This window comes from Paenibacillus lautus NBRC 15380, from assembly GCF_004000945.1.
Classification (GTDB): Bacteria; Bacillota; Bacilli; order Paenibacillales; family Paenibacillaceae; genus Paenibacillus_AQ; species Paenibacillus_AQ lautus.
Genome location: NZ_BIMF01000014.1, coordinates 1 through 57671 on the forward strand (window position 1 = coordinate 1; position 57671 = coordinate 57671).

The window sequence follows — 57671 nt, forward strand, 5'->3', positions numbered from 1 at the left end:
GTGAAGTGCACCCCTTAGAATGGACATTGGAATAAACCCCTGGTTTATCCGATGAAATTCTGGGGGTGTATTTATTATGTCATCGACAAAAGGAAAGAAGTTTAATGTGTATGCATATGAGACGAAGTTAGAGGCGGTACGCCTTCACCTAGTGGAAGGGTGGACCTATCGCAAGATCATGGAGCGGTTTGGGATTGCTGACAGACATCGTCTAAAAGTATGGATGAGGAAGTATAAGGAACTGGGCGAGTTTGGACTTGTGGATCAGCGGGGGCGACGTAAGGAATATATCGACCAGAACAGATACGTACAAGCGCTCGAACGGGAGAACGAAATATTAAAAAAGTGCTTGGAAATCTGGATGCAGGAGATGAAACGTATAGATATCTAACGATTGAGAAGGCTGCCAAAGACTACCCGGTCAGCACGCTCTGTAAGATCTTTGGTGTCTCCAGAAGTGGCTACTACGCTTTTTTAAAGCGAAAGAAACTAGATCGCGATCGAGAAGATAAAGCGCTCGTGATGAAGGTTTATAAGCACTACAATGGTGTTTACGGCTACCGCCAGCTCCAATTGTTCCTGCTGCAAGACCATGGGGTCTGGATGAATCATAAGAAAGTGCTTCGGCTCATGCAGGTGTTAGGTATACGCTCTCGTATTCGACGGAAGCATCGTTGTAACTACGTTTCTTCTACTGAAGGACGCGTAGCTAGAAATTTATTGAAACGGGATTTCCACGCAGAGGCGCCCAACCAGAAATGGGTTACCGATATCACGCAATACCGTGTAGGGGAATCCTGGCTGTATCTGTCCGCTATAAAAGACTTGTTCAATAATGAAATTATTGCCTATCAAACAAGTTATCGAAATGACAATGAGCTGGTACTCCAAACGTTCCAACAGGTATGGAATCAGCAAAAAGACGTGACCGGAGTGATCGTTCATAGCGATCAGGGATTCCAGTACACGTCCCATGCCTATCATGACATGCTGCCAAAGGTTGGCGCCCGAATCAGCATGTCTCGGCGAGGCAATTGTTATGACAATGCCTCTATGGAGAGCTTCTTCTCGCATCTCAAAACGGAAGGACTCTACCCTTATGATATCCGAAATATGGATGAAGCACAAAAAAGAATTGAAGAGTATATACGATTCTACAATCAACATCGGCCGCAACGTAAACTAAATAAGCTGCCTCCAATTGAGTATCGGAAGCAGCTTACAGCCTAGGGTCTTTTTTCAGTGTCTATAAAATGGGGTCTTGACCATAAGGGCCACGGGTTCTTTATGCGACAGGCACTATCTTGGTATTTGGTCTGCCGAAGGCAACAGAAAACCCGACACCTCGGGAGCCAGCACTTCAGGCGCCATCACGACGGCAGAATGGTCCTGACCAGGGAGCATCCGATGCTCGCACTGAGGGAGCAAGTCAACCAATGCGCTCGCGGCCCCATGGAACATAGCTCCGCTGTTCTCGCCCGTCATCACCATGACCGGAACATCGACATTCCAGCGATCCGTTGGCAGCGGTTGACCGGATTGCGTGCTGCCCATAATCATGCCATCATAGGCCAATGTATGCGCCATCCCCTCCATGACCTGCCAGGAAGGATCTGCCTTCATGAATTCTACGTATTCCGCGGGGATCCCCAGTGCTGCCGTCATGAAATATTCTACCGCTTCGCTGCGCCGGCTCCCGGCCATCAGGGTATTCAAATGCTGGACGTATTCCGCCGGTACGGGTGCACGGCTGTCGTCAATGATAAACGGCGGCTCGTATAGAAACAGTTTACTAATTTTACTGCCGCCAAGTCTGCTCGCCGCATCCAGAGCCAGAACAGCGCCCGATGAACTTCCGAATACATACGCGCTGCCGCCCGCCTCCTGAATAAGGGCATCGATATCCTCGACCTCACGTTCAACGGCATACGGAGCAGTATCCGTGCTGCTGCCCCGTCCCCGGCGATCATAATTGTAAACGGTGAAATGTTCGGACAAAAGCCCCCCTAGGCGCGTTGTATCGTTGTGATCCGAAGCTGCTGCAGCTACAAGAATGACAGCCGGACCAGTCCCTTTCTTTTCATAAAAAATACGGGTACCGTCATTTGACATAACGTAGTTCATGATCATCTCTCCTTTTATCTTCCTTTTATGTACAAGCTGATTTCATCCTCGAACCGTTCCAGCGTATCCGCGTATCCTTCCACCATTCCCATGCCTTCAGCAGCCTCCAGCTGCTCTGCGCTAGCAAAATGGGTGATGATGCTTAGCCTGGTCCCTTCCCCGGCCTCTTCAAACGTAACCGAGGTTAACATGTCACTGCCTGCCACGGGGCTCCAGTTCTGATCCGTAAATGTATCCGTATAGACGAGCTTCGATAACTCCACCACTTCGGAGTAGGTCGCCTTGCAGAAGGCTTCTTCCCCTTCTCCCGCCGCATCGGGAGCCAGTCTATAGCGCCATACGCCGCCCGGTCTGACATCCATCTCGTATACCGTGGCATTCCAGTTCTTTGGCCCCCACCAGCGTTCGATGTGTTCCGGCTTCGTCCATCCCTGCCAGGACAGCTTCAGAGGTATCGATACGACACGCTCCACGGTCAGCTTCCGCTGCTCCCGGTCTTTCGTGATGGTGGTTTTCCTGCCCATGTGGATTCCTCCTATCTGTGAAATCGGCTCTGCGTGCAGAGCCGTATCTTCCTGTGGAGCTAGTTGAAAAATTGGTTTAACTCTCCTTTCCGTTGAAGTCGCTCATATAGTCCTCGAACTTGTCGAGTCGCTCTTCCCATAGTCGACTGAACGAATCGAGCCAGACGTCCAGCTCCTGAAACGGCTGGGCTTCAAGACTATAAATGCGCTGCTGTGCGTTTTTACGGACTTTCACCAGCCCGGCCTCGCTCAGTATCCGCAGATGGCGGGATACTTGAGGCTGGCCGATTCCCAAAGTCTCTACGATGTCGCTGACCGATCTCGAGCCTTGCTTTAAAAGCTCAACAATGTTGAAGCGATTCGGTTCCGAGATCGTGAAGAGGGTTAATTGCATAGCTGAAGTATTCATGGCTATAATATACACTAAAGCGTATATACGTGTCAACGTATATATCATATTCTTTTCAGCATTCATTTGACGCAAAAAACGTGACATCAATTCGATCCACTCGGACATGCTGCATAATCTATTCAGATGCTCAACGAACGCAGCTTATGATCCATGGGGCGTCCTATTCATTTGTCCCGGCACTCTAACAACATCAAAAAAGAGGCCCCAACATAGGGCCTCTTTGCTATAAACTACTCTATAAAACACGACGATTCAAAGCTATAAAGCTTTCAGGACATCCTTATGGCTGAATGGACACTTGATGCAGCTGCATGATACCGTTCGGATGCCGCCAGAAGCCCTCCACCTTGCTGCTGACTCCGTTTAAATACTCCTGATGATGGATATACAGCATCGGCGCTAACTCAACCAGCTTCTCCTGCGCTTGCTTATAGATGAGCTTGCGTTGTTCCGGATCGTTCTCTTTACGCCCTGCATCCAGCAGTTTATCCAGTTCCGGATCCTTCGTGAAGGTACGGTTACCCGGCTCCCCTACATTTTTGGAATGGAATAACTCATACATGCCATAGTCTGCATCAGCCGTTACCGTGGACCATCCGAGAACAAACATATCATGCTTGCCTTCTGCGGTTTGAGCCAGGTATGCGCCCCACTCGACCACTTCGATTTTGACTTCGACGTTCAATTCCTTCAGCTTGGATTGTACGTACTCGGCGATCTTAATCCGTTCCGGATTGTCATTGGTCCAGATGGTCGTCGAGAAGCCCCCCTCATATCCGGCCTCTTTCAACAGCTCTTTCGCTTTGTCGATGTTATGTTCAATTGGCTTGACGGCAGCATCATAGCCGTTCACGTCCGGTGCCAACGGGCCGACGGCAGGGATGCCCGTGCCTTCGTAGATGCCCGAGATGATTTCATCCTTATTGATGGCCATCGACAAGGCTTGCCGCACCCGCACATCGTTAAACGGCTCTTTATTATTGTTGAACCCGATATAAGACAGGCTCAGCGAAGCCTGACGGTTCAGGGACATGCCGTCCGTGCTTTCAATGCGGCTGATGCTGCTCGGCGACACCGGATCGATAATATGCGCATAGCCGGTTTCAAGCTCCGCGATCCGCGTTCCCTCTTCGCTTACGACCTTGAACGTGACCCGTTCAACCTTCGCTTTATCTCCCCAGTAATCGGCATTCGCAACCAGCTTCACTTCCTGGCCGGGGTTCCAGCTCTCTAATTTGAATACGCCCGTGCCTACAGGGTTCTGCGCCAGATATGCGCCTGCCTTCTCACCTGCCTTCAGCTTCTCGTAATCCAGCTTGATGGCTTCTGCACTAATCATGCTCACCGCAGAATGGGCCAGATGGGCAAGCAGCGGCGAGAAGGCATACTCGGTTACGAGCTGCACCGTGTATTCGTCTACGACTTTAACCTCTTTAATCATGCCGACAAGCGATGCGCGCGGAGAAGCAACCTCCGGATCCTGCATACGATCAATGTTGGCTTTGACCACCTCTGCATTGAATGGAGAGCCGTCCGTAAACTTCACGCCCTGTCTCAGCTTGAACTCCCAAGTCAATTCATCGACCGCTTTCCAGCTCTCGGCGAGCCCCGGCTGAATATTCAGATCCTTATCATGAATCACCAACGTGTTATAAATATGCGTTGTCATTACGCTCGTTTGCTGGTCCGTCGACATATGAGGGTCCATGGATGGCGGATCAGAAAGCCAGGCAATCACAAGCTCATTCGCACCGGTGTCGGTTGTTCCTTCGGGAGGATCTTTGGCCCCCGGATCAGGAGTTGGCGTATTCGTACCGCTTGGCGGCGTTTCAGGGTTACTGCTCTTGCTTGGACTGCTGCACGCCGACAGCATTACGGTAAGGATGACCAGGGTGCAGACAAGCCACTTTAATCTTCTATTACCTGTCATGTGAAACAAACTCCCCCTTCTCAATCAAAATAGGAAAATATTTCATACACAGTTAACATATATTTTACTATTTGATATTTATACCAGTAGAAGCCAGATTTACCTCACGTTTCTACGACACCAATTCTGACATCCATACTTGGAGAAAGGATGATTTCACGTGCCTAACATGACCGCTGATGCCAGAACACAAGAATCGCTCCCTAGTAGAACCCGCCTCGTACAATGGAAATCTTTCTACCACCGTCTGAAAAAGAACAAAGCGGCCTTATTCGGGGGTTATTTTCTCCTGCTGATGATTGTTGTCGCGATCATTGGCCCCCTGCTCACCCAGTATGATCCGACCAAAGTGGATTATTCTACGAAACTGCTGAAGCCGTCCGCTGACCATTGGTTTGGTACTGACCACAACGGGCGAGATATTTTCACAAGGATTATCCATGGCATGCGTCTTACGCTCTCGGTCGGTTTTATTTCGGTAATTATCGGAGCAGCCTTTGGTGTCGTGCTCGGAATCATATCCGGCTATTACGGAGGTAAATGGGATGCGCTCATTATGAGAATTACCGATGTTATGCTGGCGTTTCCCGGCATTCTGCTGGCATTGGCGGTTGTCAGCGTTCTTGGAAAAAATCTGTTCAACGTGATCATCGCTGTCAGCATCTTCTCGATTCCCACCTTTGCCAGAGTCGTGCGCGGCTCGACACTGGCCGTGCGCAAGCTCGAATATATTGATGCCATGCGTTCGCTGGGCGCGAGCGATGGACGAATCATCTTCGGGCATATTCTGCCGAATATCACATCCCCTATCATCGTGCAGGCGACGCTGCGGATAGCTGTTGCCATCCTGACCGCCAGCGGCTTGTCCTTCCTCGGTCTTGGCGCACAGCCGCCGACGCCGGAGTGGGGAGCCATGCTGAATGATGGGCGCAACTACATTATGGATCACCCCCATGTTGCCCTGTTCCCCGGCTTGTCGATCGTGTTTGTTGTCATCGCATTTAATCTGCTGGGTGACGGCTTGCGGGATGTCCTTGACCCGAAAATGAAAAAATAATGAAGGGAGCTGCCGGGCCATGCTCATCTATTCCATTCGAAGGCTAATTCAGACGATACCTGTTGTCATTGGCGTTACCATCGTCGTCTTTCTGCTAATGCACCTCATTCCGGGAGATGCAGCGCAGGTCATTATCGGGGAAGGGGCACCCAAGGAGCAGGTGGAGAAGATCCGCGAGAACCTGGGATTGAACGATCCGCTACCGCTTCAGTATTGGAACTACGTCAGCGGCTTACTGCAGGGAGATTTGGGAGATTCGATCCGCAGCAGCCGCCCCATCGCCGATGAAATTTTCAAAAGCCGTTTCTGGATCACCGTCGAGCTTGCCGTATACTCTACGATCCTGGCTGTATTTCTCGGCATTCTGGCCGGCATCATCTCCGCCGTCAAAAAAAGCTCGCCTGCCGATATCGGCGTCATGTTCATTGCCCTGTTCGGGCTGTCGATGCCGAACTTCTGGCTGGGACTCATGCTAATCCAATATTTTGCCGTGGATTTGGGCTGGTTCCGTCCCTCCGGCTGGGGCACGTGGTCGCAAACCGTCCTTCCCGTGATCACGCTCGGGACAGGCGGCGCCGCGATTATTGCCAGAATGACCCGCTCCAGTATGCTGGAGGTCATCGGCCAGGATTACATTCGAACCGCTCAGGCGAAGGGCGTCCGGGAGCGTGTCATCATCTACCGGCATGCCCTGAAAAATGCCATGATTCCGGTCATTACCGTCATCGGTCTGGAATTTGGCGGCCTGCTGGGCGGGGCGGTGCTGACCGAGTCCGTATTTGCCGTGAACGGCATGGGACGGTATGTCATCGACTCGATTCGGGCAAGGGATTTCCCGGTCGTACAGGCAACCGTGCTGGTGCTCTCGATCATGTTCGTGCTCGTGAACCTGCTCGTGGACATCTCCTACCGTTACTTCAACAAGCGCATTGATTTCGATTGATTCCTTGCTCGCTATTCGCTATCTGCCGAACTCGATCTATATTGGGGCCATTGCGGACTAATAATGCGCTATTTATTGAAACCGAGTCGTTGGGGAGCCCATCCGGACACACGATCCGCTATTTACCTGTAATTGGTCCAGTTTTGAGGCCACGCGGACTTATACCCACTAATTACTGTAATTGAGCCGTTGGGGAGCCTATCTGGACACACGATCCGCTATTTGCCGATAATCGACCTATTTTCGAGGCCACACGGACTTATAACCCACTAATTACTGTAATCGAGCCGTTTGGGAGCTCATCTGGACATACGATCCGCTATTTGCCGATAATCGACCTAATTTCGAGGCCACGCGGACACACGATCCGTTAATCTATCTAAAATCACGGATTAATTCCGGAATATCTCGCAATAGCGAATCTGGTGTCCTCATCAGCTGCTAAAAGGCAGAAAATCAAGAAATAACGGAACCACAGTCCTCAACTATGCTGATGCAGCCAACTGAGTTCATTTCGAGTCCATACACACCCTCGATGTGCAGAAGTTAAGTTGTTTCGAGCCATTGCGGACTTTTAATCCACTAATTACTGTAATCGGGCTGTTTTTGAGCCAATGCGGACACACGATCCGCTATAGCTGAAAATCAATCTACTTTCGAGTCCACGTCGTCATGCTAACCCACCATTTACTGTAATCGGGCTGTTTTTGAGCCAATGCGGACACACAATCCGCTATTTACCGAAAATCGAGCTTTTCTTAAGCTCGTACGGACACAGGATCCGTTAATCTACCCAAAATCACGAACTTAGCCCGCAATATCTCGCAATAGCGGATCTCATGTCCTCATACCTCCACTAAGAGGCAGAAAACAAAGAAATAGTGGAACTACAGTCCTCTCAATATGGCTAATCCAGACCAATCGAGCTAATTTTGAGTCCATGCGGACGCACGATCCGCTATTTGCTGCAAATCAGCACAGAGTAGCTACTTTGCTGAAATCGAGCTGATTTTGAGCCCATCCGGACACACAATCCGCTATTTACTGAAAATCGATCCATTTGGAGTCCATGCGGACGCACGCAAGACCAATTAAAAGCGAAGGGAGCTTAGACAAGATGGAACAGCACGCATCAAGTTTGCTTACGATCAAGAACCTGCAAACCTCCTTTTTCACCGAACTGGGCGAAGTGAAAGCGGTGGATAATATCAGCCTAACCGTACGCAAGGGAAGGACGCTCGGGATCGTGGGTGAATCCGGTTCAGGAAAAAGCATATTGTCCCTGTCCATCCTGCGGCTGATCTTTCATCCGGGACAAATCGTCGGTGGCCAAATCCTATACAACGGTGTGAATCTGCTCGAACAATCGGACCGGCAGATGCGCAAAATAAGGGGCAATCAGATCTCGATGATCTTCCAGGAGCCGATGACATCCCTCAATCCGGTCTTCACCGTCGGCGATCAGATCGCGGAGGCCTACCAAATCCATGAGAATCTGAGCAAAAAACAAGCGATGGACAAAGCCGTTGAGATGTTGAAGCTGGTCGGCATCCCCTCCCCGGAAAAAAGAGTCCGTCAGTACCCTTTTCAGCTGTCCGGGGGTATGCGCCAACGTGTCATGATTGCCATGGCGCTGGCGTGCAATCCGGATCTGCTCATTGCAGATGAGCCGACCACGGCGCTTGACGTGACCATTCAGGCTCAAATTCTGGAGCTGATGAAGGAGCTGCAGCGAAAGCTGCAGATGTCGATTATTTTTATCACCCATGACCTGGGCATCGTCGCGGAAACCTGCGATGACGTAGCGGTTATGTACTGCGGAAAAGTGGTGGAGTATACCGATGTACGGACCCTCTTCAAGCATCCGAAGCACCCCTACACCATCGGCCTGATGAACTCGCTGCCGCGGCATGATATCGATAAAGAAATACTGGAGCCGATTAAAGGCTCTGTTCCAAGCCCCTATGATCCGCAAGAAGGCTGCCGCTTCGCCCCCCGCTGTCCCCATGCAGCCAAGCTGTGTTATGACAAACTGCCGGAGCTTCAGGCGCTGGATGATAACCAGCAAGTCAGGTGCTGGAAATACACCGATCAATGGGAGCCGGAAAGCGAGGTGAACGTTCTGCCATGAGCAAAGAGCTGTTAGCGGTTAAGAATCTCAAGCAGTATTTTCCAATCAAGGGCGGCATCCTGGGCCGTACCGTCAACGTCGTAAAAGCCGTGGATGATATTTCGTTCTCCGTACATGAGGGGGAAACTGTCAGTATCGTGGGCGAGTCCGGCTGCGGCAAATCAACCACGGGCCGGGCCATCCTGAGGCTGGACGAACCAACGGCCGGCGAGATTTTGTTCGAAGGGACCGATCTGCTCTCCCTGAACAAAGCGCAGATGACCCGAAGGCGCAAAGATCTGCAGATGATTTTTCAGGACCCCTATGCTTCGCTGAATCCTAGAAAAACAGCGCTGCAAGTCCTGGAAGAAGCGATGGACATTCAGAACGTCGTTCCCAAAAAGGATCGGCGAGGACGCGCCATCGAGCTTCTGGAAACGGTCGGCCTGGCCGCCTATCAAGCTTATCGGTACCCGCATGAATTCAGCGGCGGGCAACGGCAGCGGATCGGGATAGCCCGCGCCTTGTCCGTGAATCCCAAACTGATCATTAGTGATGAAGCGGTCTCTGCGCTTGACGTGTCTATCCAGGCACAGGTGCTCAATCTGATGAAGTCGCTCCAGAAGGAATTTAAGCTGACCTATCTGTTTATCTCCCATGATCTCGGGGTCGTTCGGCATATTTCCGACCGGATTATCGTGATGTATCTGGGGACGATTGTGGAAATCGCGGATAAACACTCCCTCTTCCGGCGCCCACAGCATCCTTACACCCGCGCTCTGCTGTCGGCTATCCCGACGCTGGATCCCGAGCGCAAGAAGGAACGCATCATTCTCAAGGGGGATGTTCCCTCCCCGATTAATCCGCCTTCCGGCTGCCGATTCCACACTCGCTGCATATACGCCACGGATCGCTGCCGGTCCGAGACCCCGATGCTTCGGGAAGTGGTTGAGCGCGGAGGCCATCAGGCCGCCTGCCACTACATCGAAGAAATTTCGGTCGGTACGTTGGAGAAGGTATAGCATCTGCGTCACCGAACGACAACGATACCTCTCTATAAACGTGAAAAAAGCGAGATATCGAATCTCGCTTTTTCTTTTGCAAAAGATAGGGCCTGCTTATCGGAATCGCATAGTGATACTCAGCCTCCACTAAGCCACCTTCATTGGAGTCGCTTCTTCGCTAATCCGTTCCGATCTTTTTCATGGGCGAATTTACTTATAACATGTATGGATCCGTTTCTAGTATTTTAGTTAGTTAAGTTAGGAGTTTAGATCCTGACACCGTTTCGGTTAGTTCGCGATTGATCCGTGATCCCTCATGCAGACCCGGATGTGCAACGATCACCAGTGTTCTCATGTATGATCCCCCACCCTTTTCAGTCTCGTGTATGTATACAAAAGGTATCAATCCCGGATAACGCCCGAATATGAGAAATGTCACAGGTGGCGTTATCCGTCTGTGATACTGTAGCAAGGAACATAGCGGGCGGAAAAAGTACGCCAAGGGAGGAGAATGAGAACGTGGCCCTTGTTATTCAAAATGTCAGATTGGCCCATCGCATCTATCGACTTACCGTTCAAGGCAGCTATTCGGCACGAATGGGACAGTTCTTCATGCTTCGCTGCTGGGATACCTATCCCGTCCTGTCACGACCGATCAGCGTTCATAACCAGACGGAGGACTCCGTTTCCTTCTTATATCGCGTGCATGGAACAGGCACATGGCTGCTATCGGCGCTTCAAGCGGGTGACAAGATTCAGCTGGAAGGACCTTACGGGCAAGGATTCCCCGAGCCCCAAGGCCGGACGGCACTGGTAGGAGGCGGCATTGGAGTAGCCCCGCTGCTGCTGGCAGCTAAGGAAATACCCGAGGCCAGCGTATATCTGGGATACACCAGCGTCCCTTTTGGAGTCACCGGATTCCACGAGTTAGGCCGCAATGTCACCGTCAAATCCGGCGGCACCATAATAGATGCAGTGGACCCGAGCCGCTATGATACGATATTCGCATGCGGACCGGTTGCCATGATGCACAGTCTGGCCCAAAAAGCGGAAGGTACCAGCGCCAAGCTCCACGTCTCCATCGAGAAGCGAATGGGCTGCGGCATCGGGGCATGCAACAGCTGCACGTTAACCTCCGCTGGCTCAAGTCGCAAGGTATGCACCGATGGCCCCGTATTTCCGGCGAAGGAGGTGAATTGGAATGATCTCCATCGATTGTGAACTGGCGGGCGTACCGCTGGCGAACCCGATTTTGGCGGCATCGGGCACGTTTGGATTCGGCAAACCGTATGCGGATCTGTATCCGCTTCGCAAGCTTGGAGGCATTATCTCCAAGGGACTGACCCTGACGCCACGAATCGGCAACTCAGGAACACGGCTTTATGAAACGCCATCCGGCATCATGAACAGCATAGGCCTTGAGAATCCGGGCATCCCCGCTTTTCTGGAGCATGAATTATCCGAGATGACCTCGCACGGGACGGCGGTCATCGTCAATCTTGGCGGCGGCACCATACGGGAATATACGGAGGGCGCCGAGCTGCTTACCGAAGCCAGCCTCAAGTTACGGTCATCCGGCAAACGAGCCGTCGACATGATTGAGCTCAACATCTCCTGCCCCAACATCAAGGAAGGCGGGCTGGCCTTCGGCGTTGAGAATGAGCAGGCTCAAGAGGTGGTTCGCGCAGTCCGGAAAGCGACCACGCTGCCTCTGCTCGTCAAGCTCTCTCCCGGCGCAAGGGATTTGAAGGAAATGGCACGCATGTGTGAGGCCGAAGGCGCTGATGGTCTTTCGCTCATCAATACGATCCAAGCGATGGCGATTGATATTCGGGAACGGCGAAGCGTTTTTGACAGAGCCTACGCGGGGCTGTCCGGGCCGGCAATTAAGCCGATCGCGCTCCGCATGGTCCATCAGGTGGCACGGTCGGTATCCATCCCGGTCGTTGGAATCGGCGGCATCAGCAGCGCCGAGGACATCCTCGAATTCATTATGGCTGGCGCCGCTGCCGTACAGATCGGAACCTACAACTTCATCAACCTGCGGGCCGGCGATACCCTGGCCGAAGAATTGATTGAATTGATGGAAAGCGAAGGCATCCATTCGCTGGATGACATTCGAGGCATTATCTAACCTATGAACCTGCATGCACAATCAACAGGATCATCCCGAACATGAAGCACCGACACTCTTTGTGATTTTTTTCACCGATAACTATTCTTTTTAAGAATAAAATGAACTCAAGAACAATATTTGTGAAGTAATTCACAAAATCATAGGAGGAAACCAGAATGAAAAGGACACTCTCTCTATCCCTCTCCGTCATGTTGATTTTTGCGCTGCTCGTAGGCTGCGGAGGCAACGGAGACAAAGAGCCTGTCACCACGGACAAACCGGCAGAGAGCCAAAACACGGATAACGCAAGTAATACAGAACAGACTGCACAAGAAGGAACCTTGCAGGACGGCTTATATTACGCCGAAGGCGATTTTGCCGAAGATTCCGGCTGGAAGGAACTTGTAGCGATTAAAGTCGAAGGCGGCAAAATCGTCAGCGCCAACTGGAACGGACTTCATAAGGACGGCGGCTTGGACAAAAAGATGTTTTCCGAAAAAGGCTTCTACGGCATGAAGGAAAAAGGCGGCGCTCAAGCGGAATGGCATGAGCAGGCAGCCAAAATGGAGGAATACCTGGTGGCTCAGCAGTCGGTTGAAGGCTTGACCTTGAACGATGAAGGCCGCACGGATGCCGTGTCCGGGGTATCGATCCATGTCAACGGTTTTACGGAGCTGGCAGCAAAAGCGCTGGCGGCGGGACCTGTTGAAGCAGGACCATACAAAGACGGCAGCTATCACGCAGAAGCGGCTGATTTTGACGCTAAGTCCGGCTGGAAAGAAACCGTCGACGTTACCGTTATTAACGGCAAGATCGCCGCGGTCAGCTGGAACGGCATTCATAAAGACGGCGGTACCGATAAAGTTACCCGTTCCAAATCCGGTGAATACGGCATGAAGAACGGCGGAGCTCAATCCGAATGGCATGAACAGGCTTATCAAGCCGAGCAGTATTTAATTGAAAAACAAGATCCGCAAGCAATCGTAACGGCGGAAGACGGCAAAACCGATGCCATCTCCGGTGTGTCGATCCACGTCAATGGATTCGTAGAGCTGGCAACAAAAGCACTCGAAGGCGCCAAATAAGCACAAGAGCGAGAGATAGAAGACAACTATTCCTTGAGGGGAGATTCGCATGAAACACATTATCGTGCTGGGCGGCGGATATGGCGGTATACTTACCGCCAAGAAGCTGGCTAAACGACTGCGCAAACAGAAAGATTTGCGGATAACACTCATCGACCGCAAGCCGTATCATACGCTGCTGACCGAGCTTCATGAAGTGGCCGCGAACCGGGTCGAGGAGGATTCCATCAAAATCGACCTGAAGAAAGTGTTCTCCGGATTCCGCAATGTAGACGTGGTGCTGGATGAAATCGGCGGCATCGACTTTGAAGGCCAAACACTCCGTGGAGATAAACAAACCTACAACTACGATTATCTGGTCATCGGAACAGGCAGCAAGCCAACCTTCTTCGGCATACCGGGCGCAGATCAACACGCCTTTACCTTATGGTCGTATGATGATGCTGTACGCTTGAAGGAACACACCCTGAATATGTTCCGAAAAGCCGTGCTGGAGCGCGACCCGCAGGTTCGCAAAGAAATGCTGACCTTCGTCGTGGTCGGCGGGGGATTCACCGGGGTCGAAATGATCGGCGAGCTGGCCGAATTTACTCAACAATTATGCAAAGAGTTCTACGTCGATCCAAGCGAGGTTACGCTTCATGTTGCCGACATGGTCGACAAGATCCTGCCGATCCTGCCCGAACCGTTAATCCGCAAAGCCGAGAAACGCCTACGCAAAATGAACGTCAATATCATTACAGGCTCCAAGATTACGGAAGTTAAACCGGACGGCGTTACCGTCGGCGGCAGCGACATCAAATCCCGTACGGTTATCTGGACCGCAGGGGTTGAGGGTTCTGACGTAGTCGGCAATATGGATGTCGAGCAAAAAGGCCGCAAGCGCATTTTGACCAACGACAAGCTTCAAGTTCCTGCCCATCCGAACGTTTATGTCGTCGGGGACAATATTTTCTACATTCCTGAGGGAGCGGCTGCACCCGTACCTCAAATGGTGGAAAATGCGGAACTCGCAGCCCCGGTCATCGCGCATAACATCGTGGCTGAACTATTGAACAAACCGATGAAATCCTACAAACCGACGTTCCACGGGACGATGGTCTGTATCGGCAGCCGCTACGGGGTAGCTAACGTGGGTGTGCCTGGCCACATGTTCAGGCTCAGCGGCTTCCTGGCTATGCTGGTCAAACATATGATCAATATGCTCTATCTGTTCCAGGTTTGCGGCTTCAACAAGGTATATCACTACCTGCTGCATGAATTCTTCCATGTTCGGAACAATCGCAGCTTCGTGGGCGGACATTTTGCCAAACGGTCTCCGAATTTCTGGCTTGTTCCGCTGCGGATTTTTGCCGGATGGATGTGGCTCTCTCAGGGATGGGGTAAGATCCACAAGATTATTGAGGATCCGAATAAGGTGTTCCTGATTCCTGCCAAAGCAGCCGATGGCGTAAGCGCAGCGTCTGCTGCCGGTGCCGATGCTGCCGGAGCAGTCGGAGCTGGAGCGGCTGACGCGGTCTCCGCCGCCTCCGCTTATACCGCAGAAGCGGTATCGGCCCTGCCGGTTCCGGGTTTCATGAAGTCGATTGTCGATTGGTCGATGGACCTGATGTTTTACACCGGCGACGGCGGCTATACTTCGCTCGCCTATGTGTTTCAGACCTCGATGGTCCTGGCTGAGCTGATCGTCGGCATCCTGCTGATCGTCGGATTGTTCACGGCACCTGCAGCCGTAGCCAGCGTTGCCATGGGCGCGATGGTTTGGGTATCGGGTATGGCACCTAACGAAATGCTGTGGTATCTGGCAGCTGGGATCGCCTTAATCGGCGGATCGGGCAGCACGTTCGGACTGGACTACTACGTATATCCTTGGCTGAAGAAGGTATGGAAACGAATACCGATCGTAAGGCGATGGTACGTGTATACGGACTAAACTTCCACCATTCGAGAGAAACGGCTTATCTTATCGTGCTTGCCGATTCGGTTCATAGGCCGTTCTGCCGGGATTCACACTCTTAATCAACACGAGCCTTCCGGAAGGAGTCAATAACGATGGATATGAAGCTATTACAGGATACGATCGACCTGCTTCGGTCGCATATCGATTCCGGAACGGATATCGATTGGATGGAGATGGATAACAGGCCGGTGAGAGACATTGCCGATATGCTCAACGCTTATGAACTGGCCTATTCCCGTAAAATGACAGTGCTGGCATGCTGCATCCTGATTCATTCCGCGCTAAGCAAGCACGGCAAGCTGCAGGCACAGGACAACGAGAGATTGACGCGCATGCTGCTGGACGGCGATTATTTGACCGGGCTCATGTACCGGATTGCCGTCAAACGGAAGGAATGGAAGCTGCTGTCCCGGCTCCTCCCCCTCCATAAGCGCATGCAGCTGAAACTGATGAAGAACGTTTCACCCGAAATCCTGCTTAAAGAGCTGAAGCGCGAAATCCGTAGCTATCTGGAACAGCGGAGCGCGTAAGGAGCCATCTGGGAAAAGGAGCGATGATACAGATGAACCTTCATAACCAAGTTGGAGTGGATCTCGCTTCCTTCGACCGTCTGCTCCGGGAGGTGGTCACCTCAGACCGTGACCTCACTCCTCCCTCCGTTGTGCTGAGCAGCGTCATGGATCTCATTATCGCCGGCGGCAAACGGCTGCGTCCGCTCATGGTCGTGCTCGGCAGCCGTTTCGGGGAAAGCGGGCATGAGCCAGCCGTCATGAAAACCGCCGTTCTGCTTGAATATTTACACATGGCCTCGCTGGTACACGATGACATCATCGATCAATCCGATATGCGGCGAGGCATGCCGACCCTGCATGAAACAACGGATGTTCAGACGGCCGTGCACATCGGCAACTACATGATTGCCCGCGCCATCGAATGGGCCGCGGGTAATCCGAATAACGAATCAGACAGGAGCAGCGAAGACGTCTCCGAAGAGGATGCCTACCGGTTAGCCGAGCTTGCGGCTCTGGTCACCGAACTCTGCATGGGAGAATACGATCAGCTGCACCACCGCTTTAACTATGAACTAACACTGGAGCAGTATTTGGAGAAAACGCGCTGCAAAACTGCCCTGCTGATGGCCCACTGCCTGAAAGCGGGCGCGGAAGCAGCCAAAGCGGATGCCGGAACCGCTGAACGGCTTTTTCAATTCGGGGAGTCCCTCGGCATGGCATTTCAAATCCGGGATGACCTGCTCGATTTCACGAAGCCCAAGGAGGCCATCGGCAAGCCGGCTGGCGCAGACCTGCGAAACGGCAACATTACACTGCCGGTGATTTACGCCCTCAACGATCCAGCCCTTGCATCGGGGATCAGGCAGCTCGGCCCCCACTCTCCGACGGCTGACATGGATGAGGTCATCCACCGCATCGCCGCAAGCGGGGCCATTAAGCAAACCGAGGAGCTTGCACGATCGTATGCGGAGCAGGCTCAGCGGATGATCGGCGACTTTGCGGATCATCCCGCCCAGCATGATTTGCAGGCCCTGCTCCATTATTTTCTGCCCTAAAGACATGAATCCATATACTCCAAATGAACAGGGATACATCCATCATGGATGCATCCCTGTTCGATATGAAAGGATGTTATAGAACATGAACCGCACACGAATCTGGCGGTGGAGAATGGCGCTGACGACCTTCCTGATCCTGCTTGCTGCGGGAGGCTTCATGCTGTTCAAGGCATCCCCTCTCGCAAAACAGGGTACCGGTGACACGCAAGTGAGCTCCATCGCCATCTTTGCGCTCAAGGGCTGCGGCGGCTGTTCCAAAGCGATGGGTGTCATGGAACAGATGGAAGCTGCTTCGCCAGCCTACCGCTACCAATATTTCAGCATATCGGAGGACACGGAAGCCGTTAACCGATACGGTATCACGGAGCACCCGACCATCCTGTTCCTGAACGCTCAAGAGGAAGAACTCGGGAGACTGACCGAAGATATAACAAGCGACAGCATCCTGCGCGAACTGGATGATCTCGCTGCGAACGGCGCACGTCCGCCCAAGGGGACGATTCTTTCCGCTATCCCCAGCACGATGCCCAGCGTAACCCTCCATGCCTATGACCCGCATTCCGGTTTATTCACGCCAGTATCCCAGTACGTACAGACAGAAACGTCCGTCCGCTATCCCAAGGTGAGTGCCATGACGATGCTGACCCAGCTTGGAGATCTATTACCACCTGAACTTGAAAGCGCCATCCCTGATGGCGTAACCTTCGTAGAAATCCGGACCGAGCATGGCGTAACCGTGGTTGAGCTCTCCCCCTCGTTTCACGCTTTTGCCGATTCAGAGGAGGGAAACCGGGCGGAACTGGCCATCGCGCTTACACTGCAAACCTTCGAAGGCGTGAATGGAGTTCAAGTGGTAAGCGGTGCCTATCGCAGCGACATCCTATATGCGGAAAACCTTGCAGGCCGATCCGACGGAAAAAGCGACTACCTGCTGAATCCCGATACGCCTCTTCCGCATATGTCCAGCGTGAAGGAATACAATGCAGCAATCCTCCACGCCAGCCATTTGGCCTTTATGCCCTGCTTCTGCGGATGCGGTGAAGCAGGCCACAGCAGCAACCTCAATTGCTACTATGCTCAAGAGGACGATGGCCGGCTCACGCCAACCACGCACGCGAAGTTCTGCCAAACCTGCCTGGACGTCACGGACATGTACCTGGAAGGCAGACAGCAGGGGCTTAGCCTGAAGGAAATCCGGCAATCCGTGGATCAGGCCTACCAGGGGATCGAACCGACGAATACGCCGATGCCGTTGAATTAATATGTATGACAGATAACACTGTTCCTATATGGAACGGTGTTTTATCAAATTCGAGTAAAATAAACCGCAGTCAGCCCTTAAGGACTGACTGCGGTTTTGATTTTCTTCAAGCCACAAACTACAGCAGCGCGGCTGCGGCCACGGGCAGCAGGAACAAGGCGACAAACAGCGTGTCCGCCCGCTTCCATACAAAGGCCCTGAACCTGCTTCGCGGCGCACCCAGCCGGTAGCCTCTGGCTTCCATGGAATCGGCAAGCCCGATGGCGCGCCGGAACGCACCTGTCGTTACAGGCACCAGCAGGGCAATGATCAGCCGCGCCTTCTCCTTCAGCGACCGCGACGACAGGTCCAGTCCCCTGGACTGCTGTGCCTTCCACAGCCGCTCCGCCTCTTCGAAAATGGTCGGAATAAACCGGAGGGCAATGCCGAGCATCAGCACCAGCCGATCGGTCGGCACGCCGATATAGGTCAGGGGCCGCAGAAGGCTGCCGAGCCCCTGAGCCAGCTGCTCTGGCTGGGTCGTGAAGGTCAGCACCGCCGCCAACATGATGAAGAGTCCCATCCGTGAGGCGGACACGATGCCTTTTTCCAATCCGCCGGTATACACCTTGAACGCGCCCACATCCAGTAGTTTCCCGCCTCCCGCGTCATAGAGAAGATGAAATACCAGGATGAACAATATTAGGAACATCAGCGGCTTCATGGCTCTAATGAAATAACGGTACGGGATTCTCGTAGCCCGGATCACCGCCGCAGTGAACAGCAGCAACGCGAGCACCCCCATATATCCGTCTACCAGGAACACGGCTACCATAAAGAGCGGCATGGCAGCCGTCTTGGCACGCGGATCCAGACGGTGAACCCATGAATCACCTTCCATATATCGGCCCAGGATGATTTTTCGCTTCATCCATGCTTCCTCCTTTCGCCTCTGCTTCGTCCTGCCCTATATTTCAAGCTGGCTTGCGTACCAATCCGCCAGCGCCGCCGCATCCGGTGGCATCTCCGGAGGCTGTACTCCAAGCTGAGCTGCCAGCTTGCCCGCCATCCGCACGGACGACGGAGCCATCAGTCCCGCCTGCTCCAGCACTTCTTGCCGGTGTACCAACTCTTTGGCCGTTCCTTGAAATACGACGCTGCCATCTTTAATTACAACGAACTCGTCCGCGTAGGCCACGACTTCTTCCAGCCGGTGGGTGACGATGAGAACCGTCTTGCCTTGGGTCCTCGTTAATCCATGCAGCCGCCCCATCAAATCCTCACGGCTGGCAGGGTCGAGGGAGGCCGTAGGCTCATCCAAAGCCAAAATGTCGGGGTCAGCCGCCAATACGGCAGCCACGGCCGCTTTTCGCATCTGGCCCGAGCTTAACTTGAATGGACTCTGCGCCAGCAGCTCCTCGTCTAATCCGACGAAGGAAGCCGCTCTGCGGACCGCCTCGGCAGCTTCGGCTGGACTCCGCCCGAAGTTAAGCGGCCCGAACAGCAGATCTTTCTCCACCGTCTCTTCAAACAGCTGCTGCTCCGGGTATTGGAACACCAGGCCGACGCGCTGCCGCAGACCGGCAGAGACTTTCTTGCTGTCACCCGATTCAAGGCGGAAATCCAATATGCGAATCAAGCCCTCATCTGCCCGTATCAATCCGTTCATATGCTGGAGAAGCGTTGATTTTCCCGAACCCGGCGCACCGAGGAAGGCAATCATTCCGCCTTCCTCCAGCTCCAGATGAAGACCGTCGAGTCCAAGAATAGGGCTCATCCCCCGGTCCCGGTAGCGGTAAGAAACCTCTTCGAATGATATGACCATAACGCCTCCAGCACCTCCTTCTCCCTAACCAGCTCGCCGATATCAATCCCCCGCGCCTTCAGCTCCCTGCATAGCTGGAGGGCAAAAGGAACCTTTAGCCTGCAATGCTGGAGCAGTTCTTCCTGCAGCAGCAGCTCACTTGGACTTCCGTCTGCCGTGACCATTCCGCCATCCAACACGATCATCCGGTCTGCTTCGGCCATCTCCTCTACGTCATGGGTGATGGAGATGATGGTATATCGGCCTTCGGCATGCATGGTTCGCATGAAACCCAGCAGCTCATTCTTAGCCTTCTCGTCCAGCATGGAAGCTGCCTCGTCCAAGACAATGATAGAAGGCTCCATCGCCAGCACGGCAGCAATGGCAGCGCGTTGCTTCTGTCCGCCGGACAAAGTAGCCGGATGGCGGTGGAGCAGATGGACGATATCCAGCCGCTCCGCATAGGTCCGAATCCGCTGCAGCATCTCTTCCCGGCTCAGACACAGATTTTCCAGGCCAAACGCAATATCATCCTCTACGGTGAGGCCAACAAACTGATCGTCAGGATTGGCAAACACCATGCCAATATGACGGCGAATTTCACCCAGCGTACGGCCGTTCAATTCCAGCCCATCAATAAGAATCCGTCCCCGACTCATGAGGAGAAGTCCGTTTAACAGGCGAATCAGCGTGGACTTGCCTGCCCCGTTCCTTCCGGCGATGCATACCCATTGCCCATGGGGGATCGCCAGCGAGACGTCTTTGAGCACGTTCGTACAGCCCTGTCCGTAATATACATGCTTGAGTTGGACCGCGTGCTCTGACTTATCGGTTATGTCCACCATGCCTAACGCCTCCTCCTTAACTTTCCGTGTGAAACATGCCAAACGGATCGATACGTCGCAGGGATTCGATCAGATGTTTTGCAGCCCATCCCACAAAGATCCCCGTCACGACACCCGCCCCGAGCAAAAATGGCAAGTAATAATAAATTTTGGTTGTTCCCAATACCAGCGAAGCTGCCGTTAATTGGCCAATATTATGAGCAATGCCACCTGCGATACTCACGCCGGTTAAACTGAAATTATGGCCCCCGAGCCTAAGCATGACATACATCACCAAAAAACTCGCCAGCGCGCCGAACATACTGAACAGAAAGGTCGAAAAGCTTCCCAGTATAAAGGCAGTCAGCAATGTCTTTAAAACAATAAGCCACAGGGCATCTCTGCCCCCTAGGCAGACTAGACAGGTCAGCACCAAAATATTGCCAAGTCCCAGCTTGGCACCGGGTATCGTGACCGCAAATGGAATCAGGGCTTCCACAATGCCAAGCACCACCGATAAGGAAGCGCAGATGGCGATTACGACCAGCTTGCGGAGTGCATGGGGATCAGGAGACAACGGCATCCGGCTCACTTCCTTCAACTTGATCTCCAGTCACTTCTACAAACACCCGATTGGGCAAACATACTATGGTGCCATGAACATCGTGAACGTGACCGAACCCAATGCAGAGCTGATCCGGACAATCCGACTCCACCATCTCGATCCCCTCGCGGGAGACCCTCAAGAGGTTATATCCCCGTTCTGTCCGGATTTCTATATCTCGGGGCTCTTCCGTAAGCGCCACCGTATCATAATGCTTTCCATTCACCTCGATCATGGCATAGTTTCCCTGCGCCGCTCCGTCTTCTCCCATAAACTTTGAAATTCCAAACCAGGCGACAACCGCTATCAGCACGAGCGCTATTCCAATATCTCCGCGTTTCATCAGCATCTCTCCACTTCGCTTTGCTTATCTTCATTATCAGGGCTGCACCAAGTGCCAGAAATGATTTTTCTCACATTCAGCAAGGGAAGGGTCTGATACGCTGAGATCATCGAAACTCGATTGAGAACAGCACCAGAACTGAAAAGAGGAGGCACTGTCATGTATAGGAAGCTTCTTTCCTACAGCAGCCTGTTGATCATGCTCACCCTGTTGATGACGGGATCGATTGGCTGCACAACCACAGCAGATCAGAAGGTAGCCGCCAGCAACGAACCGGCAACCGAACGTTACTTTATATTCGATACCATTGTAAGTCTCCGCGTTTACGATGAACGGATGACGTCCCAGCATTTCGATGAGGTAGGCGCACTGCTGGATCGGATCGACCAACGCATGAACCGGCAGCTGGCGGACAGCGAGATTGATCGGGTCAATCAAGCGGCGGGCAAGTCCGAAGTGAGCGTATCCGAGGAAACCTTCAAGGTTGTCCAAACCGCCATCGATTATGCGGCAGCTTCCGGCGGACATTTCGAACCGACCGTAGGCCCGCTTGTCGACCTCTGGGGCATTGGCGGTGAACACCCCGCTGTGCCGGAAGAGGATGAGCTGGATGCTGCCATGAAGCGAATGAACTACAAGGATGTCATTTTGAATCCTGCATCCCATGCCATTCTGCTGAAGAAAGAAGGAATGTCGCTGGATCTGGGGGCCATCGCCAAAGGATATGCAGCGGACGTCATCGCGGATTATTTGCAGCAGCAGGATTTTCATTCGGCCATCATCGACCTTGGGGGCAATATCCTTGCCATGGGCTCGAAACCGAACGGTTCACCGTGGAATATCGGCATCCAGGATCCCGGAGAAAAGCGCGGGCAGCATCTGGGAACACTGAAGGTCGTCAATAAGACAATCGTAACCTCCGGCGTGTACGAGCGCTTCTTCGAAGCAGAAGGGAAGGTGTATCACCATATTCTGAGCCCCTTCACCGGTTATCCGGTCGATAATGACCTGCTCAGCGTAACGATTGTGACCGACACGTCCATGGACGCCGACGCGATGTCGACTTCCGTCTTCTCGCTTGGACTAACGGAAGGGCGGCAGTTCGTCGAGAGCCGCGACGATGCCGAAGCTATTTTCGTCACCACCGACCATCAGATCCATCTCACCTCAGGTCTGACCCATGCATTTAAGCTGACCAATGGCGATTATCAACTTGCCGAATAACCTTATGGAAGGAGAAGATCGTATGAAACAGAATCGAACTGCAAGGTCCGATGCGTGGGATGGAGGGCTGTTTCCAGCGGGCACTTCCTCCGTCTATTCACAACCGCATCTCGCTCTGATCCGGGAAATGGCCGAGCCTGTCCGTTTGTTTGCCGGCGATTATCTATACCAGGAGAACGATCCTGCGGATCGGCTGTACTTTGTAAACCGTGGAAGCTTGAAGGTATCCAAGCTGCTGGAAGGCGGATTGTCTGCCACCTTATCGCTTCACATCCCCGGCGATCTGTTCGGTGAACCCAATCCGTTCGGACGAGCCGTTCACCAATTCGAAGCCAAAGCCTTGGAGGATAGTGAAGTCGGAATTGTGCCGCAGAGCGAACTGGATAAAGTCATCCGAACCAACGGGGACTTTGCCATGGAATATATGGGCTGGATGGCACTCATGCAACGCACCACGCAGAGTAAATTACGCGATCTGCTGCTGCATGGTAAATCCGGCGCCCTGTGCTCACTGCTGCTGCGACTGTACAATATGTACGGCACGAGCGGGACAAACAAGGAAACACGCGCCATCATTGGCAAGCGGATTACGAATTTGGAAATGGCGGAGATGATTGGTTCCACCCGTGAAAGCGTTAACCGGATATTGAATGAGCTTAAGGATCTTGGCGTGATTTCTACCGAACGGGGACGCATCGTTCTCATTGATCCCGACTATTTACGGAATATTTGCCACTGCGAGGACTGCCCCAAAGAGATTTGCCGAATGTAAACGGACAAAAAAGAAGAAACCTCTCACGAAGAAACGAAAGGCGCTTAAGCATCCCTTTCATCGGAGAGGTTTCATATTTCCTGCGTTCATTTTAGTGGTTCATTTCTTTCAGCTTCTAAGTTACAGGCATTCTAACAGCTTTTTCAAAAAGCCATGTGGATAGTTGATCAAAAACCTCCGCTTCCCGATCAACCATTTTATATATTTTCTTCCCTCCCCTTAGAACATAACCTTTTTGATTTATATCCAAAAAATAATCATTGATTTCTCCATCACGATCACGGTAAAAAATAATGAATGCAAACGTAGGCCCACCATCATTTCTTATGTTTTTGCTAAAAAACGCTCTCGGCGATCTCGTATACGAAACGGAGTCTAAAATGCTCATCCATTGATTAAGCTCTGCATTTTGATCTTCGAATTCGATAAGGTAAGGTGTCATGTTAGTTCCTTTCAGGTATAGAAAAGAGATCCTTTCTATTTTAGTAGAATGGGCAATGACGCTTGTAGAAGGCAATCGAACCGAGTAATAGATAATCCCCATAGCAGCTGCTAAGAGCACCACTGCTATTGCAATTATGAATTTCTTTGCTCTTGGAATAAAATCACTCCTCTCTTTCATTCATTAATTTAACGCTTGATCTAATAACTGAGTTACACAAGGTACAGGGAGATCCCCAGCAACCCGTTCATCCTCCAGCTTCCTGGAGCCCTTCCCAATCATCAAACACCAGATTACCGGCTGAGGCACTGAGGCGATGAGGTCATCAAATCAGTTATCCGAAGGAATCGAAATTTTCACATGAAAATTGCGCTAATTCTCGGTGTATTACGGCTCCGCTTTGCACGCTATGATGGAATTGAACAAACTGGCTTAAGAGAAGCATGAACTTATCGCATGTATAACTGAGAGCGTTTCCATTCCAACTATGTTTAGAAATGAGGTTTTGCTCATGAAATATCCATTCCAGAATCCGGATCTTCCGCTGGAAGAACGGGTTAACGATCTTTTATCCCGATTGACCTTGGACGAGAAAATCGAGTTAATGTGCCAATACCAGGCGGAAATTCCCCGCCTCGGCGTGCAAAAATATAAGCATGGCACCGAAGGCGCGCACGGCGTGGCTTGGCTTGGCGAAGCGACCGTGTTCCCGCAAAATACCGGGCTTGCGTGCACCTGGAATCCCGAGCTGATGCAGGAGATCGGATCGGTCATCGCGGAGGAAGCCCGCGTCTATTACCAGCGCGACCGGGCCATCAACGGACTGACCATCTGGGCGCCCACGGTGGATCTGGAACGCGACCCTCGCTGGGGACGAACGGAAGAAGCCTACGGAGAAGACCCGCACCTGACCGGGGAACTCTCCACCGGACTTGTGAAGGGCATGCAGGGAGACCATCCCTTCTACTACAAAACGGTAGCTACCCTGAAGCACTTCTACGGCAATAACAACGAAGTTGACCGCGGCAGCGCCTCGGTAAGCATCGATCCGAGAAACAAACGCGAGTATTATCTGAAGGCTTTCGAGACACCGTTCCGGGAAGGGAAAGCCGGTTCCATGATGACCGCGTATAACGGCATCAACGGCACGCCGTGCAACCTGAACCATGAAGTGAACGACATCGTCAAACAGGAATGGGGCATGGACGGATTCGTGGTAGGAGACGCCGGTGACGTTCTCGGCACCGTCATGGACCATCATTATGTCTCTTCCTATGCAGAGGCCGTGGCCGGCTCTGTCAAAGCCGGAATCGACAGCATTACCGACGACCAGGACATCTCCTTCCGTGCTCTCCGTGACGCATTGGAGCAAGGATTATTGGAAGAGCAGGATCTCGATCACGCCCTCCGCAATTCCTTCCGTGTCCGGTTCCGTCTCGGCGAATTCGATCCGGAAGAACGGAATCCGTACAGCCATGTGCCGGAGACGAAGCTCTGCGCGCCCGAGCATGCCAAATTATCGCTGCGTGCCGCCCGGGAATCGATCGTGCTCCTGAAAAACGATGGATTGCTGCCCCTTAAGCGTGATCAGTTGAAATCCGCTGCTGTCATCGGGCCCCTGGCTAACGAAGCATTTACGGATTGGTACAGCGGCACGCCTCCATACCGGATTACGCCGCTTCAGGGCGTGCAGGAGAAAATGGGGGACCGCAGCGTCCATTTTCATACGGGATTAGACCAGGTCCGTCTTCGTTCTTCTGTTAGCGGCCAATATGTCGCCCTATCTCCCAAAGAGAATGGCGGGCTGCTTGCAAGCACGGCAGAGCCGTCCGGAGCAGCGGTGTTCGAGCGGAACGACTGGGGCTGGGGCTCCGTGACGCTCCGCCTTGTTGGCAGCGGCAAATTCGTAACCGAAACCGAGACGGGACTGCACGCAACGGCTGACGAGGCTCGCGGCTGGTTCGTGAAAGAGGCTTTCAGCTTTGAGGCGTTACCGGATGGAAGCTTTATGATGAAGAATTGGGAAGGCAAACCGATCCTACTTGATGAGCACGGACGCCTTGTGGTAGGCGGCAGCGAAGATGTGGGAACGCCAATTGCCATCGAAACGGCTCAGGACGGCATCGCTGAAGCCGTCGTTGCGGCAGCATCGGCTGAAACCGCCATGGTCTTCGTGGGAAACAGTCCGTTCATTAACGGAAAGGAAACGATCGATCGTCCCGACATCACCCTTCCGCCTGCTCAGCAAGCCTTGGTTCAGGCGGTTTACGAAGCTAATCCCAATACGGTGGTTGTCATCGTAGGCGGATATCCGTTCGCCGTGAACTGGGAACAGGAGCATGTGCCCTCCATCCTCTTTACGTCTCACGCCGGGCAGGAGCTGGGCCATGCGGTTGCCGACGTTCTGTACGGAGATTACAATCCGGGCGGCCGCTTAAACATGACGTGGTATAAGTCAATCGAACAGCTTCCGGACCTCATGGATTACGACATCATCAAAGGGAAACGGACCTATCAATATTTCGACGGGGATGTGCTGTACCCGTTCGGTCATGGTCTCAGCTATTCCCGTTTCCAATACAGCGGTCTGTCGCTAAGCCAACCGGAAATCACCGCCGATGGCAGCGTCATCGTCACCGTTACCGTGAGGAATGAGAGCCAGCTAGCCGGAGATGAGGTGGTTCAGTTGTATGTGAAGGCTGATTCCTCCCGCGTCATCCGTCCTCTCAAAACGTTGAAAGGCTTCCGTCGCATCCATTTGTCCCCAGGCGCTTCGGAAACGGTAAGCTTTGAGCTCAAAGCGGAGGATCTCGCGTTCTGGGATGTCACCCGGGATCGCTACTGCGTTGAAAAGGGGACCTATACACTTATGGCTGGATCGTCCTCCGGCCAGCTGCCGGTCACCGCAGTCCTTCAAGTCGAAGGTGAGACGATCCCTCCACGCACGCTGCGAGAGCCTGTTCGAGCGGTGAATTATGACGACTACCAGGAGGTTTTCCTGGATGAATGCAAAGAAGGCGGCGAAAGCATTCGTTTAACCGGCGAAACAGGATGGATCGCTTTCCATGACACGGATCTCGGCGATTCCCCGGCAACGTTCGGGGCCAGGGTGAGCGGGCATATTAAGGGCGGCGAAATCGTCATTACGACCGGCAGCCCGGATGGCCCCACAGCCGGATGCTGCAAGGTTCTGCCTACCGGAGGGCGCCAAGCCTGGACGACAGTCCAGGCCGAACTGACGGGGTTAACAGGACGGGCTGACGTCTTCCTCATCATGAAAGGCGAAGTGCAAATCAGCTGGTTCCGCATAGCTTAAGCCAAAGCGATAACCCTCTATAAGCAAGTGCCTAATCGTTAGGCTCCAATTGAGCCTGTCAGCAGCTTCTAATTTTACAGATATCCATAGAACATCTGCCCTTCGTTTTATACGGTGAGCAGATGTTCTTTTTTGTTAGAATGAAATCAATTAACCGTTACGGAGACGGACTCAGACCTTCGCTGCATGACGGCAGCAAAAAAAGATGAACCCTTTCCAAGGGTCATTTGTTTATTAGACATAACGCAAAGAAAGGAGTGCCTTGGATTGACGGAACGCGAGTTATTCGATACTTACAACAAGGATGTGTACCGTACCTGCTACTACATGCTGCGGAACGCGCAGGATGCGGAAGATCTCTGCCACGACGTATTTGTCACCGTATTTCGTCAGGATTGGAGAAGCGTTGAGCATACACGTGCCTGGATCATGCGCATCGCGATGAATCACTGCCTGAACCTGCTTAGAAGGAATCAGACCCAGCGAGACAAGCAAAGCCAGGTCGAGTGGCTCCACGAGCAGACCACGGCATCGGTTAAATCCGTAGACACCATCGTATTGGAAAAAGCAGCGGCGGCGGAATGGGAGAAACTGCTGCGGCAGCTTCCGGACAAGCTGATGGCCGTTGTCACACTCCGCTATATCGGTGAGCTGTCGATGGCGGAAATCGCCGAAACGCTGAAAATTCCCGTCGGGACGGTTAAATCAAGGCTTCACAAAGCATTGAAAATCATGCGAAAAAAGCTCGAACAGAATAACGGCTTTGGGCTGAAGGGAGAGAAACAATTTGGAACGTTTTGAGAACAATCTGAAGGACCAGATGAAAACAGCGAATAACGTGTCTTATCCTGATTTTGACCGCATGTGGAGCAGCATCCAGCAGAACGAATTGAAGGTTGCCGGGGGTGAATCGGTTCCGCTTCGTCCGCGCAGACGAAAACGGATTGCGATCATCACGGGGATATCCGTCGCCTTGATGGCAACGCCGGTCTATGCAGCCCTGAACTATGATTGGTCCAATCTTCTATCTTACAGGGCCGGGATCCAGTCCGCATTGGAGCAGGGGCTTGGCCAGACGATTGAACAATCCGTTACGAGGGACGGCATCACCTTAACGGTGCACACGGCGTTTATCGATGAGAACCGGACGTTCCTGCTCTACAGTCTGGATCCAGGCTCAACACGAGCTAGCGAACAAGTAGCCTTTGATCATATTGGGCTTAAAGATAAGGAGGGTCATTCCATCGAGGGCCGTTATTCCCATCAGTGGAATGAGGAGCTAGGCGTATTCCAGGGGTATTTTGAAACCGATTGGGTCGCTGAAGGCCAGATGGCGGATGTCGAGTTTTTGATGGAGAATATCCGTTTTACCGGCGATGGAAAACAGTCCATCAACTACGACCCTCAAGATCCGAATACGCAGGTATTCCCCATTCAAAAGGATGGCATTGACAGCGTGACCCTGCAGTCTTTCGAGCAAGCCGAAGGCGAGGTACTGCTCCGATCGGCCATTACGTTTACGGATCCTGGGATGAAGAGCAGAAGCTGGGTACGAGTGGAAGCCGTCAATGACAATAAAGAGATCATCAAGGAAACCCGGCCTTCCGTCTTTGGAACCCCGGGAGCCTCCGGAGAATATTTAAGTCAGCAAATATTCAAGTCAGACCTTTTGCGTGCAGAAGGCACTGGTTTCCAGCTTGCTTACGATCGCACGCTTGAAACCGCAGAGGGTACTTGGAGCTTAAATACGGCCCTGTCAAAGAAACAAATGGACAATGGAACATTTAAGGAAGCGCTGAATATCCCTGTAGATCAGGTACCTGGCGGGACGAAGATCCATGAAATGATCGTTACGCCAACCCAAGTCCGGCTGATCCTGACCCATGAAGAGAAATATACTCGTGTTCCTTACATGGACTACCAACTGGATGTAGGCGGGACGCTGTTAAGCGGAGGCATCTGGCATGTTCCCGGCCAATCGGGCAAGACGGAGCTGCGCTTTGAAATGACCGGACTTCATGCGGCCTCCCTGGCGAACCAACCGGTGTCTCTGATCGCCAAACACCGCGTCGATGAATATGCCGGAGACAAGAATCCAATCCGCTTGACCGGCATTTCGGCTGAACATCAAAGCTTAACGTCCAGCATTGCAGGTTATCCGATTACATGGACCTATTACCTGAAGGACAACAATCTCTACGTAGAATCCTTAAGCTCCGATCCGACATTCGGCGGCGTCAACCAAACCTATTATCTTGACGGCAAAGACCGGAGCTATGGAATGCCGGCCATGATCGGCCTGCTCGGCGATGACAACAACAAACATATAGACGTGTATAAGAATTTCGACAAGACCGAGCTCGAGGTGTACATTTCGAACTATACCACTCATAAGCGAGACGATGTCCTTCGCGTTCCGCTTAAGACCGGAAAATAACATATAAAGCGTTATAAACGACAAAGAAACCCTCTGGATGTACATGAACGTTACCCGGGACGGCGCTTCTGCCAAGAATCGCCGTTCCTTTTTCGGGCTTTCGTTCTCCACCTTTTAAGGGTTTCTTTCTTTTTTCCATTAGAACATGTCACAATTCTGCCCGGCAGAATGTCATATGGGTGAACATCAACCATCATACCGTAAAGGGGAACTGAACATGGAACTTCGAATGAATTACCGATCGGCCAATCCCGAAGCCTTCAAAACGCTGCTTGCCCTGGAGCAAGCGGCCCAAAAAAGCGGACTCGATCACAAGCTGTACGAAATCATTAAGCTCCGGGCATCCCAGATCAACGGCTGCTCTTTCTGCGTGGATATGCATTCCAAGGATCTGCTCTCCATGGGCGAAAGCGTAAACCGCCTCCTCCTTCTGCCGATGTGGCGGGAGGTCCCGATATATTCCGACGAAGAACGGGCCGTCATCGAATTGACGGAGTGCGTGACCAAGCTGTCCGAGGCCGGCGTTCCTGCAGAGGTATATGAACGCGTGCGCAAGCATTTTGACGAGAAGCAATTCGTCGATCTGGTCATGGCGATCACAACGATCAATGCCTGGAACCGGATCGGCGTCGCTACAGGGCTGTTCCCGGGCTGTTTTGATTAAACAGCTGTAATTTATCCGGATTCACCACAAGAAAAATCTGACGGATGCGGGATAGATCGGGTTCCCACTCTACCGTCAGCACCATGGAGACCCTGCCGTCCCGCTTCAGTAACAAGCCAGGCTCTCCGTTTACGGAGACAGGCTCAAACCCTTCGAGAAACGAGCCTTTGGCAGATAATCCCTCGAAGAATGCACGTACCCGCTCAACGCCCAATATCGGATTGATGGCTGCCTTCGCTTTGCCGCCCCCATCCGATAGCAGCGTAACCTCTTCCTTCAGGAAAGACAGCAGCGGCTTAAAATTCCCCATATCGGACGCCCGCAGGAATGCTTCAACAAAGCGTTCCTGTGTTTCCGTCCGGGCGTTTTCTCCCTTAGGCCTCTCCGTGGCCTGCCCCATTTTCTGCTTGGCACGGCTGAAGGTCTTGCGACAGCTGATCTCCGTCTTTCCAAGCATCTCCGCTATGATCGGATATTCAAGCCCCAGCGTATCCTTAGCGATATAAATGGCACGTTCCAGCGGCGTTAACCGTTGAAGCAGCACCAGGTAGGCATAACCAATCGTTTCGCGGCGTTCCGCAGGATCGGACCGCGTCAGCATGTCATAGTCCGGCATCGGCTCCGGCAGCCAGGGACCGGTATACGTTTCGCGCTGGCGTCTGGACGATTTCAACAGGTTGATGCAGCGGTTCGTTGTCATTTTGGCCAAATACGCCTTCTCGTTCCGTACTTCTCCCCGATCCATCTGCACGAATTGGGAAAAAACATCCTGCACGATATCCTCCGCATCCGCCGCACTCCCCAGCATCCGGTAGGCCAGGCCGAACATCATCGGCTTGTATTCGGTATAGATTTGATCCAATAACATCAGGCACACCTTCTTATTCTGTATATTTTCGGCATGAAAGCTACACCACTGATAAGACAAATGGGCGTTACCGCCTGTGACCTTATGAAGACGTTATTCTCTACTCTACCCCATATCCCCTGATCCCCGGAAGGGTCAGTTGAAAGGAGAATTCCAGGGTCAATGGACATTAAATTCGGTATCCAATATGTAGATTATGTCAACGTTCGATAAATCTATCGACATTTGGGTAATTTTTAAATAACATATGGAATGGCCCAACTACAGCGATAAAAGGTTTAAGCGTTTAGAAAGTAGGTAAAACATGAAAAAATCCACCCCTTTACGTCGCGTCGAACTCGGTTATTTTCTGCTGATTGCTCTTGCTATGGTCCAGCAGTTGTTCATATTCTGGAACATCTATGTAAATCAAAGTTTTACTTTCACGGAATTCCTGTTCAGCGTCGGTACACTGGCCGCCTTATTGATCGGTTTCTTTCTTCCGGTAGGCGTTTCGACGGTTGCCGTTTTTGTGTATCTGGTCACTTACTTCGTATGGTTGTCCACGCTAGCCCCGGTCAATGCGCTCACCCTATCCTGGATACTGCTGCTTCCGGCCAATACCGCCATTGCCATCTTCATCAAGCTGGCTCTAGTTCGAAGCCGAAGGTTCATAAGGCGTCTCGAGCAGCTGAGGAAAACCAACCCGGATATCGACATCGACACCTCCCTTGGCAGCAAGGATGCATTCGCAGATACGCTGGTGAAACAAGCCAATCTGGCCAATCGCTATTCGGATCAGTACAGCTTCTGCATCATGATGTTTAAGCTCGATTTTCTCCCCCTGACCAGGGAGTCAGTCGGATCACACCGTTTTGCCAAGCTAATTATGGAACTGTCGAGCACGATACAGAAGCAGATTCGTTATGAGGACTATAAATTCTCCATTGGTGAAGGACGCTTTATCATTCTGTGCCCGCTCACCAAGCCGGAATATCTCAAAAGCCTTATGGAGCGCATCAAAGTCGCCATGATGAACGTCCCCTTCCGGGATAAGAAGGGCATGTCCCTCAAGCTTGTGGTCCGCGCCGGCGGCCTCGTGTTCCAGAAGGAGCAATTCAGCCGATACGAAAATATCGATGCCGTCATCTCTGCATTAGAACGGAATACCGAAACCGACCTCATCGGGGAATATATTTAACCAAGTTAAGTTACCATCATCCATCAAAAGGAGGCTTGCGGCCGTTGTCGTATACCAGCTGGTTTATCCCTCTGTGCATCGGGGTCAGCATCGTGTTCTCCATAGCCATCATTATTCTGACGATGGCCACCTTAAGCTTCCGTTCAAAAGTCAAACGAAAATATGATCGGGGGAGGTTCAGTGACTGACTTTTTCCTGGTCATTACCATCATCAGTATATGGATTGCCGTGCTGGAATCGATCATTATCATGGCCGGGGCCATCGTGTTCATTCATAAACAAAACCGGCAGAAGCTGGTGAATCCGAGCAATCTGGAGAAATTTCCAACCGTGACGGTCATGGTGCCCGCGCATAACGAGGAATTGGTCATCCAGGCAACGGTAGAGCACATTCTGCAGATGAATTACCCGCATCACAAAATGCAGGTGATTGTCATCGCTGACAATTGCAAGGATCATACGGCCGAGCGCTTAAGGGCGCTGAAAGCCAATGAACGTTACCGGGACCGCGACTTTCTTATTCTGGAGAGATCCGGAACCGGCGGCAAATCGGGCGCCCTGAACGATGCGCTCAAGCAGGCAACAGGCGAATGGATCTGTGTCTACGACGCGGATGCCGCACCTGAGAAAAACGCACTGTTGTTCCTGACGCAGAAGGCAATGGAGCAGCCTGAACGCTACGGGGCTGTCTTTGGCCGCAACAAGGCTCGGAACCGCGGACAGAATTTTCTGTCCCGCTGTATCAATCTGGAGCTGGTAACCATTCAGCGCGTGCATCATACCGGGTTATGGCAGCTGTTTAAGCTGGGTACCATTCCCGGCACGAACTTTATCGTGAAAACCGCGCTCATTCAGGACATCGGCGGATGGGATGAACAAGCGATCACGGAAGATACCGCGATTTCGTTCGAGATCCTGACGAGAGGCCAGCTTATTGCGCTGGCTCCGCAAGCCGAAGCTTATCAGCAGGAGCCCGAGGACCTGAAGGTATACATGAAGCAGCGCGAACGCTGGGCCAAAGGCAACTACAGCGTTGTCACGGATAATATTCATCATCTGTTTGACCGGACAAGCTGGCGGATTAAGCTGCATGTGCTGTATTACGCAGCCAGTTACTTCTGGTTTATGATTGCCATTATCATCTCGGATATTATATTTGTGACCAATATCGTATATCAGATCATCGCGCTGTTTAATCCGGCCGTCGTCTCTCCCTTCAGGTTCGAGGGCGATGTCTATATGTATCTCATTATTGCCTGGGCCTTAATGTATTACATCTACGTCCTGCAGATTAACCTGGCACTTGCAACGGACATCGGCCAAAGCAACACACGCAACTTCATTCTATCCTGCGTTTCGTACTTCACCTACGCCCAGCTGTTCCTCGTCATATCCGTTAAGGCCTTCTACTCCATGATCGTGGACAAGATTACGGGCAGGGAGTCCAAGTGGTACAAGACGGAGCGGTTTGGATAGAGGAGCTTGCATTTGATTATGTTAGCGCAAAGAGCGAGTAGGATTGGACAGCCATGCTGCCACCGTCCACAACTCGCTCTTTTTTCATGCAAGCTTGCCAATATGACGTGCTTATTCTTCTACAAGCAAATGGAATTCAAGTTCCGGTATATATATTTTATCTCCCGAATTCTGTACATAGGGTCTAATGGTAATCGACTTCGGCTTGGTTGGGAACGGCTCATACATGTACGTGAATTTAAGAGTGCTGCCGGAGCCGCTGCCCATCGCACCAATGGATTTGGCTATTTCCCCCTTCTCATTTATCACCTCGTATTCAATATTGATAAATTCATCCACTTTATATTGGCTAGGAACGGACTGAATGAACTCCTTAAGGTCCTGGCCTGGCTTACCGGTAATGCTTACTATCATTTGCATTGTGGCCGGGGTTATTGTAAAACTACTAATGTCCATATGGATATTGTCATGCACTTTAAGTTTATCCGACTTCAGGACTGTACGATCCGCCGCACTGTTTTTGACCGGAATGTTGAATATAAACGGCTCCGAGACGCTTATGTCTCGAATAACGACCTCCAATGCAAACTCGTCAGGCAATCCTTCCGGCGACAAGGTCACGATGTCCGAATTCGGAGCACCATCCCCTACTCTAGAAATGCTGTAACCGAAATTACCCAGTTCCTCCCCATCCGCATAGAATCGAATCCCGTTCACTTCCCCTTGCTGACTGGCCTTGCTCCCCAATTGACCAAAAGATTCATTCTTACCATCCCTTGTCGTCCGGGTCAGTACCATTGAAATGCGACTTCCGTCATACATCAGTTCGGATACGCTCATCGTAGTCCCATCATGGGTGACACTCTGATCAATATCCATCGTCATACCCTGCCGACTAGCTGTTTTTAGACCCTCATCCCCGCCATTTAAGAAGATGCTTCCTATAATCGGTATATTTTTCAATGCCTCGGCCATTACCGGGGAGATGAAGCCCGATCCGATAATCAAAAGTACCGACGCCACAACACCCATCAATAGACCCGTCAAACGCCGCTTCTTCTGAACGGGAGGATTGTTTTCTAAAATTTGATAGGTACTATTAAGACGCATGCGGATTGCCTCCGGCAACTCCTGAGCCTCCTCTATTTCATCCTTAGCCTGTTCAAGTTCATGATTAAGGTCATATTTCATACGTTAACCTTCCTTTCCCTGTGATTAGCCAGCCATTCCGATAGCGTGATCCTGGCCCTGTGGAGACGCGTCTTAACCGCACCTTCATTCAAATCGAGCATTTCTGCAATCTGCCGTAAAGGCAAATCACGAAAGTAATGCAAAATAATGATGGTGCGGGACACTTCCTCCAACCGGTATACTGCATCTCGCAAATCGATATTGACATCAAGGCTGGGTGTAACATGTTCGGCTTGATCTAGGTTGAGCAAAGGGACCACATGGCTTTTTTTACGGAGGATCATGTTGCACTCATTGATCAGGATGCGAAACAACCATGTTTTAAAGAAAGGCGCGTGTCTTAAACTCGGGAGTGACTTGTATGCTTTCAATATGGATTCCTGCATGGCATCTGCACAATCCTCATCTTGTCGGAGAATGGCTTTCGCTATGTTGTACATTTGCAGTTCCAATGGCTTTATAAGTTTGATAAACGCTTCATGGTTTCCCTTCTTGGCGAGTTTAACCTCTAATTCTTGCTCCTGCTGCACTTCCAAGGAATAACCTACCTCCCTTCAAGCTTCATCTTAACTCATAATGGATGTATGATTGTTGGATTCAATAATTAGATAGCCAGAACTTTCAAAAGGTTACAAAATACTGTATGTATTATAACGGAGTACATAAAAAACTCCCGCAAGTTCAGTGAACTCACGGGAGACGAACGCTTAGTTATATTTGATACATGGAAATGCTATGGCACTTAAAAGCGCATCCTTTGGTTACTTCTAAAATCAACATCCGTGTTCTGTCATTCGAAACTCGGATGTCTTACTCAATTTTCTCTCAGCTTCTTCTGCTCATTTCGAAGTTTCTCAGGTGTCACGTCGTTTCCGTCGGGATCCACGATGCTTAATCCCGAGAAGGTGCTTAGCACTTGGCCGCGGATTTCACGCAGATATTCCGTGCGCAAAACTTGCTGCTCGGATTTCTCCGCAGCAGTGAGCACGCCCTCCCGCTGTTTTTTAGCCAATTCATTAATCCGGGTTAAGCTTTTGATCATGATATCCCTCTTTCCATATGATTTTGATTTGTTATTTATCTTAATTTAAAGATATAATAATCTAAGATATTTGTCAACCCCTGCCAACTTTCATTGCCATCAGGTGCATTTGTGATTTTTTCCCTACCCAAAGTCTCTTCATTTCCTTAAACTTGATGTTTAAGGTTTATTTATTTACAAATCGTGGTTAATGTTAGTATTGAAAACTTTGTATTCGCAGCATAATAAACATGCAGGTCCTTATCCCTTAGGAAAAATTACTTATGCCTTTCTGGCAGAACATGAAATATAATAGAGGAACTTAACTTTAATCAACTGGGGGAACATCTATGAAATCTCAGCTCAACAACCCAGCTTCACCGGGGAAAAGTGATCGTTTTTCCTCTGCTGGATTCATTCTGGCCGCGATCGGGAGCTCTGTCGGCCTCGGAAACATGTGGAAGTTCCCGTACATTACGGGAGAACACGGCGGTGCAGCTTTCTTCCTGCTCTTCATCATCTGTCTCATCGTGATCGGTTTGCCCGTCCTGCTGGCGGAGCTTGCGATCGGACGAGCTGGCCGCGGGAGTGCCGCGACTTCCTTCGTTAAAGCGGGCGGACCGAAAGTCTTCGGGCATCTTGGATTGCTCCAGGTTATTGCGCCGTTTCTCATTCTGACCTTCTATGTCATTGTGGCAGGCTGGACGCTTCATTATGCCGTCATGTCGTTTAGCGGCAATCTGTACAACAATACTGATTTCGGTGGTCAATTTACGACGTTTACGGAAGGCTACATGCCGATTATATGGCAAATTGTCGCTATTGCGATAACAGGATGGGTAGTAGCTAAAGGTATTTCCGGAGGGATTGAAAAATTCAACAAGGTTCTGATTCCGGGACTGATCATCCTGTTGATCGTGTTAATGATCCGTGCGGTAACCTTGCCAGGGGCCGGCGCAGGCGTATCCTTCTTCTTGAATCCTGACTTCTCGAAGCTGAGTCCGGAAGCGGCGCTGGTCGCGCTGGGACATGCCTTCTTCTCCCTCTCGCTGGGGATGGGGATTCTGTTGACCTACGGTGCTTATGTCGATAAACGGCAATCTCTGGGTCCGGCTACCCTTGCCATCGGCGCTGGCGACCTGATTTATGCGTTTATTGCCGGGCTCATTATATTCCCGACAACCGCTTCCTTCGGGATTGAGCCAAATGCAGGACCATCACTTGTCTTCATTGCCTTGCCGGCCGCCTTCTCGGCCATGCCGCTGGGTGCTTTTTTCGGGGGATTGTTCTTCATTCTACTAGCCATCGCTGCATTAACCTCCTCCGTCTCACTGCTGGAGGTCCCAACCTCGTATGTCATGGACCGCTGGCATTGGGGACGCACCAAATCCGTAGTCGTCATTAGCGCGCTGGTTATGCTGATTGGTCTACCCTCCGCGTTGTCATTCGGCATCGTACCTGGACTTACCGATATCGGCGGCAAAAACTTCTTCGATTGGCTGGATTTCATCACATCCAATATTCTGCTTCCGGTCGGTGGTCTGATCACCACCATCTTTGCAGGATACTTCTGGAAGAAGGCGGCAGATGCCGCTGGCCTGAAAGCCGGCTGGTTCCGGGTATGGCTGTTCATGCTCCGTTATATCGCGCCAGTACTCGTATTTTTGGTGCTGCTTCATACCACGGGCGTGATCAAGTTCGATTAATTGGCAGCCAAGGCAATCTCATCGTCACACGGGGGCGAATGGGGTTGCCTTTTTCTATACCCTTGTCCATTCATATTCTCAATGTCTACTTGACGCAGATAAGACCTATATATACTATGTAATAGCCTTTAACCTTGTCCGACGTTTCAGCGCTCCCGGATCACCATCTAGAAAAATTTCAGTAAAAAGGGTGGAGCAAGTAATGAATTTTGAGTATGTATTTAGTCTTGGATTAACCTTTATTCAATACCTTCTATTGTTCTTCTGGGCATATTGGATGCTCATCAGTCTCTTCGGCTTTGGAAAACCAAAGAGACTGAAAGAATATGAGCCTTTGAAAAGATTTCTTCTCATGATTCCTGCGCACAACGAAGAAGCGGTTATTGGACACCTTGTAGAGAATCTTCATAAAATGGACTACCCGAAGGAGCTCTATGAAGTGTGTGTTATTGCTGATGGATGTAAGGATAAAACAAATGAAATCGCTAGAAAACTTGGTGCTACAGTTATTGAACATACATACCTGCCAGGAGAACAAAAGGGGAAACCTTATGGAATCAAATACGCAATTGAACAGTATGGAGATAGGTTAATCGATGATTTTGACGGCATCGCCTTCTTCGATGCCGACAACCTAGTCTCGTTGAACTATTTAAGGGAAATGAATAACCACTTGTTGAACGGTGATAAATTAATACAATGTTACCTGGATTCTAAGAATCCAAATGACAACTGGGTGACAATAGGTTACTCCGTAAGCTACATTTTCATGAACCGCTCTTGGCAGCTTGCTAAGTCCAGATTAGGCTTAGGAAACGCGATCGGTGGAACTGGGTTCTGCGTAGATACGACTCTATTCAAAAACATCGGTTGGACCGCTCGTTCCTTAACGGAAGACCTTGAGTTTACCATGCAGTGTTTGCTTGAAGGTGTACCAGCTAAATGGTGTCACTTTGCGCGCGTGTACGACGAGAAGCCGGAAAGTTTCAAATCTTCCTGCATTCAACGTCTACGATGGGCAAGAGGGCATTGGGATGTTTGCTTTAAATACGCTCACAGATTAATTTGGAGATTCATTAGCAAGCTAGACTTCAAAGCTTTTGATGGTTTTATGTACCTTATTAATCCTGGCAAGATTGTTTTAAGTGCTATAACAGGTCTCTTTATATTCATGTCCATTGCTACCGACTTATTAGATGCTCATCATTTGATTCCTTGGCAAGTTTGGATAATATGCTTGTTATTCCAATTCATTTACGTAGGATACGCACAGTTTCTCGATTCGAAAAATAAAGTAAGCATCTTCCGGAGCTATGTGTACCTGTACTTCTTCAATCTAACTTATGTACCACTGTTCCTTTGGTCACTCATTACAATGAAGAACGTAAATTGGAATCCTACAAAGCATACAAGAGCTATTCATTTGAGCGATATTGAAGTAGAAGACTAGAAATGGAAATACCAAGGGTGCTATAAGAATGAATGTGAGGCGAACATTGTTGGAGCTAAAGACGAAGGAATCAGAGGGCTTCCGATGAAGTCAGCTGCGACACCCGGCTATGCCGCTTCTCTGCAAGACCTAGCCGCTTCAATAACAAATCCATACCCAGCTTCGCCTCGTAGAGAGAAGCGTAGTATTGAAGGAATTCGCTAACCTTCAGACGCTCCTGCTGTCGCTTTAAGGTCGATATGCGAAATTATTACACTGCCGGTGTCTTCTGCACATGTAGCTGTACTACGCGCATCTGATATGTTATCCCCCTGGAATGTTGAATCAACAGGCCTATTTTAGTGGAATTATTTTAGACGAAACTACTATTTAGTTCGGACATTTCGCTAACAGATGCTATTTCCCGAGAAATAATGACATGTGCTTTAGACAAAGGCATCTCCTTTACTGTCGATCCCTATTAATGCTGGTGCAGAACTGTTTAACATCGCTGAGTTGGTGAGCTCTTGCCCTTTCATTTACATCTAAATGATTCGAACGGAGATCTTATCATGAGCCAGAAGTATGTGGAAAGCATGCCGCTGTATCGTCAGGAGCAACAGTTTGCAAGGTTTGGTGTGCTCTTGTCTCGGCAGACGCTGGCGAACTGGATGCTCTACGGTGCGAACCAGTGACTGAGTATTCTGTATCGATGCATGCAGGAGCACCTGTTAGATCAGGATATTGCATACGCCGACGAGACGACGATGCAGGTACTGCAGGACTTGGGGCGAGAGGCGCAGACGAAATCTTATCTCTGGCTTTATCGTACGGGTCGCGAAGGACCAGCGATTATCCTGTACGACTACAAAGAGACACAGGCTGGCGAACATCCACATAATTTCTTATCCGGATTTACCGGATAACTGCATGTAGATGGATATTCCGGCTACAACAAAGTATCCGGCGTCACTTTGGTCGGGTGCTAGGCGCATGCGAGGCGTAAATTTAGTGAGGCGCTGAAGGCGTTGCCGGCCTCGCGTTCCCCGATTGGAACAATTGCTCAGGAGGGGCACAATTCATGTTCGTCATTATTTAATCATTTATGAGCTTTTGATTATTTTTTGAATTTCCGGCGTAATCAAATATTGGGCTTCCTAAACTAAATGTAAAAGAATCTCTATTGATGGCACCTACCGTTTGATCGCTGTCGTACAGCTCTAATAAGAAATCTGCCATTTGGACACTGGTATGGTAATTGCCAAAATTCTTGTCATAATCGTATTCGGGAACATTATTAGCAGTCTGCCCAAACTCTGTTTGAGTAGCTGCCGGGGCTAACACTTTCGCTTGTAGTTTAGCTTGCTCCGCTTTTAATTCATGCGCCAGCCCCTCGGTAAAAGCGCTCACATAGAATTTAGTGGCGCAATAGGTTACGGCATTGGGTACAATGACATATCCGCCCCCGGAAGAAATATTAATAAGCTGTGTTCCCTCTACATTTTTGTAATCCCGGACATAGAGTGAGGTTAATACTGTCAGGGTTTCAACGTTCAGTCGCAGCATGGTTCCGACTTTATTCAAATCCATTAGTGAAACGCTGCTGTAATCTCCGAAACCAGCGTTGTTGATCCATGTTTCAATACAGTATTCTGTTAGCTCATCATAAAGATGGTAGGCGTTTTGAAGTATAGACAAATCGAATACTTTTATTACAACATCCAAAGCCGGATTAAATTCCAAAACCTCTTTTTTTAGATGTTCAAGCTGCTCTTTGCGCCTGGCTACAATAATTAGGTTTTTTCCTCGCTTCGCAAAAGCCTTTGCAGTTGCATAACCAATTCCAGAGCTAGCCCCTGTTATCACTGTATATTTTTTGTTATTTTCCACTTGTACAGCCTCCTTAATATGATATGGTTATACTCTACAATGTAGAGTTAACTCTAAGTCAAGAGTATTTTAGGAGTGATTTTAATGGAATATATAATTAGTGAGTTTTCAGCGATTACCGGAATTAGCATTTACACCTTACGGTACTATGAGAAAGAAAAACTAATTATTCCGAATCGAAAAGAGAATGGTAGACGTTGTTATTCCGATGGCGATATTACATGGATACAGTTTATTAAACGTTTGAAAGACACAGGTATGCCAATCAAGGAAATCCAGAAGTACGCCGAACTTCGAGCTAAAGGCGATACCACTTTGGTAGAGAGGATGGAAATGCTAGTTCAACATCGGGTCGTTCTCAAAGAGGAAATCGTAAAACTGCTAGAACATCTTGACAATCTTGATGATAAAATTAGCTATTATCAAACAGAAATTAATAAGGAGAATTTAAACAAATAACTCTATAACAAAAAAACCGCCGGGGATAACTGGGCAAGCCTCATTTAATAGACATTGAAAAACACCTAGGCTGCAAACTGGCGTCGGTACTCTACCGGCGTCAGTTTGTTTAATTTCCGCTGTGGTCGTCTTCGGCTATAAAATCGTATGTATTTCTCAATTCGCCTTTGTGCCTCCGCCATATTTCATAGGAATGGCGAAGAATCCACCTGAAAGCTCATATACCGTTTTGCCTACAGTTGAACAAGTAACAGGAAAACCAGCCAGAACATTTGCCCAATGGGTTGCTGAAAACAAACACTACTTTGAGTAAATATATAAAAAAACTAAATGTTATATCATATTAACTGCGATCTCCACTTGAATATCGAATCCGTTATCCTCTCAGAAGAAAAACAAGAAACCATGTGCTCACATTTACGCGAGCGCATGGTTTGTTCATGTACATCTATAGCGGACAAGGATTACAAATATATCGCCTTCACAGACTCTTTACAGGACCGGTAGATACTCCAACCACCAATTCCGCAGGCAATCGCTTCTCAACTGCTACATCATCGTGATTCATGATGCCAAGTACCGTCTCAATCGCCAGCCTCCCCATTTCTTCCTCGTTCTGCCGCATATGGGTAAACAAATAGCCCTCACCGATATTTAGCTGGGGACTGTCAAAGCACACGATAGATAGATCCTCCGGCACCCGCAGACCGAGGCGCTCTGCCGCGACCTTGGCTAGCAAAGCAATGTTATATTCGATCGCAAAAAAGGCAGTAATCGACGGGTGATCCTGCAAATGCTGCATGATCCGCTGGGTTTCACGTTCAATATTGCTCTCGTGGAAAGCATTGGGCAAAGTGGCCGTCACATCGCTAATCCAGATTTCCTTATCAAACGCGATGCCCCGGGCGGCATGAGCCTGCACGAACCCTTCAATCCGTTCTTCAACCGCTGTCGTATCTCTCGGTGGAGGAGACAGCAGGGAAATATGACGGTGACCCAAATCGAATAAATGCTCCACCGCCTGCACGGCTGCCTCAAGATTATCTGTACTAATGGAAGCCGCTGCGACTCCCTTCAGCTTGCGATCAATCAGGACAAGCGGGAAACGGGCAATGACCATCTTTAATATTTCAGCATTGAAATATTCCCCCTGAGCGGGAAATACGATCAGTCCGTTCACGCCGAGATTACGCAGCTTCTGAATGGATAATTCCTCATTATCCTGGTCTCCAAACGTTCTGCGCAGCACCAGAAAGCAATCATTCTCCCTCGAATACTGCTCCATGCTATAGACCAGGCGTGTTCCGTAGCTTGAAGAAAAGTCCGTAATGACAAGACCGATCATCTTCTCCCGGCTGGCCGCTGCAGCATCTGTGCTCTCTGAGGAGAGAGGTTCCCTGAGTACAACAGGCTCATCCGGATCGGCTACGAACGATCCCTTGCCCGGCTTACGCACAATCACGCCTTCAGCCGCCAGCATATCTAATGCCTTCTTGCTTGTGATTCGACTAACTCCGTATTCGTCCGCGAGTTCCTTCTCCGAAGGGACTTTATCGCCAATGCGGAAAATATGTGTGGAGATCTTTCGCTTCATCTCGTTAAAAATTTGTTCATACATCGGCTTTGTGGAAGCTGCATCTTTCAAATTGATATCCCTCCAACGGCACTCCAAAACATGCTAATTCATATAACAATATAACATGATATATTTAATTTGTCCATGTTGCGCGGATAACCGCTTTGAAAATAATCATATCATCATTCCTCTCTAAACAATCCCATTCATGACAAAACAGCGCCGCATGATCTTTCGCTCCGAAAGATTCATGCAGAAGCGCTGTCCCCTGTCTACCTACTCCGTTTATTGAACTATTCCTTCACAGCCCCCAGAACGATTCCGTGGATTAAATAACGCTGCAAAAACGGATAGATGAGCAGAATTGGAATCATGGAAACCAGAATTTTGGCGGAGTTCAGGGTCGTGTTGGAAATTTTATTGAACTGCTGCAGCTGTTCGACCGAGAGGTTCTGCATCTGGTCGCGCGTCAGACTAAGCTGCTGCAGATAGGTTTGAAGCGGTATTTTTCCGCTGTCATTGATCAGGATGATCCCGTCAAAGAAGTTGTTCCAGTGACCGACGATGACAAACAGGGTAATGGTTGCCAAACTGGGCATGGAGATCGGGATAAAGATCTTAAGCAGGATTTTCAGCGGACCGGCCCCGTCAATGAATGCGGCCTCCTCCAGCTCCTTCGGAATGCCCTTGAAGAAGTTCATCAGGAGAATCACGTTGAAGACAGGAACCGCACCCGGCAGAACCAGTGCCCAAATGCTGTTGATCAACCCCAGCTTACTGATCACCATATACCAGGGAACGATCCCGCCGCTGAAGAGCATCGTAAACACGATAATCCACATGTATTTGTTTCTCGATCGGAACTGCGTGACGCTCCGCGACAACGGATACGCCATGAGGATGGTCAAAATCATGTTGATCGCGCCCCCAAGCAGCACCCGTTCCACGGATATTAGAAACGCCTTCCAAAACTTCGTGTCATTCAGTATCTGCCCGTAGGATGAGAAGTTCAGCTCCACCGGAAAAAAGTAGACCTTGCCAGCATTAACAGCCGTGCTGCTGCTGACAGACACCATAATCGTATTGACGATGGGGGCCAGCGACACAAATGTAATCAGAACGAGCGCGAGCATAATCATCAGGCGGGATAGCCTTGAGCCCAGCGTTTTGGATTGAATCATGCTAACCCTCCTAGAAAATCCTGTACCCCGCATACCTCGAGGCCAGCCTGTAGGATATAACAATCAGAATAAAGCTGATGACCGATTTCATCAGTCCGATCGCCGTTGCGAACGAATACTGCATATTGATCAGACCCATGCGGTACACAAACGTATCGATAATATCACCCGTCTCATATACCAGCGGATTATACAGGTTGAACACCTGGTCAAATCCCGCATTCAGCACATTGCCGAGACTCAGCGTACCCAGCAGGATGATCGTTGGAAACATGCCCGGCAGCGTGATATTCAGCGTCTGCTTCCAGCGGCTTGCGCCGTCCATTGCGGCCGATTCATACAAAGCCGGGTTAATCGCCGTCAACGCAGCCAAATACACAATCGTCCCGTATCCGAATTCCTTCCAGGTATCCGTCACGACGAGCAGCGGCCTGAACCAGTCGTTGCTTGCCAGAAACATGATCCGCTCCAGCCCCAGAAACTCAAGGAAATTGTTAATCATGCCGTCAAAGGAAAAGATCATGGTCAGCATCGTACCCAAGACCACCCATGACATAAAATGCGGCAAATACACGATGGTTTGAATCGTGCTTTTGAAGAGCTTCAGACGCACCTCATTAAGCAGCAGGGCGAACACGATCGGTACAATCAATCCGAGAACAATCTTCCCGACCGCAATGACCAGCGTATTCACAAAAATCTGTTTGGCATCCGGCAGTTGAAACATATACGTGAAATTGTCGAGCCCTGCCCATGCGGAGCCGAATATCCCTTTCGCGGGGATGAACTTTTGAAAAGCCATGACCACCCCGAACATCGGCACAATCGAGAAAATGAACAGCATGACCATGCCGGGCAGCAGCATCGCATGATAGGTCATTTCGTCAAAGGTTCTTCGTTTCTTTTTCCTCCGGTATCGTACTTCCCGCTCTGAATTGACGGTTGTTTCCACTTGCGCCATCGTCCGCTCCACCTCCATCATGTCCCTGTCAGGACAGGCCTTATCGAATGAAAAGCCCGGGCGGATGACCACCAATAGCCCTCCGCGCCAAGGCTCATGCTTTTTCTTATCTGCTGCTCATCTGGTTGACCTCTTCCGTAATCTCATCGCCGCCGGTACGTTTCCAGGTGTCCACGAACTTATCGAATTCATCTACGGGGGCTTGGCCCATGATGATTTTCAATATCGTCTCCTCTTCGAGTTTTTGGAGGTTGGCCCACTTCAGCTTCATCGTCTCGGTGGTTCCGTAGAAGCCTGCAGGAATCACTTCCAAATTCGGATTGTTCGCTTCGCGTTGACCCTCGATACGGGAGAGGTATTCGCCATAGGTGTTCACATCGACGGCATTGCCTTTCTCCTTAAACTCCTGATATGCCTTGAAGGATACCACCCTGTCCTCCTGAACGGCCGAAGCGTCCCCGGATTGATCCGCCTTCATCAGATCGTCGTAATAACGCTTCAACACGTCGTCATAATCCACTTGCATCGGAATTTGCGTCGGATCATTGTTCCAACGACTGGCATCGGTCAGCATCTCGTCCGGATGCTCTTTCTTGTAGCTAATTGCATCATCCGTTAAGGAGTACAGGAAATCCGTTGTCAGATTGACCGACTTCATGATCGCTTCGGGATGGGCAAAATCCTTCTTCACCACGACGATACCGCCGCCCACCGGATCCTGACGGATCGTCTTGAATTTGCCGTTCTCGTCTACCGGTGCCGATACGGCAACCCAGACAGCATCGGGATCTTGCTTGATCGAGTCCTTGTAGTTGGTGTAGCCGATCCACCATGGATTAAACAGCATGCCTACCTGACCGTTGATCACAAGCGCTTCCTTCTCTTCATTCGACCGGACGGCGAACTGTTTATCAATCAAACCTTCCTTGTACATGGCGCTCAGCTCCGTCAGCGCCTGCTTCATCTCGGGCTGGACCGATCCATATACGACCTGCCCGTCCTTCTCGATCCAGTTCATCGGAAAGGCGCCATGCGCAGCGAATACCGGCGTAAAGTTCATGGCGTTGGAATCCATCACCATTCCGACCGTCTTGCCTGTTCCCGAGGCGTCCTTTTCCACGAATGTTCTGGCGAGATTCCATACGTCCTCGACGGATTCCGGCATCTTCGCGCCGACTTTATCCACCCAGTCCTTCCGAACCCACAGCAGCTGGTGCTGGTTGCCGATATTCGTCATCGGAAGGCCCATGATTTTACCGTCAACCTTCACCTGGTTCAGCAGCAAGTCGCCATAGGAAGCGTAGATATTCTTGACCCCGTCGGATGCGGTCTTCTCGTACACCTCCGTCATATCGGCAATCAGGTCATTATCCACCAGCTGGTTGAAAATATCGCGGCTGACCAGCATAACGTCCGGCAGATCGCCCGTTGTCATCGATAACGAGAGCTTCTGATCCATATCGTCCGTCTCCCAAGCCACCTTGGCTTTCACATTCACCCGGTCCTCCACGTATCGGGTAGCCAAATTGTCCTCAATCGTATCGCCTGGTGGCAGGTTGTTCACATGATTCGTATTCCGGCCGATCGTAAATTCCACCGGCGTCTCATATTTTCCGTAAGGCTCATAATCCTGCTCTGAAATTTCCGGCTGCGCGTTATCACTCTTGCCCCCTCCGCAGCCGCTGAATACGACCAGCATCATGCAGCCGAGCAGCAGAGAAGCCATCTTTCTGCGTTTATTCATCCTGTCATCCCCTTTTTTATTGTTTTGGTTGATAATCAAATTGTATGCGGTTTCAAAATTGGCGTATATGCAACATTTTTTGGATATGTATCACTTTTTTCATGACCTTCTTGTTCTCCACTTCAAACTACAAAAAAAGCGGCTGCCTCAGCACACCGCTTTCATTACCAATGCTATGGACGGAATAACCTACGCTGTTCAGGAGGCTGGAATGACCATCGATACTTCCGTTCCGCTGCCTGACTCACTATGAATATCGAGTCCGTAATCCTGTCCGTAATACAGCTTGATCCGGTCATTCACATTCCGAACACCGCAGCCCCCGCTCTCTCCGGCCAGCAGCCTCGCCGCCTGCACGGGAGTCATGCCCACCCCGTTATCGCTGACGATTAGTTTAATTCCCCCTTCGACCAGGCTGACCCCTATGTGGATTTGGTAATCTGCCCCTCCTGCCTCCACAAACCCGTGTTTAATGGCATTCTCCACAATCGGCTGCAAAATAAAATGGATGATCTCGGTATGTAACACTCTCTCATCAATATGATAATCCACGTCAAACCGCCCATCATTCATAATAAGCTGCAAGTCCAGGTAAGCCTTGATGTGCTGCACCTCATCCTTGATCGTTGCCATATGCCTCCCCTGATTCAGCGTCGTTCTATAGAACCGGGCCAATGCCGATACCATATAACTCGTTTCGATATCCGCCTTCTTCTCGGCCCTCCACCGGATAAAGGAGAGGGTGTTGTATAGGAAGTGCGGATTAATCTGATTGATCAGCTTGTTATATTCGCTTTCCCTCTTGGCGATTTCGGCTTGATACACCTGGGAGATAAGGCTGTTGATCCGTTTCAGCATTTTGCCGATGCCATTGGTCAGCTCACCGAATTCATCCCTGGACGAGCTTTGGATAATGACATCCAGATTGTTCTGCTCCACCTTGTCTACTTTGTTCTTAATATGGATAATTCTGCGCGTGAAATTGTTGGAGATCACATAAATGAGCAGGAAGGTAATGATTAAGCTGAGGATCATGACAAACAACGTAATTTGAAAAATACCGAGCGCATTAGCGTACGCATTCGTGTTCAGCAAATGGTAGTGAACCGTCCAGCCATTGTTAGCGAGTGACCGGCTTAGGCTCAGCCCGCTCGGCTCCCCATCCTCCAAACCGGCAGATGCATCCGGCGCCTTGCTTTCCTTGAATATCACCCGCTGCTCAGCATCCTCGATATGAACCGCCACATGCTCCGACAACTTGTCCAGGTCTGCAAAGATGCTGTCATGCTGAATGGAAATGACCATGAAATTGCTGTCCTTCGGATTGCTGATCAGCTCCTGAACGAGATAAAGCTTCTCTCCGTCCACAATCCAGCGTCTGCCCCGAAATCCATCATACCAAGACTTGCTCTTAAGATCCCCGATCGGCAAAATATTGTCGCGAATCCCCAGCAGCTCACCGGATGTATAAAAGGTAATGGCCTCAATATCCTCGTCCATCAGCCGGATGTTCGAGATCAACGGCTCCAGGATGTCCCGGAAATCCAGGTACATGTTAAAATAGTTCTCTTCGTAATCCTTAATGAAAATTTGGGATAAATCCCGATTCAGAACCATGAACTCGCTCAGTGTATTGTACCGCTTAATCTTGTAATCCATAATGTTCGCCACCTGCTCCAGGCTGGCTTCGGCCTCGCTCCTCAGTTCCTTCATCTGAATGCGGTAGGACTGAATGAAGGAGAGCAGCCCGAGCAGCAGAATGGGAATGAGTGCAATCACCAAGTGGGACAGCAGCAGCTTGTTGCGGAACCTGATATCATTGAACTTGTTCTTGATCCACCCGATCATGGAGCACCCCGCACTCTCTATACTGTATCGGACTCACGCCGAACTTGCTTTTGAACAGCTTGGCAAAATAGGAATGGTTATCGATACCAACCGCTCCGGCGATATCATTGACCTTCATATTGGAATTCTGGAGCAGATGGCTTGCCCGCCGCAAGCGGTAATCGGTCAAATACTTCGAGAAGTTCTCGCCGGTCTCTTTCTTGAACAAAATACTCAAATACCCCGGGGACAGATATACATCGTGGGCTGCATCCGACAACGAAATATCCCGCTGGTAATGATCCTTCACATAATCCTTGACCTGAAGGATGACCTTGGACTCCAACGACTCCTGCTGGTGGTCCCCTCCATAAGGGCTGATCTGGGTAATGTCCTCCATCACCTCCAGAAACTCCTCCCTGACCAGCGGCTTCAGCAAGTAATTTACCACGCCCAGCCGGATGGCGCTGCGGGCATATTCAAATTCGTCATAACCGCTGCAAATGACGATCTTTAGATCCTGCTGCATCTTTCGGGCTTGTTTGCTTAGCGCAAGTCCATCCATCAGAGGCATTCTGACGTCGGTGATGAGGATATCAATCGCATTTTCCACCAGAATCCGCTCCGCGCTCATTCCGTTCTCGGCTTCCAATACTTGAAAGGGGAAGCGGTACTGAGAGATCAAATCCTTAATGCCTTCTCTTTGAACGGACTCATCGTCAACAACAAGAACATTAAACATCATGAAATCTCCTTTGCATATGAAAAGTATGGGAATCATACAGGGAAATATAGGTTGTTATAAATGGTATGCCTGTTATGTCGTAGTATATCATAGAATCCGGAAAGGGCTTTCATAATCGTGCTAAAGCCTGCGTATCCGCTTCTCCTTTGGATAACTTGAACTATGCATGATCATCACGACCGTTGCCAATCCTATACATCATATTCTTTATTTAGCGGGGAGGGAGATTACTTGGAGCGTTTTGACCCGGAACTGGTCTTTTTTGAGCCGGACGCGTTGGAGTATCCGCTTGGAAAGAAGCTGTATGCATGGTTTGAAGAATTAGGTACCCCCATTAAAATGACAACCTCTCACAATAGGGTGACCGGCATTCCAGGAGAATCGGAAACTGAAAAATACCGCAACGCCAAGAGAACTCTGGTTGTCGGGATCAGGAAAACATTGGACTTCGATACCTCCAAGCCGTCAGCGGAATATGCCATCCCGCTAACTACCGGATGTGCGGGACATTGTCATTACTGCTACCTGCAAACGACGATGAGCTCGAAACCCTATGTGCGGATTTACGTGAATCTGGATCAAATCCTGGATAAAGCAAAGGCCTATATCGCGGATCGGGCCCCGGAGATTACGCGTTTCGAAGCTGCTTGCACGGGGGATCCCGTATCGCTTGAGCATTTGACCGGAGCACTTGCTTATTACATTGAATTTATGGCCAAGCAGGAATATGGCCGACTTCGATTCGTGACGAAATTCGCCAACATCGATTCCCTTCTGAATATCGATCACGGCGGCCATACCAGGGTCCGCTTCTCCATCAATTCCGATTATGTCATCCGTTATTTCGAGCCGGGCACCTCTTCCTTCGAAGAACGGATTGAAGCCGCGGGCAAAATTGCCGAAGCCGGATATCCGTTAGGTTTCATCATTGCCCCGATCGTCAAATATGACGGATGGCAAGAGGGATACTGGCATTTGTTAGAGAAGCTTCATGAGCGATTAAGCCATGTGGAGGTAAAGGATCTGACGTTCGAGCTCATTCAACACCGCTTTACCAAAACGGCCAAAAACACCATTTTAAAGCGTTACCCCAAAACCAAACTGAATATGGACGAGGAAGATCGGCAGTTAAAATGGGGAAGGTACGGAAAATTCAAATATGTCTATAAGGCCGAAACCGTCGAGGAGTTCCAGCAGTTGTTCGAGAAGGGGATCCAAGAATATTTCCCGCGCGCGAAAATTGCCTATTTTGTTTAATTGCAGAGACTTGAGGGAACCAAGTGGTTATTATATGTCTCCAATAACAACATAACGGACACCTCACGGTGCCCGTTATTTGTATGATCTGCATCTATTCCTTCTACTTTTCATCCAAGGGTCACGATCTCTTCGTTCTTGTGTTCTTGGTCGTACATCCAGACCTTAATCTCATTGATATCCATCGGCTTTCCGTAATAATAACCCTGCATGACATGGCAGCCAAGCCCGGTCAAAAAGTCGATATGCTCCTTGTTCTCTACACCTTCCGCGATGACATCCAGATTCAAATTCTCTGCCATAAGAACGATGGCGTTAACGATGGCACGTTTGCTGGGCGTGTCCAAATCATTGGTGAACTGGCGGTCCAGCTTTAAAGCATCAATCGGAATCCGGTCGAGGAGTCCAATCGAGGAATAACCGGTTCCGAAATCATCCATGGAGACCTTGACCCCCAAGGACCTGATATTCCCGAGCTGGCGGATAATATCATTCACATCGTGCAGCACCATGGACTCTGCTATCTCCAGCTCTAACAAGCGAGGTTCCAGATTCGCCTTGTCCAGCACGTTTTGAATAAGCTCAAGCAGATTGTCGCCATGAAATAAACGAATCGATAAATTCACCGAGACCGGCTGGACGATTCCTCTCTCCTGCCACACCTTGCACTGTTTGCATGCTTCCTCAAGCGTCCATCGGGTCATCGGTATAATCAGCCCCGTTTCTTCCGCAATCGGTATGAATTCTAGCGGGGATACCACGCCTAATCGGGGATGCTTCCAGCGGAGCAGCGCCTCGAATCCGACCAAGCGATCACTCTGCACATTCCATTTCGGCTGATATGCAATGAAGAACTCCTTCAATTCAAGCGCTCGCTGCAGGTCCTTCTCCAATTCCATTTTACGAACCTCTTGAAGACCCATCCCCTCGTCATAGAGGCATTGCTGATTCTTGCCCAGCCCCTTCGCTTTATACATGGCGGTGTCCGCATTCTTCAGCAGCGTCGTACGGTCAGAGCTATGGACAGAACCGATGCTGATTCCGATGCTTGCCGTCACATACAGCTCGTTACCGTCGATATGGTAGACGTTTTTTATTTTTTGGAGTATATCGTCTGCTAAGCGCTGGGCATAATTGGGGTCGCTTCGCTTTAAAATAATCAGAAATTCGTCCCCGCCGATCCGGAATACCTGCTGGCTGCTTCCCATGAATTGACGCAGTCGCTTACCCACTTCCTGGACCAGCATATCCCCAACATTATGACCCAGCGTATCGTTGATCGCCTTAAATTGGTCCAGATCCAGAAACAGGATCGTAATTTTCTCCGTCTCGGCATTCGTCTCAAAGAATCGGTTCATTTCATTGCGGTTAGGCAAGCCCGTGATGGTATCCTGATAGGCCAGCTTTTCCAGCACATGCCGGTCAAAGAACATCGCCCCCCAGGAAATCAGCAGGATGACAAAAATCGTGACCGTCACACCATACAGAAGCAGAAAATCGACAGACTGCGGCTGCTGCGTGATCATACCAGCATGAGCCTCAAACCGTGCAGCTTTCATGCCGGTATAATGCATCCCGCATACGGCAAATCCCATGACAACCGCCGAGCCCCACTTGAGAAAGCTGGACTTGGGATGATTCCGAAAGCGGAGAAACAATAATAAAGCCGCATAGGAAGCTACCAATGCAATGATGGCAGACAATACCCAAAGGCCGGGATCATAACTGATCTCAGCATGTATGACCATGGCTTCCATTCCCATGTAATGCATGATGACGATGCCGCTTCCCATAATGAAGCCGCCAATGGCGATTTTGGACCAGTTAATACTTTTGGGCATCGTAATATAAAACGCGATGAAGGAGGAAACCACGCTGACAAGCATCGACATGATGGTCAGAAAGACATCGTACCTCACATTCATATTCATGTGCATGGCCAGCATGCCGACAAAATGCATGGACCAAACGCCGCTTCCCATGACCATAGCGCCGCCGAATAGCCAAAAAAACTTGGATTTGCCGTTCGCCTCTGAAATTTTGGATGTAATATTTAAAGCCAAGTATGAAGCAAGTATCGCAATCGCAATTGAAAGCCCAACAATATAATAGTTATAATTGCCGTCCATCTGAGCTGTGCACACCCCTTTTGTGAGTAATTCTTAAGTCCTATGAAGATCATACGTTTCCTAGCGGATAACGTTTCTATTAATTCACGGTGACTCGCCCCTGTGCATGCCAGGAAAAAGCAATCCTTATTTTCACGGCCTCCCTAGTCCTGCACTTCTCCATATTATATCTATAGTAACTATTCAATTTCTCGACAAACAAAGAAAGGTGCGAATGCGTCCGGATTTTAATGGGTCTAAAGAACTAATTATTCTACGGAGTTCGGGTCTATTCCTCTATCCTATCGAAAATATGGAGCGACAATCTTAAAAATAAAAAGCTACGGACCCTTATTAGGTCAGCAGCTTTTATTTTGTCTGTCCTCAAGGTGTAATTACCTTCGATTTTCCATTCAAGTACTTCTCGCCCCATTCACAGATTTGATCAAGGATCGGTTGTAGTGAAACGCCCAATTCACTCAGCTCGTAGACGACCTTAGGCGGCACTTGATTAAAGACCGTTCGCGTGATAATCCCATCCTCCTCCAGCTCCCGCAGCGTCTGCGTTAACATTTTCTGCGTAATATCCGGCATCTGCTTCTTAATTTCACTCGTTCGCTTGGGGCCATAACTTAAGTGGCACAGCACAATGACCTTCCACTTGCCGCCGATGACATCCATGGTCGCCTCAGACGGAATATTGTATTGTCGCTCCCCATTCATAAGAACTTCTCTCCTTTTCGAACGGAAGTGGCATATGGCTGATAACAGGCACTTTGGGGTACTAATGATACTTTTAGGTACCTATAGAACAATGAAGTGCGTACTTCCTTTCCGTCATTATATGTTACATAATCCCCTTATACCAGTAGTCAATATGGAAATTGGAGTTACATTGCCGGAGGTTATGGCGTAATCGGGAGTGCCGTTGCCCGGCATATCCGAACGATCAATCAAGAGGCAGAGATTATACTCGCCGGAAGGAATCCCGAGAAGGGGAACTTATTAGTGCAAGAGTTAGGGAACGCCCGTACCGCTTTTTTAGATATCCGCCAGGGCCAGTCTCCAACGGAGCTGGATCAAGTCGACCTTATCGTTTCTACCATCCAGGATCCGGCCGACCTCCTCATTCAAGAAGCCCTTGCAAAAGGAACTGCACATATCGGGATCACGAAGCTTGCCGACGAACTGACACCAATTCTATTCGCCATGCAAAACCATCCCCCTCAAGCGCCGATTGTGCCTCTGGGACATTCGCAAGCAGGGATCCTGACCTTGGTCTCGTATCAGGAGGCGAAGTCTTTCCGAAGCATCCAATCAATTAGCTTGGCTGGTCACTATGATGAACGCGATCCGATGGGGCCTATGACGCTGGAGGAAACCGAAGGGTTTATCAGCCGTGCTCTCCTCCGGGAAAACGGGATATGGAAGTGGGTTGAGGCTGCGAAGTATCCGAGAAGCATAATTCTTTCAAACGGTTCCCGGGTAGAAGGTCATCCCATGAGTCTGTTGGATGTTCCAAGCCTCGCTGCTGTTACGGGAGCGCCTAATATTCGATTCGACTTCGCCATTCATGACTCTATAGGAACACGGGCTGGAGGCAAGGCCTCCCAAGACCTCTACATTGATCTTGAAGGTGTTCTTCTTGACGGCCGTTCCACGAAACGGAGAATCGCGTTGACTGATCCGAAAGGACAGGCACATTTTACCGCCCTCGGTATCCTTCTCTCCATTGAGCGTATTCTGGGTTGGGACGGCTCACCTCCTGCTCCCGGAGGCTTCTATCTACCGGAAACGCTGGTTCCTCTTGAAACTGCAATGACACGTATTGAACAATTTGGCATTCAAATTCGAAGAGAAGAAAGAGACGGTGAACCTTAATGAAGGTATTAACGGTTGTTACGCATCCACGCGAAAATTCCTTTACATTTGCAGTTACCGAGAAGTTTGTACAAGGGCTTCGCGACTCCGGGCATGAAGCGGAAATTCTGGACCTCCACCGCATCGGTTTCGATCCGGTCCTGTGGGAGGCAGACGAACCCGATTGGACTGATCCTAACAAACGGTATTCTCCTGAGGTTGAGGGTGAAATCGCACGAATGAAGGAGCACGACGCGCTGGCCTATATCTTCCCGGTGTGGTGGTACGGAATCCCGGCCATGCTGAAAGGGTATATCGACCGTGTCTGGAATCATGGCTTTGCTTACGGAGGCGGATCAAAGCTTCATCACCAACAGGTGTTATGGCTGGCGCTCGCGGGAGCTTCGGAAGATCATTTTGCCAAGCGGGGCTATGATCAGATGTTATCCCTTTCCCTCAATATCGGGATGGCCGACTACTCCGGAATCAAAAATTCCCGTGTGGAATTCTTCTATGATACGTTAGAGGGCAGACCGGAGCATATGGAGAGTTTGCTCGAACGAGCTTATCAGCTGGGATTGCATTATGCGGATTCTGGAGTAAGCGTGAAATGATTGCTTTATAACGGCATGACACATTCCAGCAATTCATCCCGAACGCTATACGGCGTACGGCGAAAATAGATACAGCACGCACTCATAATATTGCATTGCATGGTCCCTTAAGAACAGAACAGCCTGAGTCCGCGATGAATCCTGGACTAAGGCTGTTGTTGGATTGGCTTGAAAAATTAACACAAAAGCTTATCCATTACGCATTGCTGCTCGTTTCGATGGGCTCATTCACTTCGATCAGTTCAACAACGGCCTCGCTCTTCAGCGTATTGCCGATCGTGCAGGCGCGTTCTACAACAGATTTTAGCTTCTCCTTGTACGCTGCCTCCAGGGTTGGCGGCAGTGTGACATGGACGTTGAAATGCGAGAACTTATTGCTTTTATCCTCTGCCTTTACCGACGACACTTCGACATGAATGGAAGACTTATCGTAATCCACGCCGTCGTAAGCCATTATTTTTTGGAGCGAGATGGATACGCACAGCGCCAGGGACGCTTCCAGCAGTTCTCTCGGTGACAAGCCGCCCTCCAGATTCGGGCCATGGTTTCCTGCGATCTGAAACCCAGCTTCATTGAATATTTGATCCTGGCCCTCTACAATTTTTAACGTTGTCATGTTCTTCGCCTCTTTTCTTTTAGTCTTCGTTTCAGGATGAACGGCTCTCATCAACCAGATGACAAGCTACCTTCTGGTTGGGCCGAACTTCTCTTAAAGCCGGAACCTCTGCCTTGCATACATCCGTTGCATAGGGACAGCGCGTATGAAAAACACAACCGCTTGGCGGCGATAAGGGGGACGGGATTTCCCCCCGCAACATGATCCGTTCCTTTAATCGGCTGCGGGTAAAGTCAGGTACCGCCGAGAACAGTGCCTTCGTATAGGGATGCAATGGCTCATGGAACAAATCGTCCGTCAAAGCCTCCTCCATTATTTTTCCGAGATACATAATGCCGATCCGATCGGAAATATAACGAACCACGCTGATATCATGCGTAATAAATAATAGCGTTAATTTCAATTCCCGCTGCAGATGCTTGAGCATATTCAAAATTTGCGACTGAATGGAGACATCCAGTGCCGAGACCGGCTCGTCGCATACGATAATCTTCGGATTCATGATGAGCGCGCGCGCCAAGCCTAAACGCTGGCGTTGACCACCTGAGAATTCATGGGGAAAACGGAAATAATGCTCCGGCTGCAGGCCCACGGTTTTCAAGATGTGAAAGACTTTTTCCTGACGCTCTGCCTTGTCTCCCATTTTATGAATAATCAGGGGTTCCTCCAGAATCCGGCCGATTCTCTTCCTCGGGTTGAGTGATGAGAACGGATCTTGAAAAACAAGCTGTACGTCCCTGCGGAAGTTCCGCATTTCCTCCCTCGACATCGCAGCCAAATCCCGGTCCCGGTATAGAACCTGACCTTGGCTTGCCGGGGTTAATCCTAAGATGGTACGCCCCGTGGTGGTTTTACCGGAACCGGATTCTCCAACAAGACCGTACGTTTCTCCCTCTCTTAATTGAAAGGAAACATCCGTTACGGCTTTCACATATCCCTTGGCGCCCCATAACTTACCGAAAGATCCGTACACCGGAAACTGCTTGTGAAGGGAGCTTACTTTTAAAATTGAATGATCAGCTGCTTGTTCCAACGGTTGTCTCCCTCCCTTGCGAATCGTTGATGGCCTCGTAATGCCAGCACTTCACTCGATGGTCTGTATGGGCCGTTCGCATCGGCGGCTCTGAGGTACGGCATAACTCATCGGCATATGGACATCGTGAAGAAAAGCCGCAGCCCTGAGGAATATCCGTGAGAGAGGGCACCGTTCCCTCAATGACATGAAGCGGGTCGCTCCTGTCTCCTTCCAGCTTGGGGATTGATTGAATCAGTCCCTGCGTATAGGGATGCAGCGGCGTGTGAAACAAGCGCTCCGTAGGGGCTTCCTCCACGATTTGCCCTAAGTACATCACCTTCACACCCGTACAAATTTCCGATACGACACCCAGATCATGCGTTATGAACAGCACGCCCATGCCCATTTTTCGGTTCAAGTCCGCAATGAGCTCCAGAATCTG

General features: G+C 50.3%; 55 protein-coding genes and 2 pseudogenes (1 of these 57 running past the window's edge). 30 read left to right on the plus strand and 27 right to left on the minus strand.

Annotated features, from left to right (window positions below):
* Positions 1-76: 76 nt before the first annotated feature.
* Together PLA01S_RS21505 and PLA01S_RS21510 are read left to right on the plus strand one after the other, a co-directional pair.
* A complete protein-coding gene (locus PLA01S_RS21505) occupies positions 77-391 on the plus strand; it encodes a helix-turn-helix domain-containing protein (RefSeq protein ID WP_127593964.1) in 315 nt (104 codons plus the stop codon).
* Entirely contained in the window at positions 346-1230 is an 885-nt protein-coding gene (locus PLA01S_RS21510) for an IS3 family transposase (protein ID WP_246059742.1), read from the plus strand. The genes PLA01S_RS21505 and PLA01S_RS21510 overlap by 46 nt, the downstream gene beginning before the upstream one ends.
* Before the next feature lie 69 nt (positions 1231-1299).
* Here the strand turns inward: PLA01S_RS21510 and PLA01S_RS21515 are convergent, their stop codons facing one another.
* From PLA01S_RS21515 to PLA01S_RS21530, 4 genes are all read right to left on the minus strand, one after another.
* Complete coding sequence (locus tag PLA01S_RS21515; protein WP_127593965.1) at positions 1300-2124, minus strand: alpha/beta fold hydrolase; 825 nt, start codon at positions 2122-2124, stop codon at positions 1300-1302.
* 14 nt (positions 2125-2138) lie between these two features.
* The gene (locus PLA01S_RS21520; RefSeq protein ID WP_127593966.1) at positions 2139-2648 is read right to left on the minus strand and encodes an SRPBCC family protein; all 510 of its coding nucleotides are present in this window, start codon (positions 2646-2648) and stop codon (positions 2139-2141) included.
* 76 nt (positions 2649-2724) lie between these two features.
* Positions 2725-3057, minus strand: coding sequence for an ArsR/SmtB family transcription factor (locus tag PLA01S_RS21525; RefSeq protein ID WP_246059744.1), 333 nt, complete (start codon positions 3055-3057; stop codon positions 2725-2727).
* A 283-nt stretch (positions 3058-3340) separates the two neighbouring features.
* Positions 3341-4990, minus strand: coding sequence for a glutathione ABC transporter substrate-binding protein (locus PLA01S_RS21530; RefSeq protein WP_127593967.1), 1650 nt, complete (start codon positions 4988-4990; stop codon positions 3341-3343).
* 160 nt (positions 4991-5150) lie between these two features.
* On the opposite strand from PLA01S_RS21530, the gene nikC reads away from it, so the two are divergent.
* The 11 genes from nikC to PLA01S_RS21590 all read left to right on the plus strand — a co-directional run bounded on the left by nikC (position 5151) and on the right by PLA01S_RS21590 (position 18096).
* On the plus strand, positions 5151-6047 hold the full coding sequence (gene nikC, locus PLA01S_RS21535; protein ID WP_127593968.1) for a nickel transporter permease: 897 nt from the start codon (positions 5151-5153) through the stop codon (positions 6045-6047).
* 19 nt (positions 6048-6066) lie between these two features.
* Positions 6067-6990 carry an ABC transporter permease gene (locus tag PLA01S_RS21540; protein ID WP_012818632.1) on the plus strand — a complete coding sequence of 308 codons (924 nt, stop codon included), beginning with the start codon at positions 6067-6069 and terminating at the stop codon, positions 6988-6990.
* A 1117-nt stretch (positions 6991-8107) separates the two neighbouring features.
* Positions 8108-9121, plus strand: a complete 1014-nt coding sequence (locus PLA01S_RS21545; protein ID WP_127593969.1) for an ABC transporter ATP-binding protein — start codon at positions 8108-8110, stop codon at positions 9119-9121.
* Positions 9118-10122, plus strand: coding sequence for an ABC transporter ATP-binding protein (locus tag PLA01S_RS21550; RefSeq protein ID WP_127593970.1), 1005 nt, complete (start codon positions 9118-9120; stop codon positions 10120-10122). Before PLA01S_RS21545 ends, PLA01S_RS21550 begins: the two co-directional genes overlap by 4 nt.
* A 501-nt stretch (positions 10123-10623) precedes the next feature.
* The gene (locus PLA01S_RS21560; protein WP_127593971.1) at positions 10624-11325 is read left to right on the plus strand and encodes a dihydroorotate dehydrogenase electron transfer subunit; all 702 of its coding nucleotides are present in this window, start codon (positions 10624-10626) and stop codon (positions 11323-11325) included.
* A complete protein-coding gene (locus PLA01S_RS21565; protein ID WP_127593972.1) occupies positions 11306-12238 on the plus strand; it encodes a dihydroorotate dehydrogenase in 933 nt (310 codons plus the stop codon). The genes PLA01S_RS21560 and PLA01S_RS21565 overlap by 20 nt, the downstream gene beginning before the upstream one ends.
* Before the next feature lie 158 nt (positions 12239-12396).
* The gene (locus PLA01S_RS21570; protein ID WP_127593973.1) at positions 12397-13305 is read left to right on the plus strand and encodes an FMN-binding protein; all 909 of its coding nucleotides are present in this window, start codon (positions 12397-12399) and stop codon (positions 13303-13305) included.
* A 49-nt stretch (positions 13306-13354) separates the two neighbouring features.
* Positions 13355-15238, plus strand: a complete 1884-nt coding sequence (locus PLA01S_RS21575) for an FAD-dependent oxidoreductase (RefSeq protein ID WP_127593974.1) — start codon at positions 13355-13357, stop codon at positions 15236-15238.
* A 119-nt stretch (positions 15239-15357) separates the two neighbouring features.
* The gene (locus PLA01S_RS21580; RefSeq protein ID WP_127593975.1) at positions 15358-15795 is read left to right on the plus strand and encodes a hypothetical protein; all 438 of its coding nucleotides are present in this window, start codon (positions 15358-15360) and stop codon (positions 15793-15795) included.
* 32 nt (positions 15796-15827) lie between these two features.
* Positions 15828-16832: a polyprenyl synthetase family protein gene (locus tag PLA01S_RS21585; protein WP_127593976.1), complete on the plus strand. Its 1005-nt coding sequence runs from the start codon at positions 15828-15830 to the stop codon at positions 16830-16832.
* A gap of 85 nt (positions 16833-16917) precedes the next feature.
* Positions 16918-18096 (plus strand): PCYCGC motif-containing (lipo)protein, encoded by a 1179-nt coding sequence (locus tag PLA01S_RS21590; RefSeq protein WP_127593977.1) that lies wholly within the window; start codon positions 16918-16920, stop codon positions 18094-18096.
* Positions 18097-18214: 118 nt separating this feature from the next.
* On the opposite strand, the gene PLA01S_RS21595 is transcribed toward PLA01S_RS21590, so the two are convergent.
* From PLA01S_RS21595 to PLA01S_RS21615, 5 genes are read right to left on the minus strand one after another with little or no spacing between them, the layout of a single operon-like run.
* Positions 18215-19006: an energy-coupling factor transporter transmembrane component T family protein gene (locus tag PLA01S_RS21595; RefSeq protein ID WP_127593978.1), complete on the minus strand. Its 792-nt coding sequence runs from the start codon at positions 19004-19006 to the stop codon at positions 18215-18217.
* A 36-nt stretch (positions 19007-19042) separates the two neighbouring features.
* Complete coding sequence (locus PLA01S_RS21600; protein WP_127593979.1) at positions 19043-19900, minus strand: ATP-binding cassette domain-containing protein; 858 nt, start codon at positions 19898-19900, stop codon at positions 19043-19045.
* Positions 19849-20724, minus strand: coding sequence for an energy-coupling factor transporter ATPase (locus PLA01S_RS21605; RefSeq protein ID WP_127593980.1), 876 nt, complete (start codon positions 20722-20724; stop codon positions 19849-19851). Before PLA01S_RS21605 ends, PLA01S_RS21600 begins: the two co-directional genes overlap by 52 nt.
* A gap of 16 nt (positions 20725-20740) precedes the next feature.
* Positions 20741-21286, minus strand: coding sequence for a Gx transporter family protein (locus PLA01S_RS21610; RefSeq protein ID WP_098741549.1), 546 nt, complete (start codon positions 21284-21286; stop codon positions 20741-20743).
* Positions 21270-21656 carry a NusG domain II-containing protein gene (locus tag PLA01S_RS21615; protein WP_246059746.1) on the minus strand — a complete coding sequence of 129 codons (387 nt, stop codon included), beginning with the start codon at positions 21654-21656 and terminating at the stop codon, positions 21270-21272. Before PLA01S_RS21615 ends, PLA01S_RS21610 begins: the two co-directional genes overlap by 17 nt.
* A 153-nt stretch (positions 21657-21809) precedes the next feature.
* Between PLA01S_RS21615 and PLA01S_RS21620 the strand changes: the two genes are divergently transcribed.
* A complete protein-coding gene (locus tag PLA01S_RS21620) occupies positions 21810-22874 on the plus strand; it encodes an FAD:protein FMN transferase (RefSeq protein ID WP_127593982.1) in 1065 nt (354 codons plus the stop codon).
* 22 nt (positions 22875-22896) lie between these two features.
* Positions 22897-23646 carry a Crp/Fnr family transcriptional regulator gene (locus PLA01S_RS21625; RefSeq protein ID WP_127593983.1) on the plus strand — a complete coding sequence of 250 codons (750 nt, stop codon included), beginning with the start codon at positions 22897-22899 and terminating at the stop codon, positions 23644-23646.
* Between the two features lie 115 nt (positions 23647-23761).
* Here PLA01S_RS21625 and PLA01S_RS21630 read toward each other — a convergent pair whose 3' ends face one another.
* Positions 23762-24268, minus strand: coding sequence for a hypothetical protein (locus PLA01S_RS21630; RefSeq protein WP_127593984.1), 507 nt, complete (start codon positions 24266-24268; stop codon positions 23762-23764).
* A gap of 331 nt (positions 24269-24599) precedes the next feature.
* Here PLA01S_RS21630 and PLA01S_RS21635 point away from each other — a divergent pair, with 331 nt between their 5' ends.
* From PLA01S_RS21635 to PLA01S_RS21650, 4 genes are all read left to right on the plus strand, one after another.
* On the plus strand, positions 24600-27404 hold the full coding sequence (locus tag PLA01S_RS21635; protein ID WP_127593985.1) for a glycoside hydrolase family 3 protein: 2805 nt from the start codon (positions 24600-24602) through the stop codon (positions 27402-27404).
* A 267-nt stretch (positions 27405-27671) separates the two neighbouring features.
* Positions 27672-28205: an RNA polymerase sigma factor gene (locus PLA01S_RS21640; protein ID WP_127593986.1), complete on the plus strand. Its 534-nt coding sequence runs from the start codon at positions 27672-27674 to the stop codon at positions 28203-28205.
* On the plus strand, positions 28192-29841 hold the full coding sequence (locus PLA01S_RS21645; protein ID WP_127593987.1) for a DUF4179 domain-containing protein: 1650 nt from the start codon (positions 28192-28194) through the stop codon (positions 29839-29841). The genes PLA01S_RS21640 and PLA01S_RS21645 overlap by 14 nt, the downstream gene beginning before the upstream one ends.
* A gap of 217 nt (positions 29842-30058) precedes the next feature.
* Complete coding sequence (locus PLA01S_RS21650; RefSeq protein ID WP_127593988.1) at positions 30059-30505, plus strand: carboxymuconolactone decarboxylase family protein; 447 nt, start codon at positions 30059-30061, stop codon at positions 30503-30505.
* Here PLA01S_RS21650 and PLA01S_RS21655 read toward each other — a convergent pair.
* Positions 30474-31373, minus strand: a complete 900-nt coding sequence (locus tag PLA01S_RS21655; RefSeq protein ID WP_127593989.1) for a sigma-70 family RNA polymerase sigma factor — start codon at positions 31371-31373, stop codon at positions 30474-30476. The two genes, PLA01S_RS21650 and PLA01S_RS21655, sit on opposite strands and share 32 nt — an antisense overlap.
* A gap of 304 nt (positions 31374-31677) precedes the next feature.
* Here PLA01S_RS21655 and PLA01S_RS21660 point away from each other — a divergent pair, with 304 nt between their 5' ends.
* The 3 genes from PLA01S_RS21660 to PLA01S_RS21665 are packed head-to-tail and all read left to right on the plus strand — an operon-like array spanning position 31678 to position 34029.
* The gene (locus PLA01S_RS21660; RefSeq protein ID WP_127593990.1) at positions 31678-32553 is read left to right on the plus strand and encodes a GGDEF domain-containing protein; all 876 of its coding nucleotides are present in this window, start codon (positions 31678-31680) and stop codon (positions 32551-32553) included.
* Between the two features lie 44 nt (positions 32554-32597).
* Positions 32598-32741 (plus strand): hypothetical protein, encoded by a 144-nt coding sequence (locus PLA01S_RS32080; protein ID WP_164817488.1) that lies wholly within the window; start codon positions 32598-32600, stop codon positions 32739-32741.
* Positions 32734-34029 (plus strand): glycosyltransferase family 2 protein, encoded by a 1296-nt coding sequence (locus tag PLA01S_RS21665; protein ID WP_127593991.1) that lies wholly within the window; start codon positions 32734-32736, stop codon positions 34027-34029. Before PLA01S_RS32080 ends, PLA01S_RS21665 begins: the two co-directional genes overlap by 8 nt.
* Positions 34030-34140: 111 nt before the next feature.
* Here the strand turns inward: PLA01S_RS21665 and PLA01S_RS21670 are convergent, their stop codons facing one another.
* The 3 genes from PLA01S_RS21670 to PLA01S_RS21680 form a co-directional block, all read right to left on the minus strand.
* Positions 34141-35220, minus strand: coding sequence for a DUF4179 domain-containing protein (locus PLA01S_RS21670; RefSeq protein WP_127593992.1), 1080 nt, complete (start codon positions 35218-35220; stop codon positions 34141-34143).
* Positions 35217-35756, minus strand: coding sequence for a sigma-70 family RNA polymerase sigma factor (locus tag PLA01S_RS21675; protein ID WP_371860450.1), 540 nt, complete (start codon positions 35754-35756; stop codon positions 35217-35219). Before PLA01S_RS21675 ends, PLA01S_RS21670 begins: the two co-directional genes overlap by 4 nt.
* A gap of 278 nt (positions 35757-36034) precedes the next feature.
* Positions 36035-36262 (minus strand): DUF896 domain-containing protein, encoded by a 228-nt coding sequence (locus PLA01S_RS21680; RefSeq protein ID WP_127593993.1) that lies wholly within the window; start codon positions 36260-36262, stop codon positions 36035-36037.
* Between the two features lie 329 nt (positions 36263-36591).
* On the opposite strand from PLA01S_RS21680, the gene PLA01S_RS21685 reads away from it, so the two are divergent.
* From PLA01S_RS21685 to PLA01S_RS21700, 3 genes and pseudogenes are all read left to right on the plus strand, one after another.
* Positions 36592-37947 carry a sodium-dependent transporter gene (locus tag PLA01S_RS21685; RefSeq protein ID WP_100539792.1) on the plus strand — a complete coding sequence of 452 codons (1356 nt, stop codon included), beginning with the start codon at positions 36592-36594 and terminating at the stop codon, positions 37945-37947.
* Between the two features lie 202 nt (positions 37948-38149).
* Positions 38150-39397 (plus strand): glycosyltransferase family 2 protein, encoded by a 1248-nt coding sequence (locus PLA01S_RS21690; RefSeq protein WP_127593994.1) that lies wholly within the window; start codon positions 38150-38152, stop codon positions 39395-39397.
* 548 nt (positions 39398-39945) lie between these two features.
* Positions 39946-40473, plus strand: a pseudogene (locus tag PLA01S_RS21700) (IS66 family transposase); the annotation flags it as partial.
* On the opposite strand, the gene PLA01S_RS21705 reads toward PLA01S_RS21700, so the two are convergent.
* A complete protein-coding gene (locus PLA01S_RS21705; RefSeq protein WP_127593995.1) occupies positions 40472-41266 on the minus strand; it encodes an SDR family NAD(P)-dependent oxidoreductase in 795 nt (264 codons plus the stop codon). The pseudogene PLA01S_RS21700 and the gene PLA01S_RS21705 sit on opposite strands and share 2 nt — an antisense overlap.
* Positions 41267-41350: 84 nt before the next feature.
* Here PLA01S_RS21705 and PLA01S_RS21710 point away from each other — a divergent pair, with 84 nt between their 5' ends.
* A complete protein-coding gene (locus PLA01S_RS21710) occupies positions 41351-41725 on the plus strand; it encodes a MerR family transcriptional regulator (RefSeq protein WP_127593996.1) in 375 nt (124 codons plus the stop codon).
* Between the two features lie 65 nt (positions 41726-41790).
* Here PLA01S_RS21710 and PLA01S_RS21715 read toward each other — a convergent pair whose 3' ends face one another.
* Positions 41791-41907: an IS3 family transposase gene (locus PLA01S_RS21715; protein WP_127593997.1), complete on the minus strand. Its 117-nt coding sequence runs from the start codon at positions 41905-41907 to the stop codon at positions 41791-41793.
* Here PLA01S_RS21715 and PLA01S_RS32685 point away from each other — a divergent pair.
* Positions 41907-42038 (plus strand): annotated as a pseudogene (locus PLA01S_RS32685) (hydroxylase); the annotation flags it as partial. The gene PLA01S_RS21715 and the pseudogene PLA01S_RS32685 sit on opposite strands and share 1 nt — an antisense overlap.
* Before the next feature lie 168 nt (positions 42039-42206).
* Here the strand turns inward: PLA01S_RS32685 and PLA01S_RS21725 are convergent.
* The 6 genes from PLA01S_RS21725 to PLA01S_RS21750 all read right to left on the minus strand — a co-directional run bounded on the left by PLA01S_RS21725 (position 42207) and on the right by PLA01S_RS21750 (position 49756).
* Entirely contained in the window at positions 42207-43370 is a 1164-nt protein-coding gene (locus PLA01S_RS21725) for a GntR family transcriptional regulator (RefSeq protein ID WP_127593998.1), read from the minus strand.
* A 224-nt stretch (positions 43371-43594) separates the two neighbouring features.
* Positions 43595-44482, minus strand: a complete 888-nt coding sequence (locus PLA01S_RS21730; protein ID WP_127593999.1) for a carbohydrate ABC transporter permease — start codon at positions 44480-44482, stop codon at positions 43595-43597.
* A gap of 10 nt (positions 44483-44492) precedes the next feature.
* Complete coding sequence (locus tag PLA01S_RS21735; RefSeq protein WP_246059764.1) at positions 44493-45362, minus strand: ABC transporter permease; 870 nt, start codon at positions 45360-45362, stop codon at positions 44493-44495.
* Positions 45363-45549: 187 nt separating this feature from the next.
* Positions 45550-47187, minus strand: a complete 1638-nt coding sequence (locus tag PLA01S_RS21740) for an extracellular solute-binding protein (RefSeq protein ID WP_127594000.1) — start codon at positions 47185-47187, stop codon at positions 45550-45552.
* A 198-nt stretch (positions 47188-47385) separates the two neighbouring features.
* Positions 47386-49035 carry a sensor histidine kinase gene (locus PLA01S_RS21745; RefSeq protein WP_127594001.1) on the minus strand — a complete coding sequence of 550 codons (1650 nt, stop codon included), beginning with the start codon at positions 49033-49035 and terminating at the stop codon, positions 47386-47388.
* Entirely contained in the window at positions 49004-49756 is a 753-nt protein-coding gene (locus PLA01S_RS21750) for a response regulator transcription factor (RefSeq protein ID WP_246059748.1), read from the minus strand. The genes PLA01S_RS21745 and PLA01S_RS21750 overlap by 32 nt, the downstream gene beginning before the upstream one ends.
* Positions 49757-49990: 234 nt before the next feature.
* Between PLA01S_RS21750 and splB the strand changes: the two genes are divergently transcribed.
* Positions 49991-51016, plus strand: a complete 1026-nt coding sequence (gene splB, locus PLA01S_RS21755; RefSeq protein ID WP_127594003.1) for a spore photoproduct lyase — start codon at positions 49991-49993, stop codon at positions 51014-51016.
* A 110-nt stretch (positions 51017-51126) separates the two neighbouring features.
* Here the strand turns inward: splB and PLA01S_RS21760 are convergent, their stop codons facing one another.
* Both PLA01S_RS21760 and PLA01S_RS21765 read right to left on the minus strand, forming a co-directional pair.
* The gene (locus PLA01S_RS21760) at positions 51127-53145 is read right to left on the minus strand and encodes a bifunctional diguanylate cyclase/phosphodiesterase (protein ID WP_127594004.1); all 2019 of its coding nucleotides are present in this window, start codon (positions 53143-53145) and stop codon (positions 51127-51129) included.
* A 363-nt stretch (positions 53146-53508) separates the two neighbouring features.
* The gene (locus tag PLA01S_RS21765; RefSeq protein ID WP_100539780.1) at positions 53509-53847 is read right to left on the minus strand and encodes a winged helix-turn-helix transcriptional regulator; all 339 of its coding nucleotides are present in this window, start codon (positions 53845-53847) and stop codon (positions 53509-53511) included.
* Between the two features lie 285 nt (positions 53848-54132).
* Between PLA01S_RS21765 and PLA01S_RS21770 the strand changes: the two genes are divergently transcribed.
* Together PLA01S_RS21770 and PLA01S_RS21775 are read left to right on the plus strand one after the other, a co-directional pair.
* Positions 54133-55005: a hypothetical protein gene (locus tag PLA01S_RS21770; RefSeq protein ID WP_246059749.1), complete on the plus strand. Its 873-nt coding sequence runs from the start codon at positions 54133-54135 to the stop codon at positions 55003-55005.
* Positions 55005-55598, plus strand: coding sequence for an NAD(P)H oxidoreductase (locus PLA01S_RS21775; RefSeq protein WP_127594006.1), 594 nt, complete (start codon positions 55005-55007; stop codon positions 55596-55598). The genes PLA01S_RS21770 and PLA01S_RS21775 overlap by 1 nt, the downstream gene beginning before the upstream one ends.
* Positions 55599-55794: 196 nt before the next feature.
* On the opposite strand, the gene PLA01S_RS21780 is transcribed toward PLA01S_RS21775, so the two are convergent.
* The 3 genes in view from PLA01S_RS21780 to PLA01S_RS21790 are tightly spaced (at most 31 nt apart) and all read right to left on the minus strand, a layout consistent with a single transcriptional unit that may run on beyond the window.
* Complete coding sequence (locus PLA01S_RS21780; RefSeq protein ID WP_127594007.1) at positions 55795-56214, minus strand: OsmC family protein; 420 nt, start codon at positions 56212-56214, stop codon at positions 55795-55797.
* 31 nt (positions 56215-56245) lie between these two features.
* A complete protein-coding gene (locus PLA01S_RS21785; protein ID WP_127594008.1) occupies positions 56246-57247 on the minus strand; it encodes an ABC transporter ATP-binding protein in 1002 nt (333 codons plus the stop codon).
* A protein-coding gene (locus PLA01S_RS21790; protein WP_127594009.1) for an ABC transporter ATP-binding protein crosses the window boundary here: on the minus strand, positions 57231-57671 show its 3' end. Its footprint extends 582 nt past the window's final position; only the last 441 of its 1023 coding nucleotides appear in the window; its start codon lies off the right edge, out of view — the gene reads right to left on this strand; it ends in the stop codon at positions 57231-57233. Before PLA01S_RS21790 ends, PLA01S_RS21785 begins: the two co-directional genes overlap by 17 nt.

Excerpts from the sequence above, each read along its gene's own strand:
- PLA01S_RS21505 (WP_127593964.1), top strand. The coding sequence starts at position 77 with ATGTCATCGACAAAAGGAAAGAAGTTTAATGTGTATGCATATGAGACG.
- PLA01S_RS21515 (WP_127593965.1), bottom strand. The coding sequence starts at position 2,124 with ATGAACTACGTTATGTCAAATGACGGTACCCGTATTTTTTATGAAAAG.
- PLA01S_RS21520 (WP_127593966.1), bottom strand. The coding sequence starts at position 2,648 with ATGGGCAGGAAAACCACCATCACGAAAGACCGGGAGCAGCGGAAGCTG.
- PLA01S_RS21525 (WP_246059744.1), bottom strand. The coding sequence starts at position 3,057 with ATGAATACTTCAGCTATGCAATTAACCCTCTTCACGATCTCGGAACCG.
- PLA01S_RS21530 (WP_127593967.1), bottom strand. The coding sequence starts at position 4,990 with ATGACAGGTAATAGAAGATTAAAGTGGCTTGTCTGCACCCTGGTCATC.
- PLA01S_RS21540 (WP_012818632.1), top strand. The coding sequence starts at position 6,067 with ATGCTCATCTATTCCATTCGAAGGCTAATTCAGACGATACCTGTTGTC.
- PLA01S_RS21545 (WP_127593969.1), top strand. The coding sequence starts at position 8,108 with ATGGAACAGCACGCATCAAGTTTGCTTACGATCAAGAACCTGCAAACC.
- PLA01S_RS21550 (WP_127593970.1), top strand. The coding sequence starts at position 9,118 with ATGAGCAAAGAGCTGTTAGCGGTTAAGAATCTCAAGCAGTATTTTCCA.
- PLA01S_RS21565 (WP_127593972.1), top strand. The coding sequence starts at position 11,306 with ATGATCTCCATCGATTGTGAACTGGCGGGCGTACCGCTGGCGAACCCG.
- PLA01S_RS21570 (WP_127593973.1), top strand. The coding sequence starts at position 12,397 with ATGAAAAGGACACTCTCTCTATCCCTCTCCGTCATGTTGATTTTTGCG.
- PLA01S_RS21575 (WP_127593974.1), top strand. The coding sequence starts at position 13,355 with ATGAAACACATTATCGTGCTGGGCGGCGGATATGGCGGTATACTTACC.
- PLA01S_RS21580 (WP_127593975.1), top strand. The coding sequence starts at position 15,358 with ATGGATATGAAGCTATTACAGGATACGATCGACCTGCTTCGGTCGCAT.
- PLA01S_RS21585 (WP_127593976.1), top strand. The coding sequence starts at position 15,828 with ATGAACCTTCATAACCAAGTTGGAGTGGATCTCGCTTCCTTCGACCGT.
- PLA01S_RS21590 (WP_127593977.1), top strand. The coding sequence starts at position 16,918 with ATGAACCGCACACGAATCTGGCGGTGGAGAATGGCGCTGACGACCTTC.
- PLA01S_RS21595 (WP_127593978.1), bottom strand. The coding sequence starts at position 19,006 with ATGAAGCGAAAAATCATCCTGGGCCGATATATGGAAGGTGATTCATGG.
- PLA01S_RS21600 (WP_127593979.1), bottom strand. The coding sequence starts at position 19,900 with ATGGTCATATCATTCGAAGAGGTTTCTTACCGCTACCGGGACCGGGGG.
- PLA01S_RS21605 (WP_127593980.1), bottom strand. The coding sequence starts at position 20,724 with ATGGTGGACATAACCGATAAGTCAGAGCACGCGGTCCAACTCAAGCAT.
- PLA01S_RS21610 (WP_098741549.1), bottom strand. The coding sequence starts at position 21,286 with ATGCCGTTGTCTCCTGATCCCCATGCACTCCGCAAGCTGGTCGTAATC.
- PLA01S_RS21615 (WP_246059746.1), bottom strand. The coding sequence starts at position 21,656 with ATGCTGATGAAACGCGGAGATATTGGAATAGCGCTCGTGCTGATAGCG.
- PLA01S_RS21620 (WP_127593982.1), top strand. The coding sequence starts at position 21,810 with ATGTATAGGAAGCTTCTTTCCTACAGCAGCCTGTTGATCATGCTCACC.
- PLA01S_RS21625 (WP_127593983.1), top strand. The coding sequence starts at position 22,897 with ATGAAACAGAATCGAACTGCAAGGTCCGATGCGTGGGATGGAGGGCTG.
- PLA01S_RS21630 (WP_127593984.1), bottom strand. The coding sequence starts at position 24,268 with ATGAAAGAGAGGAGTGATTTTATTCCAAGAGCAAAGAAATTCATAATT.
- PLA01S_RS21635 (WP_127593985.1), top strand. The coding sequence starts at position 24,600 with ATGAAATATCCATTCCAGAATCCGGATCTTCCGCTGGAAGAACGGGTT.
- PLA01S_RS21650 (WP_127593988.1), top strand. The coding sequence starts at position 30,059 with ATGGAACTTCGAATGAATTACCGATCGGCCAATCCCGAAGCCTTCAAA.
- PLA01S_RS21655 (WP_127593989.1), bottom strand. The coding sequence starts at position 31,373 with ATGTTATTGGATCAAATCTATACCGAATACAAGCCGATGATGTTCGGC.
- PLA01S_RS21660 (WP_127593990.1), top strand. The coding sequence starts at position 31,678 with ATGAAAAAATCCACCCCTTTACGTCGCGTCGAACTCGGTTATTTTCTG.
- PLA01S_RS21670 (WP_127593992.1), bottom strand. The coding sequence starts at position 35,220 with ATGAAATATGACCTTAATCATGAACTTGAACAGGCTAAGGATGAAATA.
- PLA01S_RS21680 (WP_127593993.1), bottom strand. The coding sequence starts at position 36,262 with ATGATCAAAAGCTTAACCCGGATTAATGAATTGGCTAAAAAACAGCGG.
- PLA01S_RS21685 (WP_100539792.1), top strand. The coding sequence starts at position 36,592 with ATGAAATCTCAGCTCAACAACCCAGCTTCACCGGGGAAAAGTGATCGT.
- PLA01S_RS21690 (WP_127593994.1), top strand. The coding sequence starts at position 38,150 with ATGAATTTTGAGTATGTATTTAGTCTTGGATTAACCTTTATTCAATAC.
- PLA01S_RS21710 (WP_127593996.1), top strand. The coding sequence starts at position 41,351 with ATGGAATATATAATTAGTGAGTTTTCAGCGATTACCGGAATTAGCATT.
- PLA01S_RS21715 (WP_127593997.1), bottom strand. The coding sequence starts at position 41,907 with ATGGCGGAGGCACAAAGGCGAATTGAGAAATACATACGATTTTATAGC.
- PLA01S_RS21730 (WP_127593999.1), bottom strand. The coding sequence starts at position 44,482 with ATGATTCAATCCAAAACGCTGGGCTCAAGGCTATCCCGCCTGATGATT.
- PLA01S_RS21735 (WP_246059764.1), bottom strand. The coding sequence starts at position 45,362 with ATGACCTATCATGCGATGCTGCTGCCCGGCATGGTCATGCTGTTCATT.
- PLA01S_RS21740 (WP_127594000.1), bottom strand. The coding sequence starts at position 47,187 with ATGAATAAACGCAGAAAGATGGCTTCTCTGCTGCTCGGCTGCATGATG.
- PLA01S_RS21745 (WP_127594001.1), bottom strand. The coding sequence starts at position 49,035 with ATGATCGGGTGGATCAAGAACAAGTTCAATGATATCAGGTTCCGCAAC.
- PLA01S_RS21750 (WP_246059748.1), bottom strand. The coding sequence starts at position 49,756 with ATGTTTAATGTTCTTGTTGTTGACGATGAGTCCGTTCAAAGAGAAGGC.
- PLA01S_RS21760 (WP_127594004.1), bottom strand. The coding sequence starts at position 53,145 with ATGGACGGCAATTATAACTATTATATTGTTGGGCTTTCAATTGCGATT.
- PLA01S_RS21765 (WP_100539780.1), bottom strand. The coding sequence starts at position 53,847 with ATGAATGGGGAGCGACAATACAATATTCCGTCTGAGGCGACCATGGAT.
- PLA01S_RS21775 (WP_127594006.1), top strand. The coding sequence starts at position 55,005 with ATGAAGGTATTAACGGTTGTTACGCATCCACGCGAAAATTCCTTTACA.
- PLA01S_RS21780 (WP_127594007.1), bottom strand. The coding sequence starts at position 56,214 with ATGACAACGTTAAAAATTGTAGAGGGCCAGGATCAAATATTCAATGAA.